This window comes from Burkholderia aenigmatica (genome assembly GCF_902499175.1).
In the GTDB taxonomy this organism is placed as follows: Bacteria; Pseudomonadota; Gammaproteobacteria; order Burkholderiales; family Burkholderiaceae; genus Burkholderia; species Burkholderia aenigmatica.
In genome coordinates this window covers 1-42,276 of the sequence record NZ_CABVQC010000078.1, presented here as the reverse complement: position 1 = coordinate 42,276, position 42,276 = coordinate 1, and the positions used below count along the sequence as shown (strand labels likewise).

42 protein-coding genes are annotated in these 42,276 nt (G+C 66.9%); 25 read left to right on the top strand and 17 right to left on the bottom strand.

Annotated features, from left to right (window positions below; translation table 11 throughout):
• Positions 1-138: 138 nt before the first annotated feature.
• From BDO18943_RS36445 to BDO18943_RS36425, 5 genes are all read right to left on the bottom strand, one after another.
• Positions 139-921: a peptidylprolyl isomerase gene (locus BDO18943_RS36445; protein ID WP_175025992.1), complete on the bottom strand. Its 783-nt coding sequence runs from the start codon at positions 919-921 to the stop codon at positions 139-141.
• 18 nt (positions 922-939) lie between these two features.
• Positions 940-1,248, bottom strand: coding sequence for a BolA family protein (locus tag BDO18943_RS36440; RefSeq protein WP_043188087.1), 309 nt, complete (start codon positions 1,246-1,248; stop codon positions 940-942).
• Between the two features lies 1 nt (position 1,249).
• Positions 1,250-1,780, bottom strand: coding sequence for a septation protein A (locus BDO18943_RS36435; protein WP_043188089.1), 531 nt, complete (start codon positions 1,778-1,780; stop codon positions 1,250-1,252).
• 122 nt (positions 1,781-1,902) lie between these two features.
• Entirely contained in the window at positions 1,903-2,334 is a 432-nt protein-coding gene (gene msrB / locus BDO18943_RS36430; RefSeq protein WP_175025991.1) for a peptide-methionine (R)-S-oxide reductase MsrB, read from the bottom strand.
• Positions 2,335-2,377: 43 nt separating this feature from the next.
• Positions 2,378-3,946 (bottom strand): protein adenylyltransferase SelO, encoded by a 1,569-nt coding sequence (locus tag BDO18943_RS36425; protein ID WP_175025990.1) that lies wholly within the window; start codon positions 3,944-3,946, stop codon positions 2,378-2,380.
• 145 nt (positions 3,947-4,091) lie between these two features.
• Here BDO18943_RS36425 and BDO18943_RS36420 point away from each other — a divergent pair, with 145 nt between their 5' ends.
• The 5 genes from BDO18943_RS36420 (at position 4,092) to BDO18943_RS36400 (ending at position 11,570) form a co-directional block, all read left to right on the top strand.
• The gene (locus BDO18943_RS36420) at positions 4,092-5,735 is read left to right on the top strand and encodes a 3-(methylthio)propionyl-CoA ligase (RefSeq protein WP_175025989.1); all 1,644 of its coding nucleotides are present in this window, start codon (positions 4,092-4,094) and stop codon (positions 5,733-5,735) included.
• Between the two features lie 189 nt (positions 5,736-5,924).
• Positions 5,925-8,009 (top strand): 3-hydroxyacyl-CoA dehydrogenase NAD-binding domain-containing protein, encoded by a 2,085-nt coding sequence (locus tag BDO18943_RS36415; protein ID WP_175025988.1) that lies wholly within the window; start codon positions 5,925-5,927, stop codon positions 8,007-8,009.
• A 40-nt stretch (positions 8,010-8,049) separates the two neighbouring features.
• The gene (gene pncA, locus BDO18943_RS36410) at positions 8,050-8,682 is read left to right on the top strand and encodes a bifunctional nicotinamidase/pyrazinamidase (protein ID WP_175025987.1); all 633 of its coding nucleotides are present in this window, start codon (positions 8,050-8,052) and stop codon (positions 8,680-8,682) included.
• Between the two features lie 47 nt (positions 8,683-8,729).
• Positions 8,730-9,908 carry an acetyl-CoA C-acyltransferase gene (locus BDO18943_RS36405; RefSeq protein ID WP_175025986.1) on the top strand — a complete coding sequence of 393 codons (1,179 nt, stop codon included), beginning with the start codon at positions 8,730-8,732 and terminating at the stop codon, positions 9,906-9,908.
• A 261-nt stretch (positions 9,909-10,169) separates the two neighbouring features.
• A complete protein-coding gene (locus tag BDO18943_RS36400; protein WP_175025985.1) occupies positions 10,170-11,570 on the top strand; it encodes a sensor domain-containing diguanylate cyclase in 1,401 nt (466 codons plus the stop codon).
• Between the two features lie 286 nt (positions 11,571-11,856).
• Here the strand turns inward: BDO18943_RS36400 and BDO18943_RS36395 are convergent, their stop codons facing one another.
• Complete coding sequence (locus BDO18943_RS36395; RefSeq protein WP_186248604.1) at positions 11,857-12,120, bottom strand: hypothetical protein; 264 nt, start codon at positions 12,118-12,120, stop codon at positions 11,857-11,859.
• A 146-nt stretch (positions 12,121-12,266) separates the two neighbouring features.
• Between BDO18943_RS36395 and BDO18943_RS36390 the strand changes: the two genes are divergently transcribed.
• Together BDO18943_RS36390 and BDO18943_RS36385 are read left to right on the top strand one after the other, a co-directional pair.
• On the top strand, positions 12,267-13,319 hold the full coding sequence (locus tag BDO18943_RS36390; RefSeq protein ID WP_175025983.1) for a formylglycine-generating enzyme family protein: 1,053 nt from the start codon (positions 12,267-12,269) through the stop codon (positions 13,317-13,319).
• A gap of 61 nt (positions 13,320-13,380) precedes the next feature.
• Positions 13,381-13,833, top strand: coding sequence for a DUF3592 domain-containing protein (locus tag BDO18943_RS36385; protein ID WP_175025982.1), 453 nt, complete (start codon positions 13,381-13,383; stop codon positions 13,831-13,833).
• 98 nt (positions 13,834-13,931) lie between these two features.
• Here BDO18943_RS36385 and BDO18943_RS36380 read toward each other — a convergent pair whose 3' ends face one another.
• Positions 13,932-16,070, bottom strand: coding sequence for a glucosidase family protein (locus BDO18943_RS36380; RefSeq protein ID WP_175025981.1), 2,139 nt, complete (start codon positions 16,068-16,070; stop codon positions 13,932-13,934).
• Positions 16,071-16,852: 782 nt separating this feature from the next.
• Between BDO18943_RS36380 and BDO18943_RS36375 the strand changes: the two genes are divergently transcribed.
• Positions 16,853-17,383, top strand: coding sequence for an isochorismatase family protein (locus tag BDO18943_RS36375; RefSeq protein ID WP_175025980.1), 531 nt, complete (start codon positions 16,853-16,855; stop codon positions 17,381-17,383).
• 276 nt (positions 17,384-17,659) lie between these two features.
• On the opposite strand, the gene BDO18943_RS36370 is transcribed toward BDO18943_RS36375, so the two are convergent.
• On the bottom strand, positions 17,660-18,583 hold the full coding sequence (locus tag BDO18943_RS36370; RefSeq protein WP_175025993.1) for a recombination-associated protein RdgC: 924 nt from the start codon (positions 18,581-18,583) through the stop codon (positions 17,660-17,662).
• 532 nt (positions 18,584-19,115) lie between these two features.
• Between BDO18943_RS36370 and BDO18943_RS36365 the strand changes: the two genes are divergently transcribed.
• From BDO18943_RS36365 to BDO18943_RS36350, 4 genes are all read left to right on the top strand, one after another.
• Positions 19,116-19,430 carry a Dabb family protein gene (locus BDO18943_RS36365; protein WP_043188125.1) on the top strand — a complete coding sequence of 105 codons (315 nt, stop codon included), beginning with the start codon at positions 19,116-19,118 and terminating at the stop codon, positions 19,428-19,430.
• Complete coding sequence (locus BDO18943_RS36360; protein ID WP_046545900.1) at positions 19,427-19,906, top strand: PaaI family thioesterase; 480 nt, start codon at positions 19,427-19,429, stop codon at positions 19,904-19,906. Before BDO18943_RS36365 ends, BDO18943_RS36360 begins: the two co-directional genes overlap by 4 nt.
• A 170-nt stretch (positions 19,907-20,076) precedes the next feature.
• Positions 20,077-21,036 (top strand): alpha/beta hydrolase, encoded by a 960-nt coding sequence (locus tag BDO18943_RS36355; protein WP_175025979.1) that lies wholly within the window; start codon positions 20,077-20,079, stop codon positions 21,034-21,036.
• A gap of 42 nt (positions 21,037-21,078) precedes the next feature.
• Complete coding sequence (locus BDO18943_RS36350) at positions 21,079-21,519, top strand: GNAT family N-acetyltransferase (RefSeq protein WP_175025978.1); 441 nt, start codon at positions 21,079-21,081, stop codon at positions 21,517-21,519.
• A gap of 20 nt (positions 21,520-21,539) precedes the next feature.
• Here the strand turns inward: BDO18943_RS36350 and BDO18943_RS36345 are convergent, their stop codons facing one another.
• Positions 21,540-22,385 carry an NRDE family protein gene (locus tag BDO18943_RS36345; RefSeq protein ID WP_175025977.1) on the bottom strand — a complete coding sequence of 282 codons (846 nt, stop codon included), beginning with the start codon at positions 22,383-22,385 and terminating at the stop codon, positions 21,540-21,542.
• 76 nt (positions 22,386-22,461) lie between these two features.
• Positions 22,462-23,496: a CAF17-like 4Fe-4S cluster assembly/insertion protein YgfZ gene (ygfZ, locus tag BDO18943_RS36340; RefSeq protein WP_175025976.1), complete on the bottom strand. Its 1,035-nt coding sequence runs from the start codon at positions 23,494-23,496 to the stop codon at positions 22,462-22,464.
• A 77-nt stretch (positions 23,497-23,573) separates the two neighbouring features.
• Between ygfZ and mltG the strand changes: the two genes are divergently transcribed.
• The 9 genes from mltG to BDO18943_RS36295 all read left to right on the top strand — a co-directional run bounded on the left by mltG (position 23,574) and on the right by BDO18943_RS36295 (position 32,197).
• Positions 23,574-24,593, top strand: coding sequence for an endolytic transglycosylase MltG (mltG, locus tag BDO18943_RS36335; protein ID WP_175025975.1), 1,020 nt, complete (start codon positions 23,574-23,576; stop codon positions 24,591-24,593).
• Positions 24,593-25,213: a dTMP kinase gene (gene tmk / locus BDO18943_RS36330; RefSeq protein ID WP_043188143.1), complete on the top strand. Its 621-nt coding sequence runs from the start codon at positions 24,593-24,595 to the stop codon at positions 25,211-25,213. Before mltG ends, tmk begins: the two co-directional genes overlap by 1 nt.
• A 19-nt stretch (positions 25,214-25,232) precedes the next feature.
• On the top strand, positions 25,233-26,261 hold the full coding sequence (locus BDO18943_RS36325) for a DNA polymerase III subunit delta' (RefSeq protein WP_175025974.1): 1,029 nt from the start codon (positions 25,233-25,235) through the stop codon (positions 26,259-26,261).
• A 140-nt stretch (positions 26,262-26,401) separates the two neighbouring features.
• The gene (locus BDO18943_RS36320) at positions 26,402-27,181 is read left to right on the top strand and encodes a TatD family hydrolase (protein ID WP_175025973.1); all 780 of its coding nucleotides are present in this window, start codon (positions 26,402-26,404) and stop codon (positions 27,179-27,181) included.
• 43 nt (positions 27,182-27,224) lie between these two features.
• Positions 27,225-27,935 (top strand): ankyrin repeat domain-containing protein, encoded by a 711-nt coding sequence (locus tag BDO18943_RS36315; protein ID WP_175025972.1) that lies wholly within the window; start codon positions 27,225-27,227, stop codon positions 27,933-27,935.
• A gap of 119 nt (positions 27,936-28,054) precedes the next feature.
• Positions 28,055-28,411 carry a Rap1a/Tai family immunity protein gene (locus tag BDO18943_RS36310; protein ID WP_006485939.1) on the top strand — a complete coding sequence of 119 codons (357 nt, stop codon included), beginning with the start codon at positions 28,055-28,057 and terminating at the stop codon, positions 28,409-28,411.
• Positions 28,412-28,501: 90 nt separating this feature from the next.
• The gene (locus BDO18943_RS36305) at positions 28,502-29,674 is read left to right on the top strand and encodes a mechanosensitive ion channel family protein (protein ID WP_043188155.1); all 1,173 of its coding nucleotides are present in this window, start codon (positions 28,502-28,504) and stop codon (positions 29,672-29,674) included.
• 30 nt (positions 29,675-29,704) lie between these two features.
• Positions 29,705-30,880, top strand: coding sequence for an AAA family ATPase (locus BDO18943_RS36300; RefSeq protein WP_175025971.1), 1,176 nt, complete (start codon positions 29,705-29,707; stop codon positions 30,878-30,880).
• Positions 30,881-31,132: 252 nt separating this feature from the next.
• A complete protein-coding gene (locus BDO18943_RS36295) occupies positions 31,133-32,197 on the top strand; it encodes a glycosyltransferase family 4 protein (protein ID WP_043188157.1) in 1,065 nt (354 codons plus the stop codon).
• Positions 32,198-32,302: 105 nt separating this feature from the next.
• Here BDO18943_RS36295 and BDO18943_RS36290 read toward each other — a convergent pair whose 3' ends face one another.
• The 3 genes from BDO18943_RS36290 to BDO18943_RS36280 all read right to left on the bottom strand — a co-directional run bounded on the left by BDO18943_RS36290 (position 32,303) and on the right by BDO18943_RS36280 (position 34,131).
• Entirely contained in the window at positions 32,303-32,890 is a 588-nt protein-coding gene (locus tag BDO18943_RS36290) for a BPSL1445 family SYLF domain-containing lipoprotein (RefSeq protein ID WP_043188158.1), read from the bottom strand.
• 230 nt (positions 32,891-33,120) lie between these two features.
• Positions 33,121-33,570 carry a hypothetical protein gene (locus tag BDO18943_RS36285; RefSeq protein WP_175025970.1) on the bottom strand — a complete coding sequence of 150 codons (450 nt, stop codon included), beginning with the start codon at positions 33,568-33,570 and terminating at the stop codon, positions 33,121-33,123.
• 270 nt (positions 33,571-33,840) lie between these two features.
• Positions 33,841-34,131, bottom strand: a complete 291-nt coding sequence (locus BDO18943_RS36280) for a PsiF family protein (protein WP_043188161.1) — start codon at positions 34,129-34,131, stop codon at positions 33,841-33,843.
• A gap of 271 nt (positions 34,132-34,402) precedes the next feature.
• Between BDO18943_RS36280 and BDO18943_RS36275 the strand changes: the two genes are divergently transcribed.
• Positions 34,403-35,425, top strand: a complete 1,023-nt coding sequence (locus BDO18943_RS36275) for an asparaginase (protein ID WP_175025969.1) — start codon at positions 34,403-34,405, stop codon at positions 35,423-35,425.
• 101 nt (positions 35,426-35,526) lie between these two features.
• Here the strand turns inward: BDO18943_RS36275 and lysM are convergent, their stop codons facing one another.
• From lysM to gcl, 4 genes are all read right to left on the bottom strand, one after another.
• Complete coding sequence (gene lysM / locus BDO18943_RS36270; RefSeq protein WP_043188163.1) at positions 35,527-35,997, bottom strand: peptidoglycan-binding protein LysM; 471 nt, start codon at positions 35,995-35,997, stop codon at positions 35,527-35,529.
• A 483-nt stretch (positions 35,998-36,480) separates the two neighbouring features.
• Positions 36,481-37,371, bottom strand: coding sequence for a 2-hydroxy-3-oxopropionate reductase (locus tag BDO18943_RS36265; RefSeq protein ID WP_175025968.1), 891 nt, complete (start codon positions 37,369-37,371; stop codon positions 36,481-36,483).
• A gap of 41 nt (positions 37,372-37,412) precedes the next feature.
• Positions 37,413-38,222, bottom strand: coding sequence for a hydroxypyruvate isomerase (hyi, locus tag BDO18943_RS36260; protein ID WP_175025967.1), 810 nt, complete (start codon positions 38,220-38,222; stop codon positions 37,413-37,415).
• 47 nt (positions 38,223-38,269) lie between these two features.
• Complete coding sequence (gcl, locus tag BDO18943_RS36255; RefSeq protein ID WP_174914744.1) at positions 38,270-40,045, bottom strand: glyoxylate carboligase; 1,776 nt, start codon at positions 40,043-40,045, stop codon at positions 38,270-38,272.
• Between the two features lie 172 nt (positions 40,046-40,217).
• Here gcl and BDO18943_RS36250 point away from each other — a divergent pair, with 172 nt between their 5' ends.
• The 3 genes from BDO18943_RS36250 to BDO18943_RS36240 all read left to right on the top strand — a co-directional run.
• A complete protein-coding gene (locus BDO18943_RS36250) occupies positions 40,218-41,129 on the top strand; it encodes a LysR family transcriptional regulator (protein ID WP_043188170.1) in 912 nt (303 codons plus the stop codon).
• A 181-nt stretch (positions 41,130-41,310) separates the two neighbouring features.
• On the top strand, positions 41,311-41,952 hold the full coding sequence (locus BDO18943_RS36245; protein ID WP_175025966.1) for an RNA polymerase sigma factor: 642 nt from the start codon (positions 41,311-41,313) through the stop codon (positions 41,950-41,952).
• On the top strand, positions 41,942-42,276 hold a 335-nt coding region (locus BDO18943_RS36240), incomplete at its 3' end, for an anti-sigma factor family protein (RefSeq protein WP_175025965.1). The genes BDO18943_RS36245 and BDO18943_RS36240, both read left to right, overlap by 11 nt.

The window sequence follows — 42,276 nt, the reverse complement described above, 5'->3', positions numbered from 1 at the left end:
GTTCGTTTGATCCCTTGTTGCACTTGGCACCTCTTCGCTTCGGCGAAAAAGTGTCAACCTATTTCAGGACGGGTCACGGACCATAAAAAAACCGCTCCGAAGAGCGGCTTTTCGATGCGCGTGCGGCGCGTGCCGGCGTTACTTGACGGTCGCCTGCTGGCGCAGACCTTCCTCGAACGCCTGCAGCTTCTGCTGCACGAGCTGCTGCGCGATCTGCGCCTTCACCTGCTCGAGCGGCGGCGGGGCGATGTCGCGGATGTCGTCGACTCGGATGATGTGCCAGCCGTACTGCGTCCTCACCGGCGTGTCGGTCATCTGGCCTTTCTGCAGCTTCTGCGCAGCTGCCGCGAATTCCGGCACGTACGCCTTCGGGTCGGACCAGTCGAGATCGCCGCCGTTCTTGCCCGAACCCGGATCCTTCGAGTATTGCTTCGCGAGATCCTCGAACTTCGCGCCGGCCTTGATCTTCGCGATCAGGTCCTTCGCCTGCTGTTCGTTGTCGACGAGGATGTGGTGCAGGTGGTATTCGCGGTTGCCGCCGGCGCTCTTGACGAGGTCGTCGTAGCGCGCCTTCACTTCGGCGTCGGTCGGCTGGTTCTTCTTCAGGAAGCTCTCGATCATCGAACGCAGCACGACGGTCTGCTGCGCGACGGCGACTTGCGCCTTCACGTCAGGACGGTTCGGGATGCCTTCGCGGATTGCTTCCTGCATCAGGATTTCGCGGTTCACGAGTTCCTGGCGCACGGCCTGCTGCAGCTGCGGGCTGTCGGCCTGGCCTTGCTGGACGAGCTGAGCCACCATGGCGTCGGCGCGCGACTTCGGAATCGGCGTGCCGTTGACGACAGCGATGTTCTGGGCAAATGCCGGTGCCGCTGCGAAAGCAGCCGCCGCGACCCACAGGCGGGGGGATTTCAGGATCATCGGGAATTCCTAATGAGACTAGATTGAAGATTCGTTGAATTCTTCGGGCGTGTAAGCCACGATCGCGAGCGCATGAATGCCGCGCTGCATCGCATCAGCGAGCGCATCATACACCAGCCGGTGCCGTGCGACGCGCGGCTTGCCCGCGAACGCAGCCGACACGATCGTGACCGTGAAGTGGCCGCCGGCGGACGCGCCGGCGTGGCCCGCGTGCTGCGCGCTGTCGTCGCGCACGGTGAGCGACAGCGGGGCGAGCGCCGCGTTGAGGCGCGCTTCGATCAGCGCGATGCGTTCGTCGGGCGACGCGTGGAGAAAGGCGTCCGTCATGTCACTCGTCCTTCAGGTATTTCGTGAGCCACAGGCTCTGCAGGATGATGAACACGACCATCGCGCCGGTCGTGCCGAACAGCTTGAAGTTCACCCATTGCGATTCGGTGAAGTTGTGCACCACGTACAGGTTCGCGACGCCGAGCACCGCGAAGAACAGCGCCCAGGCGACGTTCAGCTTGTCCCACACGGGGTGCGGCAGCGTGAGCTGCTTGCCCATCATCTTCTCGATCAGGTTGTTGCCGAACGCATAGCGTGCGGCGAGCAGCCCGATCGCAAACAGCCAGTACAGCACAGTCGGTTTCCATTGAATGAATTTCTCGTCATGCAGGACGAGGGTGGCGCCACCGAAGACGACGATCACGCCGAGGCTGACCCACAGCATCGTGTCGACCTTCCGGTGCCGGAAGGCGACCCATGCGACCTGGGCCAGCGTCGCGACGATCGCGACGGCGGTGGCGGTAAAGATGCCCCAGACCTTGAAGGCGACAAAAAACAGGATGATCGGAAACAGATCGAACAGGAATTTCATGGCGCTCGCAGCTGCGTGAAAAGCCGCTTGCGCGGCCTTTCACCGTTGTAGGGACCCGCCAGGCACCGCTGGAGCGGATCGGGCGGCGGCGTGGGGCGCCCCGCGGATCCGCCCGGCGCCGCTCATTCGTTTTCGGGTCGGGACTCGAAGTTTAACGCAGCCGAATTGATGCAGTAGCGCAAACCGGTCTGGTCGCGCGGGCCGTCCTCGAAGACGTGGCCGAGATGCGCGCCGCAGTGGTTGCAGCGCACCTCGATGCGCACCATCCCGTGCGAGTAGTCGACCTTTTCGTCGATCACCTCGCCGTTGAGCGGCTTGAAGTAGCTGGGCCAGCCGCAGCCCGAGTGGAATTTGGCGCCGGATTCGAACAGCGGCGTGCTGCAGACGACGCAGTGGTAGATGCCGGTGTCTTCGGTGTCGGTGTATTCGCCGGTGAACGCACGCTCGGTGGCCGCGTGCTGCGTGACTTCGTACTGCATCGGCGTGAGCCGGCGGCGCAGTTCGGCGTCGTCCTTCTGGTACGGGAAGGTCTTGTCGTCGGAATCGTGGGACATGGGGGTTCTCCTGATCGGTCGGTCGATACGCGCGGGTTGGGGCTCAGGACGAGCAGCTCACTTCGAGCGACCCGGCCCAGTCGGGCGGCAACGCCGCGTACGCTTCATGCTCCGGTTGTTCGTCGAACGGCCGGCGCAGGATCTGCGCGAGCCGCTCGACTTCCGAAAAATCCCTTTCCTTCGCGCGCCGGATCGCGACTTCGGCCAGATGGTTGCGCAATACGTATTTCGGGTTCGCGCGATTCATCGCGGCCGCGCGTGCGGCGTCGTCGCGCGTTTCCTCGGACAGCCGCGCGCGATAGAGGTTCGCCCACGCATCGAATGCGTCGCGGTCGATGAACAGGTCGCGCACCGGCGCGTCGCGGCTCGCGTCGTGCTTCGAGATCTGCGCGAGCCGGCGGAACGTCAGCGTGAAATCCGCGTGGCTCGCATGCATCGTTTCGAGCAGCTTGTTGGCGAGCTCGGCATCGTTCTCGCGTTCGAGCTCGAGGCCGAGCTTCGCGCGCATCGCGCGTTCGAGCGCGGGGCCGAAACGTTCCGGGAACTTCGCGAGCGCGGCCTGCGCGTCTTCCACCGCACGCTCGGCGCGCGCGTCGTCGTCGGCGATGCCGTGCTGCAGCCCGATCAGCGGCAGCAGCGCCTGCGCGAGGCAATAGCAGTTCCAGTGCGCGATGCGCGGCTGCATCCGGTACGCATAGCGCCCGCTCGTATCCGAGTGATTGCAGATGTGGTTCGCGTCGAACGCATCGACGAAGCCGAACGGGCCGTAGTCGATCGTCACGCCGAGGATCGACATGTTGTCGGTGTTCATCACGCCGTGGCAGAAGCCGACGGCCTGCCACTGCGCGACGAGGTCGGCCGTGCGCAGCGTCGCGGCCTCGAGCAGCGAGAGGTACGGATCGTCGGCGCGGCGGCAATCCGGGTAGAAGCGGTCGATCACGTGATCGGCGAGCTGGCGTAGCAGGTCGGGGCGATCGTTCGAGAAGAAGTGCTCGAAGTGGCCGAAGCGCACGAAGCTCTCCGACACGCGCGTGACGACGGCCGACGTCTCGATCTCCTCGCGCACCACCGGCTGGTCGGAGCCGATCACCGTCAGCGCGCGCGTGGTCGGGATGCCGAGGTGATGCATCGCTTCCGAGCACAGGAATTCGCGGATCGACGAGCGCAGCACCGCGCGGCCGTCGCCCATCCGCGAGTACGGTGTGCGACCGCTGCCTTTCAGCTGCAGCTCGTAGCGGCGGCCATCCGTGCCGGTGCGCTCGCCGATCGTCAGCGCGCGGCCGTCGCCGAGCTGGCCGGCCCACACGCCGAACTGGTGGCCGGAATACACCGATGCGTACGGCATCGCGTGCGCGGGCCAGTCGCGCGTCGGGTTGCCGGCGAACAGCTCGGCGAAGCCGGGCTGCGCGGCGATCGACGGCGGCAGGTCGAGCAATTGCGCGACTTCATCGGAAAAGCCGACGACGTCCGGCGCGGCAAGCGGCGCGGCCGGCAGCCGCGTATGAAACGCGTCGCCGAGCGTGACGAACGCACCTTCGGCGGGTGCGCCGAGCGTGGCGGCGAGGTCGGGGAGAGTGTCAGCCGGATCGGCTTCGCTTCGGGAAAACGACATGTTGAGCGCCTCTGGGTAAGCCGATATTGTAAGGCGGCGCCGCGCCGCCCGCATGGTGGCGCGCGCACCGTGCGCCACGCCCGTCCGGGGCCGCTGACGGGCGCGTCGCAGAGCACCGATTCGCATCCTCACGGAGAACAAGACGATGGGTAAACCGTTGCTGGGCCAGATGATGGACATGCCGTTGCTGGTGTCCTCGCTGATTTCTCATGCCGCACGGCATGCCGGCGACACGGAGATCGTGTCGAGGCGCGTGGAAGGCGATCTGCATCGCTACACGTACCGCGATTGCGAACGCCGCGCGAAGCAGCTGGCGCAGGCCCTCGCGCGGCTCGGTGTCGAGACCGGCGATCGCGTCGGCACGCTGGCGTGGAACGGCTACCGGCATCTGGAAGCGTATTACGGGATCGGCGGCATGGGCGCCGTGTGCCACACGATCAACCCGCGCCTGTTCCCCGAGCAGATCGCGTACATCGTCAATCACGCGGAAGACCGCTACGTCTTCTTCGACATCAATTTCGCCCCGCTCGTCGACGCCATCGCGCCACAATGCCCGCACGTGAAGGGCTGGGTCGCGATGACGGACGCCGCGCACCTGCCGTCCGGCACGACGCCGTTCCTCTGCTATGAAACCCTCGTCGAAGCGGAGGACGGCCGCTACGACTGGCCGCGCCTCGACGAGCAGCAGGCGTCGGGGCTCTGCTACACGTCGGGCACGACCGGCAACCCGAAGGGCGTGCTGTATTCGAACCGCTCGACCGTGCTGCACGCGTACGGCGCCGCGCTGCCCGACGCGATGAACCTGTCCGCGATGGACGCCGTGCTGCCCGTCGTGCCGATGTTCCACGTCAACGCATGGGGGCTGCCGTACGCGGTGCCGCTCACGGGCGGCAAGCTCGTGCTGCCCGGCAAGGATCTCGACGGGAAATCGCTGTACGAGCTGATGGAAGCCGAGCGCGTGACGTTCTCCGCGGGCGTGCCGACCGTGTGGCTCGGCCTGCTCAACTACATGCGCGAAGCCGGCGTGCGCTTCTCGACGCTGAACCGCACGGTGATCGGCGGCTCCGCGTGCCCGCCCGCGATGCTGCGCACTTTCGAGGACGAATACGGCGTGCGCGTGATCCACGCATGGGGGATGACCGAACTGTCGCCGCTCGGCACGCTCGCGAAGCTCAACTGGGCGCAATCGCAGCGGCCGCTCGACGCGCAGCGCAAGCTGCTCGAGAAGCAGGGGCGCGTGATCTGCGGCGTCGACATGCGCATCGTTGGCGAGGACGGCCACGAACTGCCGTGGGACGGTGTCGCGTTCGGCGAGCTGCAGGTGCGCGGCCCGTGGGTGATCGACCACTACTTTCGCGGCGAGTCGTCGCCGCTGTCGGACGGCTGGTTCCCGACCGGCGACGTCGCGACGATCGACCCCGACGGCTTCCTGCAGATCACCGACCGCAGCAAGGACGTGATCAAGTCGGGCGGCGAGTGGATCAGCTCGATCGACATCGAGAACGTCGCGATCGCGCACCCGGGCGTGGCCGAGGCCGCGTGCATCGCCTGTGCGCATCCGAAATGGACCGAGCGCCCGCTGCTCGTCGTGGTGCCGCGCGAAGGGGCGAACCTGAGCCGTGACGCGCTGCTCGCGTTCTATGAAGGCAAGGTCGCGAAATGGTGGATTCCCGACGACGTCGTGTTCGTCGAATCGCTGCCGCATACCGCCACCGGCAAGCTGCAGAAGCTGAAGCTGCGCGAGACGTTCCGCGATTACGTGTTGCCGACGGCGGTCTGCGAGCCGTAACGCCGGCACCCGGGCCGGAAGCGGCTCGCGCAGCGGTCGCCCGATCCGTCCCCGGATCGGGAATAAAATTCAAATTGAACGACCGTGCTTTTTCGTTGTATGCTGCCTCAGTTCATTCGGACATGCGGCTGTTCGACCGCGCACAATGAAGCGCAGCCACCCCGGCGCGCGATGCATGGAGGCAGGCAGATGGCAGTGGATTACTCGACTCGCGACGGCGTGGCCGTCCTTACGCTCAACAATCCGCCCGTCAACGGGCTCGGCCTGTCGACCCGTCAGGGCGTCATGGACGCGCTCGATCGCGCCGCGCAGGACCCGTCGGTCACGGCCATCGTGCTGACCGGCGCGGGACGCGCATTCTCGGGCGGCGCCGACATTACCGAATTCAATACGCCGAAGGCGCTGCAGGAGCCGACGCTGCACACCGTGATTCGTGCGGTGGAGGCGAGCGCGAAGCCCGTCGTCGCGGCGTTGCACAGCGTCGTGATGGGCGGCGGCCTCGAGCTCGCGCTCGGCGCGCACTACCGTGTCGCGGCACCCGGCGCGCAGGTCGCGCTGCCCGAAGTGAAGCTCGGCCTGCTGCCGGGCGCGGGCGGCACGCAGCGCCTGCCGCGCGCGGTGGGGCTCGAAACCGCGCTGAACATGATCGTGTCGGGCGCGCCCGTGCCGTCGGAGCAGCTTGCGAAGAGCGGGCTGTTCGACGAAATGGCCGATGGCGACCTGCTCGACGCGGCTGTCGCGTTCGCGCGCAAGGTCGGTGCCCAGAAGGGGCCGCATCCGCGCGTGCGCGATCGCAAGATCGTTCACCCGAACGCCGCGGGTTTCATCCAGTTCGCACGCAATTCCGCGCAGGCCGCCGCACCGAACTTCCCCGCGCCGCACAAGTGCATCGACGCGATCGAGGCCGGCGTGCTGCATGGTTTCGACAAGGGCAGCGTGGCCGAGCGCGACGGTTTCGTCGCGCTGATGATGACGCCGGAAAGCCGCGCGCTGCGGCACGCGTTCTTCGGTGAGCGTGCGGCGAGCAAGATTCCCGACGTGCCGGCCGATACGCCGCTGCGCGAGATTCGCCGCGTCGGCGTGATCGGTGCGGGCACGATGGGCGGCGGGATCGCGATGAATTTCATCAACGCAGGCCTGCCCGTCACGCTACTCGAGACGAAACAGGACGCGCTCGAGCGTGGTGTCGCGACGATCCGCAAGAACTACGACGCGCAGGTGAAGAAGGGCAAGCTCACGCAGGAAAAGCTCGACGCGCGCATGGCGCTGATCACGCCAACGCTGTCCTACGACGACCTGAAGGACGCCGACCTGATCGTCGAGGCCGTGTTCGAGGAACTCGGCGTGAAGGAGCAGGTGTTCAAGAAGCTCGACGAGGTCGCGAAGGCGGGTGCGATTCTCGCGTCGAACACGTCGACGCTCGACGTCGACAAGATCGCGGCGTTCACGAAGCGCCCGCAGGACGTCGTCGGCATGCACTTCTTCAGCCCGGCGAACGTGATGAAGCTGCTCGAGGTCGTGCGCGGCGCGCAGACCGCGAAGGACGTGCTCGCCACCGTGATGGCCGTCGCGAAGAAGATCCGCAAGACGGCGGTCGTGTCGGGCGTGTGCGATGGCTTCATCGGCAACCGGATGATCGAGCAGTACATCCGCCAGGCGCTCTTCATGCTCGAGGAAGGCGCGCTGCCCGCACAGGTCGATCGTGCGATCGAGAAATTCGGTTTCGCGATGGGGCCGTTCCGGATGAGCGACCTCGCCGGCAACGACATCGGCTGGGCGATCCGCAAGCGCCGCTACGTCGAGCAGCCCGATCTCCAGTACTCGAAGATTGCCGACCGCCTGTGTGAGCAGGGCCGCTTCGGCCAGAAGACGGGCGCCGGCTGGTACGACTACGTGCCGGGCGATCGCAAGGCGAAGCCGTCGTCGCTCGTCGACGAGATGGTCGTTGCGTATTCGAAGGAGCGCGGCGTCGAGCGGCGCAAGATCGGCGAAGACGAGATCGTCGAGCGGCTCGTGTTCGCGCTCGTCAACGAAGGCGCGAAGATTCTCGAGGAGAAGATCGCGTCGAAGGCGTCCGACATCGACATGGTCTACCTGACTGGTTATGGCTTCCCGCTGTGGCGCGGTGGCCCGATGCTGTACGCGGACGTGGTCGGCCTCTACAACGTCGAGCGCGCGATTCGTCGCTACGCGGCCGCGCCGAATGGCGAAGCATGGCAGCTCGCGCCGTCGATCGCGGAGCTCGCGAAGGCCGGCCGCGGGTTCAACGGCTGACGCGCCGGATCGCGGCGCGACGCACACCCGGAGAAACGCAATGAAACGCACCGACGACGTACTGCTCGTGATCGACGTGCAATACGACTTCATGCCGGGCGGCGCGCTCGCGGTGCCCGACGGCGACGCGGTCGTGCCGGTGATCAACGCGCTCGCGCAACGCTTCGACCAGGTCGTGCTGACGCAGGACTGGCACCCGCGCGAGCACGTGTCGTTCGCGGCGAACCATCCGGGCCGCGAACCGTTTTCCACGCTCGCGCTGCCGTACGGCGAACAGGTGCTGTGGCCCGTGCACTGCGTGCAGGACACCGAAGGCGCGGCGTTGCACCGCGATCTCGACATCCCGCATGCGCGGCTCGTGATCCGCAAGGGCGGCGACGCGCAGGTCGACAGCTATTCCGCGTTCGTCGAAGCCGACCGCACGACGCGCACCGGGCTCGCGGGTTATCTGCGCGAGCTCGGCGCGAAGCGCGTGTGGTGCTGCGGGCTCGCGACCGACTATTGCGTCGCGTGGTCGGCGCTCGATGCGCGCGCGGCCGGTTTCGAAGCCGCGGTGATCACCGATGCGTGCCGTGCGATCGACCTGAACGGGTCGCTCGCCCACGCATGGCAGCAGATGCAGGCAGCGGGCGTCGCGCATGTGACGTCCGCGGGCGCACGCCCGGCGGCGTAGCGCATTCCCCATCCTCAGGACATGAAGCAGGACCGAAGGAGACTCGCATGACCGAAGCCGTAATCGTATCGACCGCCCGCACGCCGCTGGCGAAATCCTGGCGCGGTGCTTTCAACATGACGCACGGCGCGACGCTCGGCGGCCACGCGGTCGCGGCCGCGCTCGAACGCGCGAAGCTCGACCCCGCACGCGTCGAGGACGTGATCATGGGTTGCGCGAACCCCGAAGGCGCGACCGGTGCGAACATCGCGCGGCAGATCGCACTGCGCGCGGGGCTGCCCGTGACCGTGCCGGGGATGACGGTGAACCGTTTCTGCTCGTCGGGGCTGCAGACCATCGCGCTGGCCGCGCAGCGGATCATCGCGGGCGAAGGCGAAGTGTATGTCGCCGGTGGCGTCGAATCGATCTCGTGCGTGCAGAACGAGATGAACCACCACATGATCCAGGAAGGCTGGCTGGCCCAGCACAAGCCCGAGATCTACTGGAACATGCTGCAGACAGCCGAAAACGTCGCGAAGCGCTACGGCATCTCGAAGGAGCGGCAGGACGAGTACGGCGTGCAGTCGCAACTGCGGGCCGCGGCCGCGCAGGATGCTGGGCGTTTTCGCGACGAGATCGCGCCGATCACCGTGCTCGCGGGCATCGCCGACAAGGCGACGGGCCGCCTGTTCACGAAGGAAGTGACGGTTTCGGCAGACGAAGGGATCCGCCCCGACACGACGCTGGAAGGCGTGTCGAAGATCCGGTCGGCCGTGCCGGGCGGCGTGATCACCGCCGGCAACGCGAGCCAGTTCTCGGACGGCGCGTCGGCCTGCGTCGTGATGAGCGCCGACGCCGCGCAGCGCGAAGGGCTGCAGCCGCTCGGCGTGTTCCGCGGTTTCGCGGTGGCCGGGTGCGAGCCGGACGAGATGGGCATCGGCCCCGTGTTCGCGGTGCCTAAGCTGCTGAAGCAGGCGGGGCTGAAGGTCGACGATATCGGTCTGTGGGAACTGAACGAAGCGTTCGCGGTGCAGGTGCTGTACTGCCGCGACACGCTCGGGATTCCTGAGGACCGCCTGAACGTCAACGGCGGTGCGATCGCGGTCGGCCATCCGTACGGCGTGTCGGGCGCGCGCCTGACGGGCCATGCGCTGATCGAAGGCAAGCGGCGTGGCGTGAAGTACGTGGTCGTCACGATGTGCATCGGCGGCGGGCAGGGCGCGGCCGGCCTGTTCGAAATCCTCTGATCTTTGGCACGAGGCGGCCGCGGTTTCGCTTCGGCGAAGCGGGCGGCCGCGATTTGAATCGGTGCGACTGAACCGCCATTCGAAACAATCGGGAAGCAAAAGGCGTGCGCTCGGCAATGCCGTTTCCCCTTACTTGTCAAACGAATTGCCCCACCTATACTTGCTCTGACATTTGCCTTTCGGCACGATGGGCCGGATCGTGCGTTATGCGATCCGTGCCGCGAAGGTTCGAACCAACGCAGCAGACCGACCGGGGACCGAATGAGTACGACCTATGCAGCCGGGGAACCGCCGCGAGTCGTCAGCGCGGCCGCGAGGCTCTACGCGAAATGCCTGCTGATCGGATTCGCGTTGCTGCCCGCCTATCTGATTGCCTATCTGTGGTTCTTCAGCGACCCGCACGTCGTGTTCGAGAGCCACGCGTTCCATGAAATCGCGATTGCTGCCGCGACGCTCGAAGGCGCGTTCGTCACCTACGTGACGTGGGTGTGCTACCGGTCGTCCGGCGAGCCGCTGCTGCGCTGGCTGACACTTGGCTTTCTCGGCTTCGCGATGATCTATGCGCTGCACGGTGCGTTCACCGGGATGGCGCATCACAACATCTGGCTGTTCCTGCTGTACGGGCCCGCGTCGCGGCTCGTGATGTCGATCCTGCTGCTCACGGGCCTGATGTCGTATTCGCGTCCGCCCGATCGGATCGAGAAGCGCACGAGCGTGCGCACGTGGCTGCCGTGGATCGCGTTCTTCGTGATCGTCAACGTGGCCGTGGCGTACATCGCGTATTCGCCGGTCGCGGGCGCGCTGGGCACGCGGCTGTCGATGGAAGGCGGCGCGCTCGTGTTCTCGCTGCTGAACGTCGCCGTGCTGCTCGCGCGGCGGATCCGCTCGCCGCTGATGGTGATCTACGGCGTGTCGATCATGGCGTTCGCGCTGTCGTCGCTCGCGTTTATCCTCGGCAAGCCGTGGAATCACATGTGGTGGCTCGCGCACGCGATTTTCGCGGGCGGCTTCTTCCTGCTCAGCTACGGCGTCGTGCAGGCGTTGCAGACGACCCGCTCGTTCTCGGCGATCTACAGCCAGGAAGACCTGATGAGCCGGCTGTCGGAATCGATGGCGCGTACCGAGAGCGCGCTGCAGGAACTGCGGCGCACGAACCAGAAGCTCGAATACATGGCCGCGACCGATCCGATGACGGGCGCGTCGAACCGCCGGCAGTTCATCGCGCAGGTCGAGCGCGAGATGGTGCGGGCCGAGCGCGACGGCACGCCGTTCTGCCTGCTCGCGCTCGATCTCGACAACTTCAAGAACATCAACGATGCATACGGGCACCAGATCGGCGACGAGGTGCTGCGCGGCGTCGTGCGCCAGTGCCTCGACGCGATTCGACCGGCCGGCGGGCTCGCGCGGGTCGGTGGTGAGGAGTTCATGGCGCTGTTGCCGGATATGCCGCTCGAAGGCGCGCGGATGACAGCCGAGCGTGTGCGTTCGTCGATCGCGAGCTCGCCGTTCGGGCTCGATTTCAAGCGCGTGCAGGTGACGGTCAGCGTGGGCGTCGCGCAATACGGGGCCGACGGCAGCACGGTCGATGCGTTGCTGCGCGTGGTCGACGAACGGTTGTACCAGGCGAAGCGGGAAGGGCGGAACCGGGTCGTCGCGCGGTGAGCGGATATCGCTATCCGTGATTGATCGTCCCGCAGGTCCCGGCTAGTGAATGACGCTTGCGCGACTTCACGTGATTCTCATCTCAACAGGCGCCGGCAACGTATCCGCGACTATGTGGCGCGGAAGCATCGTGCGGTGGCAGCCTGCTGGCCGAAGTCGGCCTTGAATTCACGCTCGGGCGCAATGACGTCCAGCAGATCAAGGGGGTGCCCGCGAAGCCCAACGTTCCTGCGTTGGTGCAGCCGAAGATGGGCGTGACCAAATTCGACGCGAAATCCGATATGCGCTACAGCGGATCGGCAGCAACCTGGACGAACGCCGTCAGGACGCAGCCGACGAGATCGAACGCGTTGTGTTGTCCGCGCAAATCACGAACGAGCCGAGCGACATTTTCCAGTACGTCCCTCCGAACCTCACTGAAACAGGCGACGCGCAGCTTGCCCGGCACACGATCGGGGGTTTCATCGGGATGGGGCAGGTCGTCACGATCGAGCGCCACCAGCGCGACGAGCCGGCCCCAGGCTACCGATTCGCGTTCAGCGATACACACGAACCTGCGATGCCGGTGGGTACGAGCGCCGCATGGCTCGATTCCACGCCGACGGCCGGCAGCGGTACCATGGCGGCCTGACGACGCAGAGCTGAACGCGTCTATGAACGGTGAGGTCGGGATTGATGAGTGATTGGCGGAAGTCGATGCGAGGAAAATCGAAGGGGTTGCTGATCGGCGGTGCATTGCTTGTGTCATCTGCCGCGATGGCTGCGATCGATACGAAGGCGCCGCCGGACAAGGAACGGCTGATTCGGGAGATCACGACACCGTCGCCGCCGAAGGATGTGTGGGAGCACATCAGCGTGGTCGTCCAGTGGACGTTTGGCAAGGTGCACGACGACACTATCCGGATTCTTCAGGATTACTTTAGGTCGTTGCCGGTGCCGGCCGAAACGGAGCTCGCCGATTTCCGTCGCGACATGGCCAGGGCGTGGGTGCCCGTCAACGGCGGCACGTTCCTGATGGGCGATTTCGGCCCGCAGAAGTCCGCCGAGAAGTTGCCGTATTCGGCGAACGAAGGCGCAGCGCCGGCGCACGACGTGGCGCTCGACGGCTATTCGATCCTCAAGCATCGCGTCACGTACGCGGAGTACGACATCTATACGCGCGCCAATCATTTGCCGTCGATCCTGACCGACTCGGGTTTCAACTTCCAGTTTCGATTCCCCGATTTTCCTGCCGGTGACGTGACGTGGCAGCAGGCCCGCGATTTCTGCACGTGGCTGGGCAAGGAACTGAACGCGCCGGTGGATTTGCCGACCGAGGCGCAGTGGGAGTACGCGGCGCGCTCGCGCGGGGAACTCTGGGTCATTCCGAGCAAGGCAGTCCCGGTCGTCGACGGCAAATACGGTCTCACGGACCTCGACGACGCCCTTGTGCGCATGGGGCAGGACAAGAGCCCCATGCCGTCGGTGAGCCGTCCGGTCGGTACCTATGGCGACAACGCCATCGGCATGTCGGACGTGTTCGGTTACGGACGCGAATGGACGTACGACTGGTTCGACAAGAACTATTACAGCCACAGCCCGAAAGCGAATCCGCGCGGGCCCGCGACGGGTACATTGCGCAGCGTGCGCAACGGAACGGACAGCCGCGTGCGGCTCGTGATCGATCGTCGCGGCGAGCTGCCCGACAAGAAGGAAGTCGAGCTGGGTTTCCGTTGCGCATTGAATCAGGCCGGGCCGGCGGGGCAGTGATACGGGGGCACGACGTCGCCTATCCTGCCGAAGTGGCACGCGCGCTTCCGCACGCCGGCGCGTGACCGGGTTCCTGCTGGTCGGCGTCGTGCTGCTGGCGAGTGCGGCCGTCCGGATCTATTCGTCGAGTTCGGCCACTCACCGGATGACGGCCGCCGAAGCCGTTGTCGCCGGTGTTTCGCGCGGCGGTTACGACATCGGCCACTATCGGACCGTCTATCGGCTCATCACTGCGAGCGGCGAGGTCGTCAAGGTGGCCGGACAACTCGCCACGACGTCGCCGAATGCGGACCCCGGTGACAAGGTCCGGCTCTATGACGATCCGGCCAATCCGGCGGAGGGCATGAGATTCCCCGGATTTTTCGAGCGGTGGTTCGCCGTCCTGATCCTGACCGTCGTCGGCGTCGTGTTCGCTGTCGCCGAATGCGCGGTGTCGTGCCGGTTCGTGCGCGACAGGGTGATGGGGCCGGCGCGATGCGCGGAAGCGGTGTGCGCCATCGTTGAGCCACGCTGACGATCGTGGATCGCCCGCGGCGAAACGAATGGCATCCATATCGAACCCCCGGGCGCGAAAACGCCCCAGGGCTTCGGGGATTCTCGACGCGTGGCGCGCTATCGCGACGCGACCGCGTTGGCGGTTGGCGTGCGGTCGTCCTGCATCTGCTGCGACGCCTGCCACCAGTACTTGCCCGTGCGCTGCTGCGGATCGCGGATCGCGAGATACGTGGTGCTCCACAGTTGTGCGGCGTTCGCCTCGGTCGCGTCCGCGCTGCGCGTGCCGAACGCATCGGTCTGGTACTTGCCGTTCACGTAGGACCACGTCCACATTTCCGACGTCCGCATGTCGCGTCCGTTCGAGATCACCTGCCAGATCGTCTGCCGCGCCTGCGTGAGCAGCGCGCGCATCGCGACCGACAGGTCCTGGCGCGCGAGCTGGCGATCAAGCCCGGCCACCCACATCGCCTGCTGCCACGACCAGATCACCGTGCCGTGATACGCGGAACTGGTGAACTTCGGCCACAGCGCCTGGCTTGCATACGCGGGGTTCGCGATCAGCATGCCGGCATCGGTCACGAGCCCGGTCGGGAACGGCCGCGTGACGTCGGTGACGATCCGCTGAAGCTCGTTGTCCGGTGGCGTGCCGAACAGCAGCGCGAAGCCGCCGTCCGAATTCATCACCGGAATCGGGTTGCCCTGCTGATCGAGCGACAGCGCGTAGAACGCCAGCGGGCTGCCCGGTGCGGCGCCGGCCGGCACGCCCGCAGACGGCGCATAGGCCGACACGTCGGTGGCCGCTTGCGCGGCCGGCACGCTGACCTGAAACAGCGACGGTGCCTGCGTTTCCCAGGTGGCCGCCTGGTTCGCCGTGTTGGCGAGCGTCGCGCGTTGTCCGGCATCCAGGTAAGGGTCGAGCAGGCCGCGCGTGAGGAACGCGTTCGCCGCGCGGAGCGCGGCCGGCACGAGCACGGCATTCACGTCATACGGATAGACGCCGCCGCCGAGCCCGTCGGTGCTGTCGCGCCAGTTGCCGACGATCTCGCCGGGCCGCAGGTGGATCAGGTTCGCGACCGACGGCTGCTGCGCGAACGGCTGCGCGGTCGTTGCGACGTGCAGCAGGTTGACGACCAGGCGGCTGCCATTGGTCTGCCCGTCGCTGCCGCGCTGCGCGAGATAGGCGGCCGCGCGGGCCTGGCCGCGCGTATCGTCGATCAGCCACGCGGCCGCGATCGGCGCGAGCAGGTAGTCGCTGTCGATCATCTTGTAGTCGTAGGTCGGCGTCGGATCGTTCGGCCGCCCGTTCTTCTGGTTGTCAACGAGCGCGAATTCGCCGATGCCTTCCTCGTGCGCGACCTTGCCATCGGCCGACAGCCGGCCCAGCACCGACGACAGGCCGGCCTCGATCGCCGCGGGTTCCAGTACGGGCATCAGCATGCGCACCGAGATCAGCGTGTCGCGGCCGAAGTAGGTGTCGTACTGCCACGAGCCGGCCAGCAGCTTGTCGTGGAAGCTCAGGAACTCAAGCACGTTCTGGCTTACGGGGTCGGGGTTCACGGACGGCGCGAGCAGGTCGGCGCGCGTGATCGGCGACAACGGCGTCTCGCCCGACAGCGCATCGACATGCAGCCGCAGCGTGTGCGAGCCCGCCGGCGCGCTCAGGACGAGCTTGCCGCCCGCTGCCGGCGCGATGCTGCCGCCGTCGCGCAGCGTGATGCGCAGTGAATAGCCGGGCGCGCCGTCGATCCGGTCGCGTTGCCATTGCGCGGCGTTGCCCTGGACCGTCGGCACGGTGAGGATCTGCTGCGGAATCGTTGCACCGCCGTTGAAGTCGCGCAGGAAGCGCACGTTGCTGAGCACGCCCTGGCGGATCGTCAGCGTGTCGGTGTCCACCGACACGTCGGCACCGATGCCGTACAGCGGGCGGCCGTGCGTGTCGGGTGCCGACAGCGCGGACGGCGGCGTGTCGAGGCTCCAGTTCACCGGCTGCGCGGTGTCGTCGAACCACAGCCCCGTGCCGCTGTTGCCGGCGGGGAACACCACGAGCAGGCGCGGTTTCATCGACGAGCGCACCAGCAGGTGCGCGGCGACCTTGTCCTGCCGGTAGAACGCGTTGATCTGGCCGCCGGTGTCCATCCGGAACGACAGCGCTTCGGTGTTCGACGGCGGGCTGCTCGATGTGACGTCGTCGTTGCAGGCCGCGAGCAGGCTGGCGCAGATGAATCCGAGACACAGCGACTTCGCAAGGCGATGCATGTTGATGTCCCTCCTGATGACTGGCGATTTTTATGGGAATTATCGAATGAGCGGGGGCTCGGTCTGCTGCGTCCGGTATTGCATAATTCCTGGAAATGATGGAATTAATCAGGACGTGATTCTGAGGCGAACTGAATGAGAAATAACCGGTTGGCGGTTAATGCCGGAATTGAAAACAAAAGGAGGCGATGCCCCGGCTGGGCACGGAAAACTTCTCTGCTGGCGTCTCGGTACAGTACCGGCGCTGGTGTGTGTGCGGCGTGAAAAACGAAATGTAAGCCGTCGTAGGGGATTCTAAAGTTCGAATAAAGTCGAAGTCAATAATGATTTTAGGGTTTTCGAATAATGCTTTGGAATGAGGTTGCAATTATTGCTTGTCGGGTCGGTAAAATATGCGAATTCATGAGGGCATGGAGGTGCGCTGATTATCGATTTTGGCAAAAATAGATTGGCAATTGATGTCCGTATTGGCGATTGATTACGAGCCGGGATTGAATCGTGGTGGTTTGCCTGTCGCCGTGTCTCGGGCGGCGCAAACGGAAGGCGCGGAATGCGGTGAATTCGGCAATACGGAGCGGTGAGCAATCGACGCTCCTGCGATCGCGCCAACGGCGTCGGCAAGTTTGGTAGGCTCGGGGCGTGCCTCCGTTTACCGAATTGACGCAGTCGATCCTCGATGCGATTCGATATCCGTGTTTGCGGGACTGACGATTTTGCGACAGAGCGGCGCTTCATCGATGGTCGATGGTGGTTGACGTCGCTCTCACTCCGGAGAATGTGCCGTGCTACACGTGCCCGACGATTCAGTGGTCATATTGGTTGATTTTCAGACGCGGCTGATGCCGGCGATCCACGAAGGGGTATCCGTCGTCGCGCAGGCTGTCCGGCTTGCCCGTATCGCGCAGATAGTCGGCGTGCCGGTGATGGGTACCGAGCAGAGCCCCGTCCAGCTGGGCCGGAACGTACCGGAAATCAAGGAGCTGTGCTCGCACACCGTCGTCAAGGACCATTTCGACGCGTGCGCAGAGGGCCTGGTCGATGCATTGCCGGCAGGGCGCAATAGCGTCATCGTCGCCGGTTGCGAGGCGCACGTGTGCGTGTTGCAAACGGTTTTCGGGCTGTTGCGCAGCGGCCGCGAGGTCACGGTGGTCAGCGATGCGGTGGGGTCGCGCAGGACGATCGACCGGGACGCGGGGATCGCTCGGCTCGGGGCGGCGGGAGCGCAAATCGCGACGGTCGAGATGATCGGGTTCGAATGGCTGGGCTCCAGCCGTCATCCGCGTTTTCGCGATGTGCTGCGACTGATCAAGTGAGTCTCGGCGCTCGTGCGCTGACGGGAACAGCGTGCCTGGAGCCGGATGTGTAAATCTCGGGATACCGGCCATTGGAGCCGGTAGGTTCGGTCGGCTGGCTGCCGGCGGTCGCGAGCGGGATCCTCGCGTCGGCGGGCGACACGGAGAAGAATCGGGCACCGTGCGCGAGCGCCCGGTCGCGACCCTCCGACAGGGCGACGGCAGTCCTCGTTGAACTGTCGCGCCGGCTCGAACCTCGCCGTCGCGGGGGCGAGGTTTCCCGGCCGCCGACGGCGTTCAGGCTGCTGCCGCCTGAGGAACCGAGTCGCGCTGCTCGCCGCCCAGGATATCGATGAGACTGGTGAACATCCGCCCCAATTCACCGGTCATCAGCGTGACATCCGAGTCGAAGCGTTCAGCGTCGTTCTGCGCGGTCGGATCCGCCGCTTCCTTGATCACGTCGAGCGGCGTAACGCGCTTGATCGTCAGCGACGGCGTCAGCACGAACGAGATCCGGTTGTCCCAGGTCATCGCAAGGCGCATGCATTGTTTGCCGGCCTCGATGTGCCGGCGCATGTCGTTCGCTTCCAGCGCGTGGCCGACGTATCGCACCGTGGCGCCGCCTTCGCCGCTCGAGCGCAACTCGGCGTCCTGGTCCACGGTGAATCCGCCCGGCGCCTCGCCGGACAACAGCCAATCCGTCATCGCGGCGACCGGCGAACGCACCACTTGAACACTGGCGAGCGGCAACTGATCGATCGATTTGACGAGCAGGCCGCGAACGTCGTCGGCAAGCGCCTGTGACGCCGCATCGATGACGAGCCAGCCGTTCGCCGTATCGATCCACACGCGGGTATCGCGGCGAATGGTGAATGCGCGCGGGAGCAGTTCGTCGGTAACCTGCTCCTTGAGTTCGCGCATCTGTTTTCGCCCGACCTTGAAGCCCTGCTGCTCCTCGACTTCGAGCGCGCGGTCCTTGGTCACCTGATTGACGACCGACGCCGGGAGCAGCTTCTTCTCGGCACGAAACGTCAGCAACATCTGCCGGTTGATCGAATACACGAGCGCGCCGTCGTCACGCGGCGACGCCCATCCGTGGCTCTGCATCTCGACGCTGTTGCCCGGCTGAAACGCGTGGGACGCCAGCCATTTTTCCATCTGATCGGGGGTAACGGCCCAAGGTGCGGGAAGACGATGAAGCTGAAGGTTCTTGAACCACATAGGAGTACGGGCAAAGCGCACCATTCTATATGACGGGGATGCTTCGGGTGCAGATTCGGCCGCTCGACGTGACGGTTCAAGTCGTTGACGGTTGTAGCGCAGGGCAGGTGGGCATCGCTCACCGAATTTGCCACGGAAGTGGAGCCACGGTCTTCGCCGCGCGCGTCTTGAGGGCTGGTGCCTCGACATTCGCCGATAGCAAAGAGACTCTCCATCCCGGCAATTCTGTACTTGTATCGCTAGAGCCTGGAGCCGGGCGGATTCACCGAACGGATCCTGTCCATTGAAGTCGGCAAGTTTGGTAGGCTTGTCGTCTGCCTTTGCTTGTCGGATCTTGATGTCGTCAAGTGGCACGGTGAAAAAGCCGGTATCGTCGTCGGGTGATCGAAACGATACCCGCTTTATTACCCGCACCTTTCTCGACCGGACGCAATTTCCAGCGAACGCGAGCAAACGGGGAAAGGGCGTAAGATGCCCGATTGGCAAGGGTGACAGGCAAGTCGCCGAACCAGAACGAACAGGAGCAACCGAAGTGATCCGACATATCGTCATGTGGAAGTTGAAGGAATCGGCCGAAGGCGCGACGCGCGCCCAGAACGCGCTGAAGCTGAAGGAAAAGCTCGAAGGCTGCCGCGACCTCGTGCCGGGCACGCTGCAGATCGACGTCGGCGTGGCGACGCCGGGCCTCGACGCCACCGCCGACATCGTGCTCGTGTCCGATTTCACGGACAAGGCCGCGCTCGACGCCTACCAGGTGCACCCGGTTCACCAGGAAGTGAAGAAATTCGTCGTCGCGGTGGCCGAGTCGCGCGAGTGCGTCGACTACATCGTCGACAGCGCACGATGAGCGACGCGGCAACCCCGACGGACGGCCCGTCGATCGAAAGCCCGTTCGTCGACATGCTCGGTGTGCAGCTCGTGTCAGCGAAGGACGGCGCAAGCGAGATTGTGCTGCCGCTCGAAGAGCGGCACATGAACACATGGAGCATCGCGCACGGCGGTGTGACGATGACGCTCGCGGACATCGCACTTGCGATGGCGGCGCGCAGCCTGACCGACGACGGTATCGGCGTCGTCACGGTCGAGATGAAGGTGAATTTCATGCAGCCGGGGCGCGGCGAGTTGCGCGCTTACGGGCGCGTGATGCATCGCTCGACGACGATGGCTTACTGCGAAGGCGAAGTGCGCGACAGCGACGGCAATTTCGTCGCGAAGGCGCTCGGTACGTTCAAGTACATGCGGCGGCTCGCAGTGGGCCGCGACATCAAGCGGCAACGCTCGCGCACGGCGCCGGACGCTCAGCCCGGCCCGAGCGACGCGTAAGCGCCCGGACGCACGGCCCTGCCTCTTCACAGGCAGGGCCGTTTTGTTTTATGGAGCGCATTGGCGCACCGGAATTTCGAAACGCGCGGCACGCCACGCTCGCACGACGCGCGCATGGCATCATGCACGCTTGTCCGTTCACGGCGTCGCGCAGACGCCGTCCTCAACCGATGCCGCTGAATCCGAAGATCGCCCAGGTGCTCGACATGATCGAGCGTGCGAAACGTCCGTCCTACCATCACCAGACGCCGCCGCAGGCGCGCGCCGCGTACGAGAAGAGCGCGCCGATCCTCGACGTCGCGCCGGCGCCGATGCATTCGGTCGAGGAATGCGTCGTGCCGACGCGCGACGGCCGCACGATCGGTGCGCGGCTGTACCTGCCGGTCGCACCGAGCCTGGCGGAGCCGCTGCCCGCGCTGGTCTATTACCACGGCGGCGGCTTCACGGTCGGCAGCGTCGACACGCACGATGCACTGTGCCGGATGTTCGCGCACGATGCGCAGTGTGCGGTGCTGTCGGTCGGCTACCGGCTCGCGCCCGAACACCGGTTCCCGACCGCCGTGCATGACGCCGACGACGCATTGCAATGGCTGCATCGCGAGGCCGCCACGTTCGGCATCGATGCCGAACGGTTGGCGGTCGGTGGCGACAGCGCGGGTGGCACGCTCGCGACCGTCTGTGCGGTGCTCGCGCGCGACGCAGGCATTCGCCTGGCGCTGCAGATGCTGATCTACCCGGGCGTGACGGGCTTCCAGGACACCGAATCGCACGCACGGCTCGCGAACGGCTACCTGCTGACGCAGGACACGATCCAGTGGTTCTTCACACAATACGTGCGCGATCGGGCGGACCGAGACGACTGGCGCTTTGCGCCGCTCGACGGCACGCGCGACGCGCCGTCGTTCGCGGGCGTCGCGCCGGCGTGGATCGCGACGGCCGAATACGATCCGCTGAGCGACGAGGGTGCTGCCTATGCGGAGAAGTTGCGTGCAGCGGGCAACGCGGTCACGCTGGTCTGCTACGCGGGAATGATCCACGAGTTCTTCAAGATGGGCGGCTACGTGCCCGAGGTACGGGCTGCACATGCCGACGCGGTCGCGGCGCTGAAAGCCGCATTCGACGACGTTTGACGACGGGCGCTTGACGGCGAGCGCGCCGCGTGGAGAGCAGCGATGACGGACGGCGTGGTGGAAACGGGTGACTGGACGGCACTGGGCGGCGACGCCGCGCGGATCCGCGACGCAGTGTTCGTGCGCGAGCAGCAGATTCCGCCGGAATGGGAGCTCGACGACGACGATCTGCTGTCGCTGCATGCGGTGGCATACCGGATCGATGCGTCGACGGGCGTCCGCCGTGCGGTCGCGACCGGGCGGCTGCTGCCGTCAGGCACGATCGGCCGCGTCGCGGTGCTGGCCGACGCGCGCGGGCAGGGTGTCGGGTCAGCCGTGCTGAACGCGCTGCTGGATGCGGCGCGGCTGCGTGGTGAAATCGTCGTGCGGCTCTATGCGCAGGATTCGGCCGTGTCGTTCTACCTGCGGCACGGCTTCGCGGCAGTCGGTGAACCGTTCGTCGAAGCCGGCGTGCCGCACGTCGAGATGGCGCGCGCGCCGTAGCGCGGCGCCCGCTCGTGCGCTCAGCGCGGCGGGGTCGCGTCGAGGTCGAACGTGAACGCGCGCTCGAACGTGCCCGGGCGGACGGTGCGGTGCGAGCCGTCGTCGTCGCAGCGTTCCTTGATCTCGACCGTCAGCCGCACGCCTTCCTTCATCGTGACGCGCAGCGCGGTCGTGCCGCGCGTGCCGTATTCGGGGGTCTCGATGAACGCGGCCGACAGCGCACGCTCGCGCTCGATCGGAATGCCCGTGTGCGGCAGCGCGTCGTCGTCCGCGACATGCGGGTCGCGCATCAGCACGATCAGTTCGTCGAGCGACGGGGTCGGATTGTCGGTGAGCAGCGTGCCGAGTTCCGCGCGCTTGCGCACCACTTTCGGCCAGGGCGTATCGAGCCGCGCATTCGACAGCGCATGCACGCCGGGCGCAATCGCGACCGGTGCGGCGACACTGCTTTCGCCTTCGGGCGCGCGATTGCAGAACCACGCGAGTTCACGCCGCCGCCAGTCGCCGACGAGCAGGTTGAAGCCGTTGTAGACGGCCGCATGCTCGGCCAGCTGCCCGAGGTAGTCAAGCGGCGCAACGGACGGGCCGCCGAGGAAATCGGACACGAGCTTGCCGCGGGTCGGCGCGCCGGCGCGGATGTCGAACGGCGCGCGGTAGTTCGTCAGCGCGGCGAAACGGCCGTCGCGCGATACGCCGAGCCATGTGCCGCCCGCTTCGAGATCGCGGCCGGCCAGCACGCCCGGTACATCTTCCCACCACGAGAGCGGCGCGCTGGTCCGGCGAAAGAACTCGTCGCGGTTGGCGGTGAGGGTAAAGACGGGACCGGCGGCGGCATCGGGCTGCCAGTCGAAGGCAATCAGACACATCGGGCGAATCTCTCGCAGGAAACGTCGTGCGCCGGCTGCGACTCGCGAGCCGGCGCGCGAACGGGTTGTCAGTGCGTCACGCTTCCGTCGGCCACGCGTACGGCAGCGTATCGAACGCGAGCGCCGGGCCGTCGGCCGAACCGAGGTGCACCGTGCCGTTGTCGAGCGCGGCGAGCTTGATCTCGACGAGCGCGTCGACACCGCCCGCGGGCGCGGCCGCCGCGTTGACGATCATCCCGCACGGCTGGCCGGGATCGTCGCTGTGGAACAGCTCGACGCCGGCATGCACGGTATCGGTCTCGCCGGCGATGTGCGCGAGGGCGGTGCGGCGCTTGATCGTGCCGCGGTACTGGCTGCGCGCGACGATTTCCTGGCCCGGGTAGCACCCCTTGCGAAAGTTAACGGCGTCGATCACGTCGAAGTTGACCATCTGCGGCACAAACTGTTCGACGGCAGGCTGCGTGATGCGCGGTTCGCCCGCGCGGATGTCGAGCCAGTCCCATACGGCCGGCGACACGACCGGCAGCGTATCGCCGAGCGCGGCGATGCGTGCGTCGACTTCCGCGCGCGGGCCGATCCACAGGTAGCGCTTGCGGCCTGCCGCATCGGGCACGCGGATCAGCGTGCCGGCCGGGCCGTCGACCTTCACGTGCACGCCGTCCGGCAGCGCGTCGAAGATGCCCGACAGCGCGTCGCGCACGTCCCCTGCGAACCCGACCACCGCGAGCGCGTCGCTTGCATCGGTCAGCTTCGCTTTCGCGCGCAGCACGAACATCGACAGCCGCTTCTGCACGGCGGGCTGCACGTCCTTCGACACCAGCAGGCGCACGCCGTGGCCGGCGCGCCACGTGAGGAACGAGCCGAGGAGGCGCCCCTTCGGCGAGCAATAGCCGGACAGCCGCGCAGTCGCGGCGTCGAGATGTTCGATGTCGTTGGTGAGCTGGCTGTGCAGGAACGTTGCGGCGTCGTCGCCGGCCACGTCGATCACGCCGAACTGCGGCAGCGGCATGCAGGCGCCCGGCGCGTCGAAATCGGCGGCGGACGGGCGGGAGAAAACGGGGAGCGAGGCAGGTGCGGCCTGGGCAGCCGGTGAAACGAACGATGTGCTCATGGAATGAGGGAACAGTCAACCCTGACTTTGACGAAGGCGAGCAAGTATTATATGGGTCTTACCTGAGTCACGTTTCCATGTCCCTACTGAAGAAATGCGCCGCGACGATCGTGGCGCTGGCCGTCGTTGTGGCCGCTGCCGGCGCGGGCGGCGGGTATTACTGGGCAACCCGGCCGCTGCTGCTGGGTTCGGCATCGCTCGACGTCACGATCAAGCCGCGCAGCACCGTGAAGAGCGTCGCGCTGCAGCTCAAGCGCGGCGGCGTGCCGGTCGAGCCGCTCGGTTTCGTCGCGATGACGCGCGTGCTCGGGCTGTCGAGCCGGCTCAAGTCCGGCAACTACGAATTCAAGACCGGCATCACGCCTTACGAGGTCCTGCAGAAGATCGCGCGCGGCGACGTGAACGAGTATGTCGCGACGATCATCGAAGGCTGGACCTTCAAGCGGATGCGCGCGGAGCTCGACACGAACCCCGATCTTGCGCACGCGACGGCGGGCATGAGCGACGCCGAGCTGCTGCGCGCGATCGGCGCGTCGGATAGCGCGGTGCAGCGCGGCAGCGGCGAGGGGCTGTTCTTCCCCGACACCTATCTGTTCGACAAGGGCACGAGCGACCTGAACATCTACCGGCGCGCGTACCATCTGATGCAGACGCGTCTCGACGAGGCCTGGGCTGCACGCGTGCCGGGCCTGCCGTACAAGACGCCTTACGAAGCGCTGACGATCGCGTCGATCGTCGAAAAGGAAACGGGCCACGCGGCCGATCGCGCGTTCGTCGCGGCCGTATTCGCGAACCGGCTGCGCATCGGCATGCCGCTGCAGACCGATCCGTCGGTGATCTACGGGCTCGGCGACGCGTACGACGGCCGTCTGCGCAAGCGCGACCTGCAGGCCGACACTCCTTACAATACCTACACCCGACGCGGGCTGCCGCCGACGCCGATCGCGTTGCCGGGGGTGGCCGCGCTGCAGGCGGCGATCAATCCGGCACAGACGAGCGCGCTCTATTTCGTCGCGAAAGGCGATGGCACGAGCGTGTTCTCGGACACGCTCGGCGACCACAACAAGGCCGTGGACAAGTACATACGAGGTCAATAATGGCGAGCGGTAAATTCATCACGTTCGAAGGCATCGACGGGGCGGGGAAGACCACCCACCTGCAATGGTTCTGCGAACGCCTCCAGGGCAAGCTGGCTGCGGCCGGCCGGCAGGTCGTCGTCACCCGCGAGCCGGGCGGCACGCAGCTCGGCGAGAAACTGCGCGAGATCCTGCTGAACCAGCCGATGGATCTCGAGACGGAAGCGCTGCTGATGTTCGCCGCGCGCCGCGAGCATCTCGCGCTCGTGATCGAGCCGGCGCTCGCGCGCGGCGACTGGGTCGTGTCCGATCGCTTCACCGATGCGACGTTCGCGTACCAGGGCGGCGGCCGCGGGCTGCCGCGCGACAAGCTCGAGACGCTCGAGCGCTGGGTGCAGGGCGGCTTCCAGCCCGACCTGACGGTGCTGTTCGATGTCGCGCCGCAGGTCGCGAGCGAGCGCCGCGGCGCCGCGCGCATGCCCGACAAGTTCGAAAGCGAGTCCGACGCGTTCTTCGCGCGCACGCGCGGCGAATACCTGCGGCGTGCGGAAGAGGCGCCGCACCGCTTCGCGATCGTCGACGCGACGCAGACGATTCCCGAAATCCGCCAGCAGCTCGAACGCGTGCTCGCCGCGCTGTAATTCGCAAGGAACGCACCACATGATCTATCCGTGGCAGACCGACGACTGGAACCGCCTGCAGCAGTTGCGTGCACAATGGCCGCACGCGCTGCTGCTGCATGGTCAGGCCGGGATCGGCAAGCTGCAGTTCGCGCAGCATCTCGCGCAGGGCTTCCTGTGCGAATCGCCGCAGCCGAACGGCGAGCCGTGCGGCACCTGCGCGGCCTGCACCTGGTTCTCGCAGGGCAATCATCCGGACTACCGGATCGTGCTGCCCGAGGCGCTGGCGGGCGAGGCGCCGGGCGCCGCGGACGACGCGAAGGCGGCCGATTCGGACGAAGGCGGCAAGAAGACCCGGGCGCCGAGCAAGGAAATCAAGATCGAGCAGGTGCGTGCGCTGCTCGACTTCTGCGGGGTCGGCTCGCACCGCGGCGGCGCGCGCGTCGTCGTGCTGTATCCGGCCGAGGCGCTCAACGTCGCCGCGTCGAACGCGTTGCTGAAAACGCTGGAGGAACCGCCGTCCGGCGTCGTGTTCCTGCTCGTGTCGGCGCGCATCGACCGCCTGCTGCCGACGATCATCAGCCGCTGCCGGCAGTGGCCGATGGCCGTGCCGGCGCCCGACGCGGCCGCGGCCTGGCTGGCCGCGCAGGGTGTCGAGCATGCGCCCGCGCTGCTTGCCGAGGCCGGCGGCGCGCCGCTCGCCGCGCTGGCGCTCGCGAGCGACGAGAACCGCCCGCTGCGCGACTACACGCTCGGGCAGCTCGCGGCCGGTGCGGCCTGCGATCCGTTCGCGTGCGGCGAGACGCTGCAGAAGCTGCCGGTGCCGCTGGTGCTCGGCTGGCTGCAGCGCTGGCTGTACGATCTGCTCGCCCAGCGGATGGCGGGCGCGCCGCGCTATTTCCCGATGCACGCGGCGGCGCTCGCGCGTTGCGCGGAGGCGGTCGATGCGAACGCGTTCGCCCGCTTCATGAAGGCCGTGACGCGGCAGCGGACGGTCGAGAACCATCCGCTCAACGCGCGGCTCGTATTCGAGGAATTGTTTCTCGGGTACCGGGAAATGTTCGCGTGATCCGGCATTGTTTCTCGCGGGTTGCGAAACGATGACCGGCCCACGCCGCGACGCGACCGTGGCCGGCCGGCCCGCGAACGCCGCCCGTTGCCGCATGCCGGCGCGCGCATGAGCGCCCGCCTTACGTATTAGGAAACACGATGTTCGTCGACTCTCACTGCCATATCAATTTCAAGGGCCTGGCCGACCGCCTGCCGGCCGTTCTCGAGAACATGCGCGAGCACGACGTCACGCACGCGCTGTGCGTATCCGTCGATTTCGAGACGCTGCCGGAGGTCCTGGCGATCGCGGACGCGCACGACAACGTCTATGCGTCCGTCGGCGTGCATCCCGATCACGAGGACATGCACGAGCCGACGCTCGCGGAGCTCGTCGAGCTGGCCGCGCACCCGAAGGTCGTCGCGATCGGCGAAACGGGCCTCGACTACTACCGTCTCGAAGGCCGCTCGATCGCCGACATGGAATGGCAGCGCGAACGCTTTCGCACGCACATTCGTGCGGCGACCGCGACGATGAAGCCGCTGATCATCCACACGCGCTCGTCGTCGGAGGACACGCTGCGGATCATGGCCGAGGAGCGCGCGGACGTGCCGGGCGGCGTGATGCACTGCTTCACCGAGCCGTGGCCGGTGGCCGAGCAGGCGCTCGCACAGAATTTCCACATCTCGCTGTCGGGCATCGTCACGTTCAAGAACGCGACCGACGTGCAGGACGTCGCGCGGCGCGTGCCGCTCGACCGGCTGCTGATCGAGACCGACTCGCCGTACCTCGCGCCGGTGCCGTATCGCGGCAAGCCGAATGAACCTGCGTACGTCAGCCATGTCGGACGCTTTATCGCATCCGAGCGCGGCATCGCCGTCGAGGCGCTGGCCGACGCGACGACGCAGAACTTTTTCCGGCTGTTCAAGATCGCCCGCTAATGACGCGCGTGCAGCCGACAACCCAGGGAAGGAGCCCACAACAATGACGAAGCCGATCAACCCTCTGCCGAAACGTGCACTCGTTGCCGCCGCGCTCGTCGCGAGCGGCCTGTTCGCGGCAGCCGGCGCGCATGCCGAATCGCTCGATGCGATCGTCAAGGCCGTCAAGTTCGACGACATCGCCGACATCGGCAAGCAGCTCAAGAGCGGCAAGCTCGACCCGAACACGATCGCGCCGAACGGCGACCCGCTGATCGTGATCGCCGCGCGCGAGAAGTCCGACAAGGTCGCGGCAGCGCTTGCCACGACGCCGAACGTCGATCTCGAGAAGGAAGACAAGGCCGGCGAAAACGCGCTGATGCTCGCGTCGCTGAACGGCGATGTCGGCCTCGCCAAGCTGCTGATCGACAAGGGTGCGGAAGTCAGCAAGAAGGGCTGGGCGCCGCTGCACTACGCGGCCACCAACGGCCAGGACGCGGTGGTGAAGCTGCTGCTCGACCACGACGCGTATATCGATACCGCGTCGCCGAACGGCACGACGCCGCTGATGATGGCGGCACGCGGCAACCATGCGTCGACGGTCAACCTGCTGCTCGACCAGGGCGCCGACCCGCAGGTGAAGAACCAGCTCGGCATCACCGCGCTCGAATTCGCGAAGCACTACAAGGCGCCGGACGCGATCGACATCCTGAGCAAGCGGACCGAGCGCGTGGGTGGATCGACGCCGGCAGATGCACAAAAGAGTGCAAAATGACGGTTTTCGGTGCGGCAGACGGTGCCCGCCCGGCCGGATTCCGGCCGGAGCAGGGCGTCCCGGCGCCGCGCCGGCCAAGGCAGCAGGCGGTCTCGGGCCGCATTGACATAAGGAACACCATGTTGCGCGCAATGTTTTGTGCCGCGGCGTTTGCCGTGCCGTTGTCGGCGGCGGCTTTCACGGGCGCGGATCTCGACCGGCTGTGCGCGAAGACGGACGTCAAGTCGCGGGCGTCGTGCGCGGCCTACATCGAAGGCGCCGCCGACGGCGTCTACAACACGATCGACGCGATCGGCGGCACGACAGGGCCGCGGGTCGGCCAGTACTTCTGCCTGCCGCCCGACATCCGGGCGCAGCAGATGACCGACGCGGTGCGCAAGTACATCGCGGAAAATCCGAAGCTGGCCGACTACAACGCGAGCACCGCGGTGTCGCTCGGTCTCGGCAAGGCGTTTCCCTGCAGGAGCGGCAACTGATCTGACGCCGTGTCCGGGGCCTGCGCGTGGCCCGGACGTCGCCGACGCATCCAGGACGAGGCGTGCGCGCCTCATCACCCACGGGCGCCGATGATTTCAATCGAGGAACTGCAGCGCATCACCGATGCGCCGCTCCATTCGTGGCTCGGCACGCTGGGCGTGTCGGTCATCGTCATACTGGTCGTCACGATCGTGCACCGTCTCGGCGCGCGCATCGTCAAGCGCATCGCGCAGCCGTATCCGTTGATGAGCGCGATCCTGCGCTACATCGACCGACCGTCGCTCGTCGTGCTCGCGCTGCTGGCGCTCGAATTCCTGTGGGTCCAGGCGGACGACGGCATGTCGTTCGTGCGCGGCATGCGCACGGCGGCGGCGGTCGGCTCCATCGTGTCGCTCACGTGGCTGCTGGTGCGGCTCGCCGCCGGCGTCGGCGACGCCATCATCCAGGCGCATCCGATCGATACGGCCGACAACCTCCAGGCCCGGCGCATCCATACGCAGGCCAGGGTGCTCGTGCGGACCGTGATGGTGCTGATCGTGATCATCGGTACCGGCGCCGCGCTGATGACGTTCCCGAACGTGCGCCAGGTCGGCGCGAGCCTGCTGGCGTCGGCCGGCGTCGCGGGCCTGGTCGCCGGTATCGCCGCACGGCCGGTGCTCGGCAACCTGATCGCCGGGCTGCAGATCGCGCTCACGCAGCCGATCCGGCTCGACGACGTGGTCGTGATCCAGGGCGAGTGGGGGCGCATCGAGGAAATCACCGGGTCGTTCGTGTCGGTGCGGCTGTGGGACCAGCGGCGCCTCGTCGTGCCGCTGCAGTGGATCATCGAGAACCCGTTCACGAACTGGACGCGCAGCAGCTCGGAGATCATCGGCACGGTCTACCTGTCGGTCGATTACCGCACGCCGCTCGCGCCGCTGCGCGAGGAACTCGCGCGGCTCGTCCATGCGGCGCCCGAGTGGGACGGCCGCGTGCAGGTGCTGCAGGTGACCGACGCGACGGAGCGTGCGATGCAGTTGCGCGCGCTCGTCAGCGCGGCCGATTCGTCGTCATGCTGGGATCTGCGCTGCCGCGTGCGCGAAGGCTTGATCGCGTACCTGCAGGATCGCTATCCGCAATGCCTGCCGCGCAGCCGGATGGAGCTGTATCCGCACGAATCGGCGCCGGATGAACCGAACCCCGAGCGGCCGCACGCGCGGCCGCCTGCCGCCAGCACGGCGGCCAACACCGCGGCCGATCCTCAGGCTGCCGAAGGCCGCTGAACGCGGCCCGCATGCTCACCCTCCATCGTCATGACCGCGCTGAACACGCTCGCCATCGCCAATTACCGCTCGCTGCGCGAGCTGATCGTGCCGCTCGCGGCGCTCAACGTCGTCACGGGCCCGAACGGCAGCGGCAAGTCGAGCGTGTACCGTGCACTGCGGCTGCTCGCCGACACCGCACAGGGGCGCGTGATCCCGTCGCTGGCCCGCGAAGGCGGCTTGCCGTCGACGCTGTGGGCGGGCCCCGAGCGCTTCTCGCGAGCGATGCTGGACGGCGACGCACCGGTGACCGGCACGGTACGCAAGGGGCCCGTGAGCCTGAAGCTCGGTTTCGCCTGCGACGATTTCGGCTATTCGATCGATCTCGGCATGCCGATCCCGAGCAGCTCGCAGTTCTCGCTCGATCCGGTGGTCAAGCGCGAGTGCATCTGGGGCGGCGCGCTGTTGCGCCCGTCGACGTTGCTGGTCGACCGGCAGGGCGCGCAGATCCGCGCGCGCACCGCATCGGGCGACTGGCAGACGATTCCGCAGCCGGTGGCCAGCTTCGACAGCATGATGACCGAGTTCGCCGATCCGACCGGCGCGCCCGAGATGATCGCGGTGCGCGAGCGGATCCGCTCGTGGCGGTTCTACGACCATTTCCGGACCGATGCGCAGGCGCCGGCGCGGCAGTCGCATATCGGCACCCATACGCCGGTGCTCGCGGACGACGGCGCCGACCTGGCCGCCGCGCTGCAGACGATCCGCGAAATCGGCGACGGCGCGGCACTCGATGCGGCGCTCGACGACGCGTTTCCCGGCGCGTCGGTCGAGATCGACAACCCGGGCGGCCGTGGCCGCTTCGACGTGCTGATGCGCCAGCCGGGGCTGCTGCGGCCGCTCGCGGCGGCCGAGCTGTCGGACGGCACGCTGCGCTACCTGTTGCTCGCGGCCGCGCTGCTGACACCGCGGCCGCCGGCGCTGATGGTGCTGAACGAACCGGAGACGAGCCTGCACCCCGATCTGCTGCCGGCGCTCGGCCGCCTGATCGCGCAGGCGGCGCAGCGTTCGCAGGTGCTCGTCGTGTCGCACGCGGCGCGGCTCATCGCGACGCTCGAGCGCGAGGCCGGCTGCGAATCGCTGGTGCTCGACAAGCGGCTCGGCGCGACGGGGCTCGTCGATGCCGACACGCGCGACCTGCCGGCATGGAAGTGGCCGTCGCGCTGACGAGCGGGGCGGCCTGCGTGCGGGCGTGATGGCCGCGTTGGGGCCGGATCGGCCCGGCAGGCGGAATGTATCCTGCCTGTAACAACACCCATAAAATGCAAGACGGGCGGTCCCGGGCAGCGGGATCGCGAATAATAATGAGATATCCGGCTGGCGCCGAGCCGGCCGGTGCCGTATGGGGGCGAGCGGGGCGCGCAAGCGCATACGTCCGCCGGCCGTGCCGCAACGGACAGGACACAGGAGACGTGGACCATGAGAATTGCCCAGATCGCGCCGCTGACCGAGTCGGTGCCGCCGAAGCTGTATGGCGGCACGGAGCGCGTCGTGTCCTACATCACCGAGGCGCTCGTCGAGCTCGGCCATGATGTGACGCTGTTCGCGAGCGGCGATTCGACGACGCGGGCGAAGCTCGAGCCGGTCTGGCCGCGTGCGCTGCGGCTCGACTCGTCGATCCGCGACCGGGTCGCGCCGCACATGCTGCTGATGGAGACGGTCGCGCGCCGCGCGAAGGATTTCGACGTGCTCCATTTCCACATGGACTACTACTCGTTCTCGGTCTTCAACCGGCAGGAAACGCCTTACGTGACGACGCTGCACGGCCGGCTCGACCTGCCCGAGCAGCAGCCGGTGTTCGACACGTTCAACACGGCGCCGGTGATCTCGATTTCGAACGCGCAGCGCCAGCCGCTGCCGCAGGCGAAATGGCTGACGACCGTCTATCACGGGCTGCCCGATACGCTGTACATGCCGCAGCCCGTCGAGCCGCGCTATCTCGCGTTCCTCGGCCGCATCTCGCCGGAAAAGCGGGTCGACACGGCGATCCGCATCGCCCGTCAGTGCGGGCTGCCGATCAAGATCGCCGCGAAGATCGATTCGGCCGACCAGGAATACTTCGAGCGCGAGATCAAGCCGCTCTTCGCGCTGCCGCACGTCGAATACATCGGCGAGATCGCCGATCACCAGAAGGCCGAATTCCTGTCGGGCGCGCACGCGTTGCTGTTTCCGATCGACTGGCCGGAGCCGTTCGGCCTCGTGATGATCGAGGCGATGTCGTGCGGCACGCCGGTGATCGCGTTCAATCGCGGCGCGGTACCCGAAGTGGTGGACGAGGGCGTGTCGGGTTTCATCGTCGAGGATGAAATCAGCGCGGTGGCCGCCGTGAACCGGCTGCACCTGCTGCCGCGTGCGCGTGTGCGGCAGCGCTTCGAGGCGCGCTTCACGTCGCGCCGCATGGCGCAGCAGTATGTCGACGTCTACCAGTCGGTGATCCGCGCGCAGAAGCGCTCGCGCTTCAAGGTGATCGACTCGACGACCTGACGCGCATGGCGCAGGACGCGCACGGATAAAAAAACGGCGATGCCCGCAAGGACATCGCCGTTTGCGCATGGCCCGCGCGCAGTGCGCACGGGCAGTGCGTCAGCGTCAGATCTTCAGCTTCGAGACCTTCGTGCCGTTGATCGACACGTCGCCCATCAGGCCCGCGTTCGTCAGCACGATGACCTGGACCGGCGCGGTGGCTGTGGTCGTGTCGACCGCGCCGTTCGCGCCCATCTTCACGAGCGCGACCGACGCGCCGGCGCCGGCTGCCCAGCCGTCCGAGCCGCGGAATTCGTCGAGCGCTTCCTGCGTCATGAACAGGAACACGATCGCCTTCGACTGCGCACCGGCCTGCAGGCCGACCGACAGCGACGACGTGTTGTAGTAGCCGACCGTGCTGCCGCCGACGCGCAGTGCGCCGTTGCCCGACTGGCCGCCGACGATGAAGCCGGCCTGGATCACGTCCGGGAAGACGAGCACGCCGCGCGACTTCGCGACGAGTTCACGCGAACCCTTGACCGTGGAGTACATGCGCGACAGCGTGGCGTCGACGCTCGAGTCGATTGCCTGGCGCTTCGACGCGTTGGTTGCGGCGTTGTCCGGCTTGTCCGGGGTGGTGGTGCAACCGGTGAGCGCGAGGCTACCGACGATGAGCGCAGCGGCGGCTTTCAGCACAAGATTCCGTTTTTGCATCGTTCTTCTCCATCGGATGATGTTCGGAGTGAGTCTCGCTCAGGGAGCGGATCACGTCGGCAGTTATATCACAGCGGATTACAGCCCCTTTTCGTTGCGACGTGAAAAAGCGTCAAATCGCGCGGGGATGTCGCGGCGCGCCAACGGACGACGCGGCGCCCGCGCGCCGAGGTCGGGTCGGCATGCGGGAAACACGGCGGTCGATCGGACGGCGGCGCCTGCCGCGCGTATCAGTGCGTGACGGGCGGAACAGGCGGCTTGATCGGGGGACGGCGCAGCGCGCGGCGGATCAGCGCGATCACGACGCCGCAGGCGAACAGGAACGCGGCCGGCACGACCCAGTAGCCGACGAACGCATGCCACAGGTAGCTCGCGAGCGTGCTGCGGCGCACCACGTATTCGTCGCGGGCCGCCTGCTGGCGCGGCGCATTGGCGGCGAGCACGTCGGCCGGGCAGCCGACCGCGCGCGCCTCGTCAGGATCCCCGTGGCACTTCGCGGCGGCGCCGGCTGCCTGCTGCGCATCGGTGAGCTGCCAGGTGGTCAGCGCGAGCTGCAGGTCAGCCTTGTTGTACGCCATTTCCTCGCGGATCTCGCGCACGGCGACGATCGCAACGGGCACGGCCCAGAATACGATCACGATCAGCCAGCGGCGGAACCAGCGGTGTTGTCTCCATGCCATCCATGCCTCCGTTTGACGCGCGTACGCGTCTGTCTCGAGGGCGGCCCGATGGCGCTTCTTGTACTTGGATGGGCCGCGTTGCAGCCATCATAGAAGAAAACGCGGCGAATTGCCGCACCATGTGGCGGTGCCGGTCCAGCGGGCCGGGAAAGCGGGGCGGGACGCGTGGCAAAAGCGCGGGGGCGGGGTGCGTCGATGCGCGTGCAACGAAAACAACAATGCCGCGCCCGCCGAAGCGGTGCGCGGCATTCGAGACGGGAGCGCCGGGACTCAGGCGGCCGGCTGGCTGCTCAGGCAGCTCTTCATGAACGCCTTGCGATCGTCGCCCTTCTTGCCGGTGGCCTGCGTGTTGCACGCCTTCATCTTTTCCTGCTGCGACATTGCTTTCGCGGGCTTCGCCGACAGGCAGTCCTTCATGAACGCCTTGCGTTCGTCGCCCGTTTTGCCGGCTGCCTGGGTGTTACAGGCCTTCATCTTGTCCTGCTGGCTGTTCGCCGCGAATGCGGGGGAAGCCAGCATGCCGCCGAGAAGCACTGCGGCTACGAGCGATTGAATTTTCATTTCGACACTCCCATGGGGTGAATTGCGTGTTATCGACGCCGTCACGAAGCACCGCGCGATGGGGATAGGGCCGCATCGCGCCGCGCGCTCCGATTATGGCAAATCAATGTGAAAACACCAAAACGGCACTTCCTATAACGTTGCGGATACCACGGCCGTTGACGGCGCGCCCGGCCGGACGATCGGGACAAACCATGAGGTGCGCCGGCCGGCCTCGAACGTCGCGCCGGAACCTGCCGGATCCCGGCCGCAAGCCTTTACAATCGCGGCCATGAATACTCCGAATTCCGTCTCCCCTTCGTCCGCGGCGGCCCTGCCGCGCATCGCCGTGCTCGCCACCGGCGGCACGATCGCCGGCGCCGCGCCTGACGCGGCCAGCACGGCCGGCTATCAGGCCGGTGCGCTCGGCGTCAATTTCCTGGTCGACGCGGTGCCGGCGCTCGCGTCGGTCGCGCGCATCGACGCCGAGCAGATCGCCAGCATCGACAGCAAGGATCTCGCGCTGCCGCTGTGGAACACGCTCGCCGCACGGATCGACGCGCTGATGGCCGATCCGGCGATCGACGGCATCGTGATCACCCACGGCACCGACACGCTCGAGGAAACCGCGTATGCGCTGCACCTGGTCGTCAACGGCGACAAGCCGGTCGTGCTGACGGCCGCGATGCGCCCGGCGACCGCGCTGTCGTCCGACGGCCCGCTGAACCTGCTGAACGCGGTGACAGTGGCCGCGCATCCGTCCGCGCGCGGGCAGGGCGTGCTGGTCGCATTCAACAACCGGATCCACGGCGCGCGCGATGTCGTGAAGACAAGCACCTATGCAGTCGACGCGTTCCAGTCGCCGGAACTCGGTGCACTCGGCTGGGTGCAGGACGGCCGGGTCGAATTCGCGCGCCGCGTCACGCGATCGCGCGACACGCAGCTGGCGATCGCCGCTGCGTGGCCGCCCGTCGAAGTCGTCGCCAGCTATGCGGGCGTGACGCGTACGACAGTGGATGCGCTTGTCGCCGCCGGCGTGCGCGGTCTCGTCGTCGCGGGCACGGGCAACGGGTCGATCCATGCGACGCTGCAGGCGGCGCTGGCCGATGCGGTGAACGCGGGCGTTGCGGTGGTGCGCGCGTCGCGCGTCGGGTCGGGGCACGTGATGCGCAACGGCGCCGCGAACGACGATGCGCTCGGCTTCGTGAGCGCAGGGTCGCTGAACCCGTTCAAGGCGCGCGTGTTGCTGATGCTCGCGCTCGCGAACGGCATTCACGGCCGCGACGAACTGCAACGCAGGTTCGATACGCTGTGACGGCCTGACCGATACGCGCGGCTCGGGCCGCGTGCGTCACCATGAAAAAAGGCAGGCCATCGGCCTGCCATTTTTTGCGTCCGTCAGTCCGGCAAGAATGCTCAGGACTGCGGCGGAATCACGAGCTTCTGGCCCGGGTAGATCCGGTCCGGGCTCGACAGCATCGGCTTGTTCGCCTCGAAGATCACCGGGTACTTGTTCGCGTCGCCATAGACTTCCTTGGCGATTGCCGACAGCGTGTCGCCCGACTTCACGTCGTGGTACTGCACTTCCGGATCGTCCGGTTGCAGATCGTCGTCGTTGACACCTGCGACGCCCTGCACGTTGCCGGCCGCGACCTTGACCTTGGCCTTCGTGTCGAGGTCGGCGACGCTGCCCGTCAGCGTCACGGTGCGCGACGCGCCGTCGAACGCGACGGTCAGGTTCGACGTATCGAGACCCTGCGTGTTGATGTAGTTCTTGATGGCATCGGCCGCAGTCTGGTTTGCGGCATTCGGATCTTCCGCTGCTTGTGCGTCGGCATGACCCAGCAGTTTTTCACCCGCCTCTTTGATAAACGAAAGAAGACCCATCGTTGCACTCCTTAGGTGGTTGAAAAGAAAACGCGCCGTGAAGTGGCGAAAAAAACACCGCGCTGGGCGCGGTCACCGGAGGTGAACGCAAGCGCGGCGGTTTTCTCGAAAGGCGTGGCGAAAGTGTAGGCGTTCAGCGCGACGATTGCATGAAAAATCGCACGCTTGAACGTAAAGAAATGTAATACGCGAAATCCGACAGGCGGACACCCGACGACGACGTCTGACCGACCAAGGCTTCCCCGGCGCCGCCGGGTGCCGCTGCGGACCCCACCACGCCGCTCTCAGCCCAGAGCGGCGTTTTTCGCCCCGTCCCGCATGCCGTCGGCAGTGCGAGGCGGGGCGCCCCACCGTGATGCGCGAGTGCGTCGCGCATCGATGCGACCGGCCGTGCCGGTCACGTGTGTCATTCGCGTGTCCGTCATCGCGACGGACCACGCGTTGCTGCATCTACAGAAGGCGGTCGCGCGAGGCGGCCCGCGTTCAGCCTGCCGTCTTCTCGATCTCGAAGTTCGACATGATCTCGAGCGCACGCACGAGCGCCGAGTGATCCCATGCCTTGCCGCCGTGCGCCGCGCACACGCTGAACAGCTGTTGCGCGCTGGCCGTGTGCGGCAGTGCGAGGCCGAGCTTGCGTGCGCCGTCGAGCGCGAGGTTCAGGTCCTTCTGGTGCAGCTCGATGCGGAAGCCCGGATCGAACGTGCGCTTCGTCATCCGCGCGCCGTGCACTTCGAGGATGCGCGATGCGGCGAAGCCGCCCATCAGCGCCTGGCGCACGCGCTCCGGATCCGCGCCCGAGCGGGCGGCGAACAGCAGCGCTTCGCCGACCGCTTCGATGTTCAGCGCGACGATGATCTGGTTCGCGACCTTGCAGGTCTGGCCCGCGCCGTTGTCGCCGACGAGCGTGATGTTCTTGCCCATCTTCTCGAACAGCGGCTTCGCGCGCTCGAATGCCTGTTCCGGGCCGCCGACCATGATCGTCAGCGTCGCTTCGCGTGCGCCGACTTCGCCGCCGGACACCGGCGCGTCGAGGTAGTCGCAACCGAGTGCGTTGATCTGCTTTGCGAATTCCTGCGTGTCGAGCGGCGAGATCGAGCTCATGTCGATCACGAGCTTGCCGGCCGTCAGGCCCTTCGCGACGCCGTCGTCGGCGAACAGCACGTTACGCACGTCCGGCGTATCCGGCACCATCGCGATGATGATGTCCGCGTTCTGCGCGACTTCGGTCGAGTTCGAGACGACCTTCGCGCTGGCGCGCAGGTCGTCCGGGATCGGGAATGCGCCGTTCACGACGAGCTGGTGGTCGCCCTTGAGCAGGTTGCGCGCCATGTGCGCGCCCATGATGCCGAGGCCGATGAAACCGATGGTTGCCATGTGAAAGTCTCCTATAGGGGCGTATGCGGAAAGGGCGGTGCTCAGGCGGCGCGGCGCGCCGAACCGGCTGCGCAGCCGGCGACGCTTTGCAGCCAGCCGAGGCCTTCCGTCGTGGTGGTGCGGGGCTTGTATTCGCAGCCGACGTAGCCGGCATAGCCGAGCCGGTCGAGCAGCGCGAACAGGAACGCGTAGTTGATCTCGCCCGTGCCCGGCTCGTTGCGGCCCGGGTTGTCCGCGAGCTGGACGTGGCCGATCGAGGCGAGGTTGCGTTCGATCGTCGCGGCCAGTTCGCCTTCCATGCGCTGCATGTGATAGATGTCGTACTGCAGGAACAGGTTGTCCGAGCCGACCGCGCGGATCACGTCGAGCCCTTCCGACGAGCGGTTCAGCGCGAAGCCCGGGATGTCGAAGCTGTTGCACGGCTCGACGAGCAGGCGGATGCCTTCGCGCTTGAGCGCATCGGCCGCAAAGCGCAGGTTGTCGACGATCGTGACGAACGTCTTGTCGCGTGCAGTGCTCGCCGACGGGATGCCGACGAGGCAGTTCAACTGCGGTACCTTCAGCGCCTTCGCGTACTCGATCGCACGGCCGACCCCGTCCTGGAATTCGCCGACACGATCGGGCAGGCACGCGATGCCGCGTTCGCCCTGGTCCCAGTTGCCGGCCGGCAGGTTGTGCAGCACGAGGCGCAGGCGATGCGTCTCGAGCCGCTCGGCGAGTTCCTCTTTCGCGTACGGATACGGGAACAGGAACTCGACGGCGTCGAAGCCCGCATCGGCGGCCGCCTTGAAGCGGTCGAGGAACGGCACTTCGTTGAACAGCATGGTCAGGTTTGCAGCAAACTTCGGCATGAGCTAAGCCTCTTCGGTCGGTCAGTCAGTCAAAAATGTCGTGCGCTTCAGTCGAGCATCGAGATCGCGGTCGGGGCGTGCTCGGCCTTTTCGGCGAGATCCTCGAATTCGTTGATCGCGTCGATTTCGGTGCCCATCGAGATGTTCGTCACGCGCTCGAGGATCACTTCCACGACCACCGGCACGCTGAACTCTTCCGCGAGCGTTTGCGCCTGGCGCAGCGCCGGCTCGATCTCTTCCGGCTTGAACACGCGCAGCGCCTTGCAGCCGAGGCCTTCCGCGACGGCCACGTGGTCGACGCCATAGCCGTTCAGTTCCGGCGCATTGACGTTGTCGAACGCGAGCTGCACGCAGTAGTCCATGTCGAACGCGCGCTGCGCCTGGCGGATCAGCCCGAGGTACGAGTTGTTCACGACGACATGCACGTACGGCAGCTTGAATTGCGCGCCGGCTGCCAGTTCCTCGATCATGAACTGGAAGTCGTAGTCGCCGGACAGCGCGACGATCGGGCGGCTCGGGTCTGCTGCACGCACGCCGAGCGCGGCGGGGATCGTCCAGCCGAGCGGGCCGGCCTGGCCGCAGTTGATCCAGTTGCGTGCCTTGAACACGTGCAGGAACTGCGCGGCGGCGATCTGCGACAGGCCGATCGTGCTGACGTAGCAGGTATCGCGGCCGAACACCTTGTTCATCTCTTCGTACACGCGCTGCGGCTTGACCGGCACGTTGTCGAAGTGCGTCTTGCGTTGCAGCGTGCGCTTGCGTGCCTGGCAGTCGGCGACCCATGCGCTGCGGTCCTTCAGCTTGCCGGCCGCCTTCCATTCCTGCGCGACGGCAACGAACAGTTCCAGTGCCGCCTTCGCGTCCGACACGATGCCGAGATCCGGGCCGAACACGCGGCCGATCTGCGTCGGCTCGATGTCGACATGCACGAACTTGCGGCCCTTCGTATAGACCTCGACGCTGCCCGTGTGGCGGTTCGCCCAGCGGTTGCCGATGCCGAGCACGAAGTCGGACGCGAGCATCGTGGCGTTACCGTAGCGGTGCGACGTCTGCAGGCCGACCATGCCGGCCATCAGCGGGTGGTCGTCCGGAATCGCGCCCCACGACATCAGCGTCGGGATCACCGGCACGCCGATCGTTTCGGCGAACTGCACGAGCAGGTCTTCCGCCGCCGCGTTGAGCACGCCGCCGCCCGACACGATCAGCGGCTTGTCCGCGTCGTTGAGCATCGTGAGCGCCTTCTCGATCTGCGCGCGGGTAGCCGCGGGCTTGTAGACCGGCAGCGGTTCATACGTGTCGATGTCGAATTCGATTTCGGCGAGTTGCACGTCGATCGGCAGGTCGACCAGCACCGGGCCCGGACGGCCCGAGCGCATCAGGTGGAAAGCCTGCTGGAACACGCGCGGCACGAGCGCCGGCTCGCGCACGGTGACGGCCCACTTCGTGACGGGCTTCGCGATCGATTCGATGTCGACGGCCTGGAAGTCTTCCTTGTAGAGGCGGGCGCGCGGCGCCTGGCCCGTGATCGCGAGGATCGGAATCGAGTCGGCCGATGCGGAGTAGAGGCCGGTGATCATGTCGGTGCCGGCGGGGCCCGACGTGCCGATGCACACGCCGATGTTGCCCGGGGCCGCACGCGTGAAACCTTCGGCCATGTGCGACGCGCCTTCGACGTGGCGTGCCAGCACGTGGCTGATACCGCCGGACTTGCGCATCGCGGAGTAGAACGGGTTGATCGCTGCGCCCGGCACGCCGAACGCGGTCTGGATGCCTTCCTTCTCGAGCACGAGCACAGCTGCGTCGACGGCTCTCATCTTGGCCATGAATGTCTCCTTGAATGTGATGGATCTTGCAAATCGGTCTGTTGGGGACACTTTAGGGTTGCAGGAAAGGTTTGATAAGATCCGCCGGAGTCGCTTTTTTCGAAACTAAAAGTATGGAATGACGGCCGGACGGGGCTTTCCGCCGGTGTCGGAACAGAGACGGAGACGGGAGATGGATCGCTTCAAGCAGATCGAGACGTTCGTGCGGGTGGCCGATGCCGGCAGCCTCGCGGCGGCGGCGCTCGAGGAGGGGGTGTCGCCGGTCGTGCTCGGGCGGCGCATCGACGCGCTCGAAAAGCGTCTCGGCGTGAAGCTGATGTACCGCTCGACGCGGCGGCTGGTGGTCAGCGAGGAGGGCGCCGCGTTCCTCGAGCGCTGCCGCGGCCTCCTGTCCGAATGGGACCAGGCCGAGAACGAGCTGGCCGCCGGGCGGCGCGCGGTCAGCGGGCACCTGATCGTGTCCGCGCCCGCCGCGTTCGGGCGCAAGCACGTCGCGCCGCACGCCCCCGGTTTTCTGGTCGACAAGCCCGAGATGCAACTGTCGTTCAACCTGACCGACCGCGTCGTCGATCTGGTGCGCGAGGGCTATGACCTGTCGATCCGGATCGGCGGCGCTGTCGATCCGAACTTCGTCGCGGTGAAGCTTGCGTCGAACCGGCGCGTCGTGTGCGGCACGCCCGAGTATTTCCGCCGGCATGGCCGGCCGAAGTCGCTCGACGACCTGCTCAAGCACAACTGCCTCGCGTTCAACCTGCAGGGCGGGCAGAACCGCGGCTGGTATTTCCAGCGCCACGGCAAGATCGCGACGATGCGCGTGGCGGGCAATCTCGACTGCAACGACGGCGAGCTGCTGCACCGCTGGGTGGCCGAAGGCCTCGGGCTCGGCTGGCGCTCGACGTGGGAAATCGCCGCGCAGCTCGAGACGGGCGAACTCGAGACCGTGCTCGACGAGTATGCGCTGCCCGACTACGACATCCTCGCGGTCTACCCGCAGCAGCGCTACGTGCCGGCGCGCGTGCGCTACTTCATCGACTACCTGCGTGCCGCTTACGCCAGCCCCGGTTACTGGAGCACCACGCCGTAACCGGCGCGGACGGACGGTCCAGCCACCGGATCGCCCGACGATTTTTTACGCGTCCGGCGCACGGCGCGGGAATAAACTCGACGCAACGGCGGTAAGGTCATCGAGCGCGCACGTTGCCGGTCTGTCCGGGCGCCGTGCGCGGAACGGGCGCGGCTTCGGCCGCCGGGACCAGGGAGGCCATGTGGGGCAAGCCGGACAGGCGGTCGAAGAGCGGTCGGCGGACGACGCGGTTGCGCGCGGCGAGCGGTTTCGCGCGCTCGTGTTGCCGCATCTCGACGCCGCGTACAACCTCGCGCGCTGGCTGAGCGGCAGTGCCGGCGATGCGGACGACGTCGTCCAGGATGCGTGCATGCGCGCGCTGCGCTTCGTCGATTCGTGCCGCGGCGACAACGCGCGGCCGTGGCTGCTGACGATCGTGCGCCACACCTGGTACACGGAATGGCGTCGCCGCACGCATGCGCACGAGGTCGCGCTGCCCGACACGCTCGACGACACCGACGTACCCGACGACTGGCAACCGGCCACCGACGATCCGCTTGCGCACCTGCTGCGTGGCGAGAACGTGCGGCTCGTGAACGAGGCGCTCGCGAAGCTGCCGCCTGAGTATCGCGAGGTGCTGGTGCTGCGCGAGATGGAGGACCTGAGCTACCGCGAGATTGCGGCGATCGCGGACGTGCCGGTCGGCACGGTGATGTCGCGTCTGGCACGTGGCCGGCGCAAGCTCGCCGCGTTGCTGGGCGGCGCGCCGGCACCGGCGGTCGAAGGCAGGCCGGGCCGTACGCCGGCTGGCGGAACCGCATCGGAGGCGATCGATGGACTGTAACGAAGCGCGAGCGTTGCTGGACGCGGACGTCGACCGCGAGCTGTCGGCGCCCGATGCGTTGCGGGTCCAGCAGCATGTCGAAGGGTGCGAAGCGTGCCGCCGCGAGCGCGCGCGAATCGTCGCGCTGGGGCGGGCCGTGCGGCAGGCCGACTACCATCGGGCGCCGGACGAACTGCGGGCGCGCATTCTGGCAAGCCTGCCGGTGGCGGACGAGGCGGCTGTCGGGGTGTTGTCCCGCCCGGAACCGGCGCCCCGGCCCGAAGCCCGACCGCAGCCGCAGCCGCAGCCGCAGCCGCAGCCGCAGCCGCGCGGTCGCCGCTGGTT

Bases quoted from the DNA above. Each gene is read 5' to 3' on its own strand.
- BDO18943_RS36445 (WP_175025992.1), bottom strand. From the start codon at position 921: ATGATCCTGAAATCCCCCCGCCTGTGGGTCGCGGCGGCTGCTTTCGCA.
- BDO18943_RS36440 (WP_043188087.1), bottom strand. From the start codon at position 1,248: ATGACGGACGCCTTTCTCCACGCGTCGCCCGACGAACGCATCGCGCTG.
- BDO18943_RS36435 (WP_043188089.1), bottom strand. From the start codon at position 1,780: ATGAAATTCCTGTTCGATCTGTTTCCGATCATCCTGTTTTTTGTCGCC.
- msrB (WP_175025991.1), bottom strand. From the start codon at position 2,334: ATGTCCCACGATTCCGACGACAAGACCTTCCCGTACCAGAAGGACGAC.
- BDO18943_RS36425 (WP_175025990.1), bottom strand. From the start codon at position 3,946: ATGTCGTTTTCCCGAAGCGAAGCCGATCCGGCTGACACTCTCCCCGAC.
- BDO18943_RS36420 (WP_175025989.1), top strand. From the start codon at position 4,092: ATGGGTAAACCGTTGCTGGGCCAGATGATGGACATGCCGTTGCTGGTG.
- BDO18943_RS36415 (WP_175025988.1), top strand. From the start codon at position 5,925: ATGGCAGTGGATTACTCGACTCGCGACGGCGTGGCCGTCCTTACGCTC.
- pncA (WP_175025987.1), top strand. From the start codon at position 8,050: ATGAAACGCACCGACGACGTACTGCTCGTGATCGACGTGCAATACGAC.
- BDO18943_RS36405 (WP_175025986.1), top strand. From the start codon at position 8,730: ATGACCGAAGCCGTAATCGTATCGACCGCCCGCACGCCGCTGGCGAAA.
- BDO18943_RS36400 (WP_175025985.1), top strand. From the start codon at position 10,170: ATGAGTACGACCTATGCAGCCGGGGAACCGCCGCGAGTCGTCAGCGCG.
- BDO18943_RS36390 (WP_175025983.1), top strand. From the start codon at position 12,267: ATGCGAGGAAAATCGAAGGGGTTGCTGATCGGCGGTGCATTGCTTGTG.
- BDO18943_RS36380 (WP_175025981.1), bottom strand. From the start codon at position 16,070: ATGCATCGCCTTGCGAAGTCGCTGTGTCTCGGATTCATCTGCGCCAGC.
- BDO18943_RS36370 (WP_175025993.1), bottom strand. From the start codon at position 18,583: ATGTGGTTCAAGAACCTTCAGCTTCATCGTCTTCCCGCACCTTGGGCC.
- BDO18943_RS36360 (WP_046545900.1), top strand. From the start codon at position 19,427: ATGAGCGACGCGGCAACCCCGACGGACGGCCCGTCGATCGAAAGCCCG.
- BDO18943_RS36355 (WP_175025979.1), top strand. From the start codon at position 20,077: ATGCCGCTGAATCCGAAGATCGCCCAGGTGCTCGACATGATCGAGCGT.
- BDO18943_RS36350 (WP_175025978.1), top strand. From the start codon at position 21,079: ATGACGGACGGCGTGGTGGAAACGGGTGACTGGACGGCACTGGGCGGC.
- BDO18943_RS36345 (WP_175025977.1), bottom strand. From the start codon at position 22,385: ATGTGTCTGATTGCCTTCGACTGGCAGCCCGATGCCGCCGCCGGTCCC.
- ygfZ (WP_175025976.1), bottom strand. From the start codon at position 23,496: ATGAGCACATCGTTCGTTTCACCGGCTGCCCAGGCCGCACCTGCCTCG.
- mltG (WP_175025975.1), top strand. From the start codon at position 23,574: ATGTCCCTACTGAAGAAATGCGCCGCGACGATCGTGGCGCTGGCCGTC.
- tmk (WP_043188143.1), top strand. From the start codon at position 24,593: ATGGCGAGCGGTAAATTCATCACGTTCGAAGGCATCGACGGGGCGGGG.
- BDO18943_RS36325 (WP_175025974.1), top strand. From the start codon at position 25,233: ATGATCTATCCGTGGCAGACCGACGACTGGAACCGCCTGCAGCAGTTG.
- BDO18943_RS36320 (WP_175025973.1), top strand. From the start codon at position 26,402: ATGTTCGTCGACTCTCACTGCCATATCAATTTCAAGGGCCTGGCCGAC.
- BDO18943_RS36315 (WP_175025972.1), top strand. From the start codon at position 27,225: ATGACGAAGCCGATCAACCCTCTGCCGAAACGTGCACTCGTTGCCGCC.
- BDO18943_RS36310 (WP_006485939.1), top strand. From the start codon at position 28,055: ATGTTGCGCGCAATGTTTTGTGCCGCGGCGTTTGCCGTGCCGTTGTCG.
- BDO18943_RS36305 (WP_043188155.1), top strand. From the start codon at position 28,502: ATGATTTCAATCGAGGAACTGCAGCGCATCACCGATGCGCCGCTCCAT.
- BDO18943_RS36300 (WP_175025971.1), top strand. From the start codon at position 29,705: ATGACCGCGCTGAACACGCTCGCCATCGCCAATTACCGCTCGCTGCGC.
- BDO18943_RS36295 (WP_043188157.1), top strand. From the start codon at position 31,133: ATGAGAATTGCCCAGATCGCGCCGCTGACCGAGTCGGTGCCGCCGAAG.
- BDO18943_RS36290 (WP_043188158.1), bottom strand. From the start codon at position 32,890: ATGCAAAAACGGAATCTTGTGCTGAAAGCCGCCGCTGCGCTCATCGTC.
- BDO18943_RS36285 (WP_175025970.1), bottom strand. From the start codon at position 33,570: ATGGCATGGAGACAACACCGCTGGTTCCGCCGCTGGCTGATCGTGATC.
- BDO18943_RS36280 (WP_043188161.1), bottom strand. From the start codon at position 34,131: ATGAAAATTCAATCGCTCGTAGCCGCAGTGCTTCTCGGCGGCATGCTG.
- BDO18943_RS36275 (WP_175025969.1), top strand. From the start codon at position 34,403: ATGAATACTCCGAATTCCGTCTCCCCTTCGTCCGCGGCGGCCCTGCCG.
- lysM (WP_043188163.1), bottom strand. From the start codon at position 35,997: ATGGGTCTTCTTTCGTTTATCAAAGAGGCGGGTGAAAAACTGCTGGGT.
- BDO18943_RS36265 (WP_175025968.1), bottom strand. From the start codon at position 37,371: ATGGCAACCATCGGTTTCATCGGCCTCGGCATCATGGGCGCGCACATG.
- hyi (WP_175025967.1), bottom strand. From the start codon at position 38,222: ATGCCGAAGTTTGCTGCAAACCTGACCATGCTGTTCAACGAAGTGCCG.
- gcl (WP_174914744.1), bottom strand. From the start codon at position 40,045: ATGGCCAAGATGAGAGCCGTCGACGCAGCTGTGCTCGTGCTCGAGAAG.
- BDO18943_RS36250 (WP_043188170.1), top strand. From the start codon at position 40,218: ATGGATCGCTTCAAGCAGATCGAGACGTTCGTGCGGGTGGCCGATGCC.